The sequence below is a fragment of the Paenibacillus sp. FSL R7-0210 genome, assembly GCF_038009085.1.
Classification (GTDB): domain Bacteria; phylum Bacillota; class Bacilli; order Paenibacillales; family Paenibacillaceae; genus Paenibacillus_AQ; species Paenibacillus_AQ silagei.
In genome coordinates, this window is the sequence record NZ_JBBPAR010000001.1 from 5,419,183 (window position 1) to 5,476,853 (window position 57,671).

The 57,671-nt window shown below is 53.8% G+C and carries 39 protein-coding genes, 13 tRNA genes and 3 rRNA genes (1 of these 55 running past the window's edge); 14 read left to right on the forward strand and 41 right to left on the reverse strand.

All coding sequences use genetic code 11. The features are described 5' to 3' along the window. Positions 1-71: 71 nt before the first annotated feature. The 7 genes from MKY64_RS22890 to MKY64_RS22920 form a co-directional block, all read right to left on the reverse strand. Positions 72-1,439: a sensor histidine kinase gene (locus MKY64_RS22890; RefSeq protein ID WP_340955932.1), complete on the reverse strand. Its 1,368-nt coding sequence runs from the start codon at positions 1,437-1,439 to the stop codon at positions 72-74. Continuing rightward, positions 1,436-2,110, reverse strand: coding sequence for a response regulator transcription factor (locus tag MKY64_RS22895; protein ID WP_036731256.1), 675 nt, complete (start codon positions 2,108-2,110; stop codon positions 1,436-1,438). Before MKY64_RS22895 ends, MKY64_RS22890 begins: the two co-directional genes overlap by 4 nt. 118 nt (positions 2,111-2,228) lie before the next feature. Beyond that, entirely contained in the window at positions 2,229-3,104 is an 876-nt protein-coding gene (locus MKY64_RS22900) for a radical SAM/SPASM domain-containing protein (RefSeq protein ID WP_340955935.1), read from the reverse strand. A 49-nt stretch (positions 3,105-3,153) separates the two neighbouring features. After that, positions 3,154-4,140 (reverse strand): Gfo/Idh/MocA family protein, encoded by a 987-nt coding sequence (locus tag MKY64_RS22905; RefSeq protein WP_340955937.1) that lies wholly within the window; start codon positions 4,138-4,140, stop codon positions 3,154-3,156. Between the two features lie 679 nt (positions 4,141-4,819). Next, on the reverse strand, positions 4,820-6,208 hold the full coding sequence (gene thrC / locus MKY64_RS22910; protein ID WP_340955940.1) for a threonine synthase: 1,389 nt from the start codon (positions 6,206-6,208) through the stop codon (positions 4,820-4,822). A gap of 99 nt (positions 6,209-6,307) precedes the next feature. Continuing rightward, positions 6,308-6,802 carry a CYTH domain-containing protein gene (locus tag MKY64_RS22915; protein ID WP_209877087.1) on the reverse strand — a complete coding sequence of 165 codons (495 nt, stop codon included), beginning with the start codon at positions 6,800-6,802 and terminating at the stop codon, positions 6,308-6,310. A 121-nt stretch (positions 6,803-6,923) separates the two neighbouring features. Continuing rightward, the gene (locus MKY64_RS22920) at positions 6,924-7,268 is read right to left on the reverse strand and encodes a winged helix-turn-helix transcriptional regulator (protein ID WP_340955945.1); all 345 of its coding nucleotides are present in this window, start codon (positions 7,266-7,268) and stop codon (positions 6,924-6,926) included. A 120-nt stretch (positions 7,269-7,388) separates the two neighbouring features. Between MKY64_RS22920 and MKY64_RS22925 the strand changes: the two genes are divergently transcribed. Next, on the forward strand, positions 7,389-8,306 hold the full coding sequence (locus MKY64_RS22925; protein ID WP_340955948.1) for a DsbA family protein: 918 nt from the start codon (positions 7,389-7,391) through the stop codon (positions 8,304-8,306). Positions 8,307-8,743: 437 nt separating this feature from the next. Here MKY64_RS22925 and MKY64_RS22930 read toward each other — a convergent pair whose 3' ends face one another. Next, positions 8,744-11,368 carry a beta-mannosidase gene (locus MKY64_RS22930; RefSeq protein ID WP_340955949.1) on the reverse strand — a complete coding sequence of 875 codons (2,625 nt, stop codon included), beginning with the start codon at positions 11,366-11,368 and terminating at the stop codon, positions 8,744-8,746. Positions 11,369-11,563: 195 nt separating this feature from the next. On the opposite strand from MKY64_RS22930, the gene MKY64_RS22935 reads away from it, so the two are divergent. The 5 genes from MKY64_RS22935 to MKY64_RS22955 all read left to right on the forward strand — a co-directional run bounded on the left by MKY64_RS22935 (position 11,564) and on the right by MKY64_RS22955 (position 18,158). Continuing rightward, entirely contained in the window at positions 11,564-12,916 is a 1,353-nt protein-coding gene (locus MKY64_RS22935; RefSeq protein WP_340955950.1) for an ABC transporter substrate-binding protein, read from the forward strand. A gap of 125 nt (positions 12,917-13,041) precedes the next feature. Continuing rightward, the gene (locus tag MKY64_RS22940; RefSeq protein ID WP_340955951.1) at positions 13,042-13,935 is read left to right on the forward strand and encodes a carbohydrate ABC transporter permease; all 894 of its coding nucleotides are present in this window, start codon (positions 13,042-13,044) and stop codon (positions 13,933-13,935) included. Between the two features lie 2 nt (positions 13,936-13,937). Next, a complete protein-coding gene (locus MKY64_RS22945; RefSeq protein WP_339253713.1) occupies positions 13,938-14,771 on the forward strand; it encodes a carbohydrate ABC transporter permease in 834 nt (277 codons plus the stop codon). 25 nt (positions 14,772-14,796) lie between these two features. Next, entirely contained in the window at positions 14,797-16,608 is a 1,812-nt protein-coding gene (locus MKY64_RS22950; RefSeq protein WP_340955957.1) for a sensor histidine kinase, read from the forward strand. A 50-nt stretch (positions 16,609-16,658) separates the two neighbouring features. Continuing rightward, on the forward strand, positions 16,659-18,158 hold the full coding sequence (locus tag MKY64_RS22955) for a response regulator (protein ID WP_340955959.1): 1,500 nt from the start codon (positions 16,659-16,661) through the stop codon (positions 18,156-18,158). 75 nt (positions 18,159-18,233) lie between these two features. Here the strand turns inward: MKY64_RS22955 and MKY64_RS22960 are convergent, their stop codons facing one another. Continuing rightward, positions 18,234-18,932 carry a TetR/AcrR family transcriptional regulator gene (locus MKY64_RS22960; RefSeq protein ID WP_340955961.1) on the reverse strand — a complete coding sequence of 233 codons (699 nt, stop codon included), beginning with the start codon at positions 18,930-18,932 and terminating at the stop codon, positions 18,234-18,236. A 134-nt stretch (positions 18,933-19,066) separates the two neighbouring features. Here MKY64_RS22960 and MKY64_RS22965 point away from each other — a divergent pair, with 134 nt between their 5' ends. Beyond that, the gene (locus MKY64_RS22965) at positions 19,067-20,419 is read left to right on the forward strand and encodes an MATE family efflux transporter (RefSeq protein ID WP_036731234.1); all 1,353 of its coding nucleotides are present in this window, start codon (positions 19,067-19,069) and stop codon (positions 20,417-20,419) included. A 120-nt stretch (positions 20,420-20,539) separates the two neighbouring features. After that, positions 20,540-21,280, forward strand: a complete 741-nt coding sequence (locus MKY64_RS22970) for a spermidine synthase (RefSeq protein ID WP_340955964.1) — start codon at positions 20,540-20,542, stop codon at positions 21,278-21,280. On the opposite strand, the gene MKY64_RS22975 is transcribed toward MKY64_RS22970, so the two are convergent. The 6 genes from MKY64_RS22975 to MKY64_RS23000 all read right to left on the reverse strand — a co-directional run bounded on the left by MKY64_RS22975 (position 21,243) and on the right by MKY64_RS23000 (position 33,886). Further along, positions 21,243-23,768 (reverse strand): chemotaxis protein CheW, encoded by a 2,526-nt coding sequence (locus MKY64_RS22975; RefSeq protein ID WP_340955965.1) that lies wholly within the window; start codon positions 23,766-23,768, stop codon positions 21,243-21,245. The two genes, MKY64_RS22970 and MKY64_RS22975, sit on opposite strands and share 38 nt — an antisense overlap. A 34-nt stretch (positions 23,769-23,802) precedes the next feature. Continuing rightward, positions 23,803-24,231 carry a chemotaxis protein CheW gene (locus tag MKY64_RS22980; protein ID WP_340955967.1) on the reverse strand — a complete coding sequence of 143 codons (429 nt, stop codon included), beginning with the start codon at positions 24,229-24,231 and terminating at the stop codon, positions 23,803-23,805. A gap of 14 nt (positions 24,232-24,245) precedes the next feature. Continuing rightward, positions 24,246-25,817, reverse strand: a complete 1,572-nt coding sequence (locus MKY64_RS22985; protein WP_340955969.1) for a methyl-accepting chemotaxis protein — start codon at positions 25,815-25,817, stop codon at positions 24,246-24,248. 287 nt (positions 25,818-26,104) lie between these two features. Continuing rightward, entirely contained in the window at positions 26,105-28,216 is a 2,112-nt protein-coding gene (locus MKY64_RS22990) for a LuxR C-terminal-related transcriptional regulator (protein WP_340955971.1), read from the reverse strand. A gap of 251 nt (positions 28,217-28,467) precedes the next feature. Then, positions 28,468-33,453, reverse strand: a complete 4,986-nt coding sequence (locus MKY64_RS22995) for a DUF4132 domain-containing protein (protein WP_340955973.1) — start codon at positions 33,451-33,453, stop codon at positions 28,468-28,470. 13 nt (positions 33,454-33,466) lie between these two features. Beyond that, the gene (locus MKY64_RS23000) at positions 33,467-33,886 is read right to left on the reverse strand and encodes a hypothetical protein (RefSeq protein ID WP_076078831.1); all 420 of its coding nucleotides are present in this window, start codon (positions 33,884-33,886) and stop codon (positions 33,467-33,469) included. Between the two features lie 212 nt (positions 33,887-34,098). Between MKY64_RS23000 and MKY64_RS23005 the strand changes: the two genes are divergently transcribed. Further along, on the forward strand, positions 34,099-34,851 hold the full coding sequence (locus tag MKY64_RS23005) for a 3'-5' exonuclease (RefSeq protein ID WP_036731217.1): 753 nt from the start codon (positions 34,099-34,101) through the stop codon (positions 34,849-34,851). Between the two features lie 240 nt (positions 34,852-35,091). Further along, positions 35,092-35,856, forward strand: coding sequence for a MerR family transcriptional regulator (locus MKY64_RS23010; RefSeq protein ID WP_340955976.1), 765 nt, complete (start codon positions 35,092-35,094; stop codon positions 35,854-35,856). Positions 35,857-35,917: 61 nt separating this feature from the next. Here the strand turns inward: MKY64_RS23010 and MKY64_RS23015 are convergent, their stop codons facing one another. From MKY64_RS23015 to rbsK, 6 genes are all read right to left on the reverse strand, one after another. Next, positions 35,918-36,478 carry a PepSY domain-containing protein gene (locus MKY64_RS23015; protein ID WP_340955977.1) on the reverse strand — a complete coding sequence of 187 codons (561 nt, stop codon included), beginning with the start codon at positions 36,476-36,478 and terminating at the stop codon, positions 35,918-35,920. 116 nt (positions 36,479-36,594) lie between these two features. Next, complete coding sequence (locus MKY64_RS23020; RefSeq protein WP_340955979.1) at positions 36,595-37,197, reverse strand: PepSY domain-containing protein; 603 nt, start codon at positions 37,195-37,197, stop codon at positions 36,595-36,597. Beyond that, entirely contained in the window at positions 37,194-38,561 is a 1,368-nt protein-coding gene (locus MKY64_RS23025) for a sensor histidine kinase (RefSeq protein WP_340955981.1), read from the reverse strand. The genes MKY64_RS23020 and MKY64_RS23025 overlap by 4 nt, the downstream gene beginning before the upstream one ends. After that, positions 38,558-39,250 (reverse strand): response regulator transcription factor, encoded by a 693-nt coding sequence (locus MKY64_RS23030; protein ID WP_340955982.1) that lies wholly within the window; start codon positions 39,248-39,250, stop codon positions 38,558-38,560. The genes MKY64_RS23025 and MKY64_RS23030 overlap by 4 nt, the downstream gene beginning before the upstream one ends. Before the next feature lie 174 nt (positions 39,251-39,424). Next, positions 39,425-40,189, reverse strand: coding sequence for a type I 3-dehydroquinate dehydratase (gene aroD / locus MKY64_RS23035; RefSeq protein WP_340955984.1), 765 nt, complete (start codon positions 40,187-40,189; stop codon positions 39,425-39,427). Between the two features lie 323 nt (positions 40,190-40,512). Then, positions 40,513-41,451 carry a ribokinase gene (gene rbsK, locus MKY64_RS23040; protein ID WP_340955985.1) on the reverse strand — a complete coding sequence of 313 codons (939 nt, stop codon included), beginning with the start codon at positions 41,449-41,451 and terminating at the stop codon, positions 40,513-40,515. Between the two features lie 292 nt (positions 41,452-41,743). Between rbsK and glgP the strand changes: the two genes are divergently transcribed. Both glgP and katA read left to right on the forward strand, forming a co-directional pair. After that, complete coding sequence (gene glgP / locus MKY64_RS23045) at positions 41,744-43,360, forward strand: alpha-glucan family phosphorylase (RefSeq protein ID WP_340955986.1); 1,617 nt, start codon at positions 41,744-41,746, stop codon at positions 43,358-43,360. A gap of 348 nt (positions 43,361-43,708) precedes the next feature. Beyond that, positions 43,709-45,163 (forward strand): catalase KatA, encoded by a 1,455-nt coding sequence (gene katA, locus MKY64_RS23050; protein ID WP_340955987.1) that lies wholly within the window; start codon positions 43,709-43,711, stop codon positions 45,161-45,163. A 196-nt stretch (positions 45,164-45,359) separates the two neighbouring features. Here katA and MKY64_RS23055 read toward each other — a convergent pair whose 3' ends face one another. From MKY64_RS23055 to MKY64_RS23140, 18 genes are all read right to left on the reverse strand, one after another. Next, the gene (locus MKY64_RS23055; protein ID WP_051478491.1) at positions 45,360-46,202 is read right to left on the reverse strand and encodes a hypothetical protein; all 843 of its coding nucleotides are present in this window, start codon (positions 46,200-46,202) and stop codon (positions 45,360-45,362) included. Between the two features lie 175 nt (positions 46,203-46,377). Then, the gene (locus tag MKY64_RS23060; RefSeq protein ID WP_036731198.1) at positions 46,378-47,331 is read right to left on the reverse strand and encodes a helix-turn-helix transcriptional regulator; all 954 of its coding nucleotides are present in this window, start codon (positions 47,329-47,331) and stop codon (positions 46,378-46,380) included. A 508-nt stretch (positions 47,332-47,839) separates the two neighbouring features. Continuing rightward, a tRNA-Gly gene (locus MKY64_RS23065) sits at positions 47,840-47,910 on the reverse strand. 17 nt (positions 47,911-47,927) lie between these two features. Further along, a tRNA-Pro gene (locus MKY64_RS23070) sits at positions 47,928-48,001 on the reverse strand. A 132-nt stretch (positions 48,002-48,133) separates the two neighbouring features. Next, positions 48,134-48,210, reverse strand: a tRNA-Arg gene (locus tag MKY64_RS23075). Between the two features lie 10 nt (positions 48,211-48,220). Continuing rightward, a tRNA-Gly gene (locus MKY64_RS23080) sits at positions 48,221-48,295 on the reverse strand. A 7-nt stretch (positions 48,296-48,302) separates the two neighbouring features. Further along, positions 48,303-48,386 (reverse strand) — tRNA-Leu (locus MKY64_RS23085). A 16-nt stretch (positions 48,387-48,402) separates the two neighbouring features. Then, a tRNA-Lys gene (locus MKY64_RS23090) sits at positions 48,403-48,478 on the reverse strand. Between the two features lie 26 nt (positions 48,479-48,504). Continuing rightward, positions 48,505-48,579 (reverse strand) — tRNA-Gln (locus tag MKY64_RS23095). Positions 48,580-48,674: 95 nt separating this feature from the next. Further along, positions 48,675-48,752: transfer RNA gene (locus MKY64_RS23100), tRNA-Asp, on the reverse strand. A gap of 4 nt (positions 48,753-48,756) precedes the next feature. Continuing rightward, positions 48,757-48,833: transfer RNA gene (locus MKY64_RS23105), tRNA-Met, on the reverse strand. 32 nt (positions 48,834-48,865) lie between these two features. Continuing rightward, positions 48,866-48,941, reverse strand: a tRNA-Val gene (locus MKY64_RS23110). Between the two features lie 20 nt (positions 48,942-48,961). Next, positions 48,962-49,036 (reverse strand) — tRNA-Glu (locus MKY64_RS23115). Positions 49,037-49,059: 23 nt separating this feature from the next. Further along, positions 49,060-49,149: transfer RNA gene (locus tag MKY64_RS23120), tRNA-Ser, on the reverse strand. A gap of 3 nt (positions 49,150-49,152) precedes the next feature. After that, positions 49,153-49,228: transfer RNA gene (locus tag MKY64_RS23125), tRNA-Asn, on the reverse strand. Positions 49,229-49,279: 51 nt separating this feature from the next. Further along, positions 49,280-49,396 (reverse strand): 5S ribosomal RNA (gene rrf, locus MKY64_RS23130). 145 nt (positions 49,397-49,541) lie between these two features. Beyond that, positions 49,542-52,470, reverse strand: a 23S ribosomal RNA gene (locus MKY64_RS23135). Positions 52,471-52,754: 284 nt separating this feature from the next. Then, a 16S ribosomal RNA gene (locus MKY64_RS23140) occupies positions 52,755-54,315 on the reverse strand. The 16S, 23S and 5S rRNA genes sit together here with 13 tRNA genes alongside, the layout of an rRNA operon. Before the next feature lie 398 nt (positions 54,316-54,713). On the opposite strand from MKY64_RS23140, the gene MKY64_RS23145 reads away from it, so the two are divergent. Further along, positions 54,714-54,839 (forward strand): DUF4023 family protein, encoded by a 126-nt coding sequence (locus tag MKY64_RS23145; RefSeq protein WP_076081926.1) that lies wholly within the window; start codon positions 54,714-54,716, stop codon positions 54,837-54,839. Positions 54,840-54,939: 100 nt separating this feature from the next. Here MKY64_RS23145 and MKY64_RS23150 read toward each other — a convergent pair whose 3' ends face one another. Together MKY64_RS23150 and MKY64_RS23155 are read right to left on the reverse strand one after the other, a co-directional pair. Beyond that, positions 54,940-55,656 (reverse strand): hypothetical protein, encoded by a 717-nt coding sequence (locus MKY64_RS23150; RefSeq protein ID WP_036730598.1) that lies wholly within the window; start codon positions 55,654-55,656, stop codon positions 54,940-54,942. Positions 55,657-55,763: 107 nt separating this feature from the next. Beyond that, the gene (locus MKY64_RS23155; protein ID WP_209875231.1) at positions 55,764-56,321 is read right to left on the reverse strand and encodes a GNAT family N-acetyltransferase; all 558 of its coding nucleotides are present in this window, start codon (positions 56,319-56,321) and stop codon (positions 55,764-55,766) included. Positions 56,322-56,602: 281 nt separating this feature from the next. On the opposite strand from MKY64_RS23155, the gene MKY64_RS23160 reads away from it, so the two are divergent. Next, on the forward strand, positions 56,603-57,671 hold the 5' portion of the coding sequence (locus tag MKY64_RS23160; protein WP_340958155.1) for an acyl-CoA synthetase. Its footprint extends 470 nt past the window's final position; only the first 1,069 of its 1,539 coding nucleotides appear in the window; it begins with the start codon at positions 56,603-56,605; its stop codon lies off the right edge, out of view.

Sequence of the window (57,671 nt, forward strand, 5' to 3'; positions counted from 1 at the left end):
AGGATAGTATATATAATGAAAATGTACTCTCCGTGACGGTAATATGAACGGAGGATGAACGGTGTAATAATCTAATCTGCCGGTGTATTCAGCGGCAGCGTTACAATGAAGCTTGTGCCTGCGCCTAGCTCACTCTCGACCCGGATATCTCCTTGATGAAGCAGGACGATCTGCTTCACGATGGCCAGCCCCATCCCGCTGCCGTTATACTTGTTGCTGTGGGAGCGGTCCGCCTTGAAGAAGCGTTCGAAGATCCGCTTCTGGTCCTCGGGAGCGATCCCGATGCCGGTGTCGGATACACGAACGGTTACACTTTTATTATCTTGCTTCGTATGGACACTGATTACTCCCCCATCCCCGGAGAACTTAATGCTGTTGCCCAGCAGGTTCGTCCATACCTGGCTCAACAGGTCATAATCCGCCGTGAGCGTGGCAGCCGTCAGCTGAAGATCGAAGTTGATGCGCCGGGCCGACCATTGCGGCTGAAGAGCAACAATCACGCGCCGGATCTGTTCATCCAGGCTGAAGGTGGTGAACCGGAGCTGCTGGGACTGCGATTCAAGCAGACTCAGCTTCAGCAGGCTGTCGCTCATCTTGGACATCCGTTCGGCTTCCCCGATGATGATATCGATATAGCGGCCCCGTTCGCTCTCAGGAATATTCATCTGCTTCAGCGCCAGGGCATAGCCGGAGATGGAGGTCAGCGGCGACTGCACCTCATGAGATACATTCGACACGAAGTCACGGCGCATCTGCTCCAGCTGCTGCAGATCATGCGTCATCTCCTCGAAGCTGCGCGCGAGGGCGCCCAGCTCTCCCTTTTGCTTGATATTCAGCTTCACGTTGAAGTCCCCGGCTGCGATCTTGCGCGTCGCGTTGGTCAGCTTCTTAATCGGCCGGACCACGAACATGGCCGCCACCAAGATCACGAGACTCCCGGAGACCAGCGAATACACCACGAAATTCACCAGCCATTTCAGCACAAAAGCGGAGGAGGGGGGACCGACCGGCTCTACGAACAATGCTTTTTTTCCCGTATCCGTAGTTAATTGCATCCCTAGCAGGCTGATGGAGATACCTGACGGATTGACCTGCACAATTCCGCCTGCCAGCACCTGCTGCACCTGCGCTTCAGTCACGGTCTCCAGCTTTATTCCTTCTGGCCCGCCATAAGACTGAACCCCGCCGTTCGCATCGTAAATCCGCACATGATAGGTCTCAAGCTGCTTCATGCCGCTTACGAACTTGTCAGCTTCCGTCAGCGGGAAGGCATCATAGATCTGTACGACATCTTGTGCGAAGCGCAGCAATTGAAACTGCAGGTTCTCGTTCAATTCATCTTTGTATATCCAGATTGCCAGATTGAAGGAGATCACTGTCCCCCCGATTACGGAGATCAGATAAGTCAGGACCACACGGGTATATAAGGACTTGATCATTCAGTAACCTCAATCCGGTATCCCAGACCGCGGACAGTCTCGATCCGAAAATCCGGCGAAGCCGCAAACCGTTCACGCAAGCGCTTGATATGTACATCTATCGTCCGGTCATCCCCCGAGTAATCAATGCCCCAGATCTGGTCGATCAGCTGCTCGCGGGTATAGACCTGCCCCGGTGTTCCGGCCAGCTTATACAGCAGCTCGAACTCTTTAAGCGGCAGGGACAGCGCTTCTGTCCCGTTCATCACCTTGTAGGTCTGCCGGTCCAGCGTTACCTCTCCGATACGGATCGTATGCGACTTGCCGATTCCCGAGCGCTTCAGCAAGGCTCTGACCCGGACCGTCAGCTCCAGCGGATCAAAGGGCTTAGTCAGATAATCATCGGTTCCCAGCTCGAATCCCTTCACCTTCTCCCAGGTCTCCCCCTTCGCCGTCAGCATTAACAGCGGCAGCTCCGGGTCTGCTCTGCGAAGCTCCTTGCATAGCGCCCAGCCGTCCATCACCGGCATCATAATATCCAGGATGACCAGATCCACATGCGTTCTGGCATAGACCGCCAGCGCCTCTTGCCCGTCTGCCGCTTCAGCGGTATCGAATCCGTCATTGCGCAGAAATAGGCAGACAAGCTCGCGGATATTCGCATCGTCGTCTGCAACAAGTATAGTAGGCATCTATTCCCTCTTTTCGTATGATCCGGCCTTATAAATATTTCTGTCTTCCCAGTAGCATCACCCTGCTGCTTTGCCGGTATGCACCGACACCATCCCCCACTCCGGCTTCGCGCTCCGGCTAGGTGCCGAACCGCTGCCGGTAGCCGCATTTACGGCACAGCTCCTCAACAGCTTCCCGGCGCGAGAAGCCATAGAACAGATTATTCGCCCGTTCCCCCTCGACAATCTCGGAGAACGGCTGCTCATGAATATTGCCGAGGTTGATCACCCCTTCGCCATCCAGACAGCACGGCACAACGGTGCCGTCTACCAGGACCGCCGCCTGGCTGCGCAGCGCATGGCAGAAGCCCTTACCGTCATCCTCCGGCTCATGCAGCGCCGGCCATCTGAACTCGTGGTCCTGGTTCAGGTACACACGCGGGGCGATCTTCACGCCGCTGCCGGGGACGACCTTCTCCTCGATCCTGTAGCCCAGTCCAAAAGCCTCCTCCAGCAGAGCCAGCGTCTCGCGGTTGCGCTCCTTCTCCAGATTCGTCCGGTTGTCCTCCGTCAGATTCCAGAGCCGGAACGAGACAATGACGCCGCTCGCAGAGATCTCCCTGACGAACTGGATGATCTCTGTAAGATAACCTTCACGGTTCTCTGAGCCTGCATGGCCGTCGAAGCTGTGCAGCGAGAAGTTCATCTGCCGCAGTGCCGGCTTGCCGAGCAGCTTCGGCCCCGCTTTACGGATCAGCGTGCCGTTGGTCGTAATATTGACCTTGAAGCCCTTGGCATGCGCGGCATCCAGCAGCTCGCCCAGCTTCGGATGCAGCAGCGGCTCGCCTTTGACATGCAGATAGATATGATTGCTATGCGGTTTGATCTCATCAAGAATGGTGTTGAACGTCTCCAGCTTCATGAAATTCTTCTGCCGCTCCGTGGGCGGACAGAAGCTGCAGGCCAGGTTGCAGACGCTTGTGATCTCGATGTATACCTTTTTGAACGTCTTCAAGTTCCGCTCCCCATTTCAATATATAATGCAGGCCAGGCTGCCCGTTACGCTAGAGATCCGAAGCATACCGCAGGCCAATCTGGGCTCTCGCCTCTTCCATCAGCTCTGCCACCGCCAGGGAATTGGCGTGGCTGTTGGTCGCGCTCTCCCGCTGCCCGCTCTTCAGCAGATGAATGAACTCCTCAATCTCATAGTACATCGCCTCATACACCTGCGGGAGCGTAAGCTCCTCGACGGTTCCGTCGCGGTAGTGGATTTTGACCTGATAGGGCTGGTTAATCTTGTCGATCACCATCGTTCCGTTCTCGCCCTGAATCTCAGCAGGCAGATAGGAATCGGCAATCTTGGAATGCATGACCACCGCGTCCATGTCCGGGTAACGCATGACCATACTGCCTTCCCCGTCCACACCTGAAGCGAGCATCAGCCCAACGGCCTTGACCGAATCCGGCTTGCCGAACAAAGCCACCATCGGATATAAGCAATAGATCCCCAGATCCATCAGAGAGCCGTTGGAATATTCAGGATTGAATGCGTTCAGCACCGTCCCCTGGCGGTAAGCATCATACCTCGAAGAGTATTGACAATAACCCGCGAAGTAGCGCCGGACTTGACCCAGCTTATATAAGTTATCCCGGATCACGCCAAAATTCGGCATGAACGTGGATTTCATCGCTTCCATGAACAGCACATCATTGCTGCGCGCTGCTTCAATCATCGCCTTCAGCTCCCGGCTGTTGGAGGCCGCCGGCTTCTCACAGATCACATGCTTGCCGTGGTTCAGACAGATCAATGAATGCTCCGCATGCATCGAATTGGGGCTGGCGATATAGACCGCGTCCACCTCTGCGCTTGATACCATCGCCTCCAGATCCGTATAGATCGAAGCCCCGGCATACTTGGCGGCAAAAGCCTGTCCCTTCGCCTCTGTGCGGGAATACACGGCCGTAAGCAGAAACTCCTCATTCTCAAGTCCCGCCTGCACAAAGCGGTCTGTAATCCAGTTAGTCCCTACAACCCCGAAACGAATAGTCATGAATGATCCCGTCCTTTTTTAAATATATAAGCTATAACTGCTATTTTCTCATTCCATGATAGGTATGTCCACTTATATACCGTAATTTCCGACAAATTCCGCTAGATTTCGATTGTGAAAAAAAGCACCTGAGAATAGGCACAGGATTCACCTTCATTCGTCCAACACCGCCCATCGGAGCATGGGGCGGTTCGCCAGTTGGGCAAGTAGACTATGGCTCTGCGCAGTGCGAACATTCGGGGATAGTTGCAGTTTGTACATTTAAAAACAGCAAACAGGAAGAATTTCCTCTTCTAACTGTAGTTTGTACAACTAAATCTGCCCTAATGAGCGAGAACCCCGTTATAGCCGTATTTTAATTGCACCAAATACAATTAAACGGATATTCGGCGGCACTTCAGGCAATTTAGATGTACATACTGCAATTAAGCATACTTCTTGCACCTTAAACGGGGCATACCCAACCCTCAATAAGCAATTAGTTAAGTTGATTCCCACAATTTTACATACGCTACTAGCGCACAGCGTACACACTATCCAGTGTCTCACAATACGAGCTACAGCAAACAGCGCGCCCACTATCCAGTGTCCCACATTTCGAGCGACAGCAAACAGCCTCCGCTTATCCCGGCGGGGGCTGTCTTCATCCTGCGCGGGCCCCACTGGACACGCACCTATTTTACCCGTAAAAAGCTACAAGCTGGCGCACGATCTCCGCCTTATCATGATCGACCACGACCTGATGCTGCGGCTGCTCGAACAGGGCCGAGATCTGAGCCGGGAACTCCTGCTTGATGCCGGTCAAGGCAATCGCTTCATCGAACTTGGCCGGATGCGCTGTAGCGTAAGCAATGCTTACCTCATCCGGGGCACTGAACTTCTCGTACGCCGCTACACCACACGCCGTATGCGGGTCGAGCAGATAGCCGGATTCCTGCTGGTACTTGCTGATGATCTCCAGACACTGTGCGTTCTTCACACCCAGCGCCGAGAAGTCCGCCTGTACCCGGGCCAGCAGTTCGCCCTCCACCTTAATTGCGCCCTCACTCTGCAAGGCTGCCATGTAACCGGACAGCTTCTCTGCATCCTCATCCAGCAGATAATACAAATAGCGTTCGAAGTTGCTCGCCACCTGAATATCCATTGACGGGCTGTAGGTGCCCGTGAAGCTGCCCGGCTTGTATTCACCGGTAACCACGAACCGTTCGAGGATGTTGTTCTCATTGGTGGCGATGATCAGCTTGTGGATCGGCAGACCCATTCGCTGCGCCAGGTAGCCTGAGAAAATATTACCGAAGTTACCCGAAGGCACACTGATGTTGACCTTCTTCTGATCGCTTCCCGGAAGCTGCAGGTACGCATGGAAATAATAGACCGTCTGCGCCAGAATGCGCACGAAGTTAATCGAGTTAATCGCCCGCAGGTGATACCGTCCCTTGAAGTCGAGATCGGCGAACAGCTCCTTGATAATCTTCTGGCAATCGTCGAAGTTGCCCTCTACGGACAGGTTCAGCACATTGCTGTCATCCACGGTGGTCATCTGCAGCTCCTGCACCTTGCTGACCTTCCCGTGCGGATGAAGAATACAGATCTTGATCCCTTCCTTGCCGCGTACGCCCTGAATGGCCGCAGCACCGGTATCGCCGGAAGTGGCCCCGAGAATATGGATAATCTCGCCCCGCACCTTGGCAATGTAGGAATACAGCTCGCCCATGAACTGCAGCGCCACATCCTTGAAGGCAAACGTCGGCCCATGGAACAGCTCCAGCACGTACAGGGAATCGCTCACTTTGTGCAGCGGCGTTACTTCCGGAGCGCGGAAGCTACCATAGCTGGTGTAGACCATCGAGCGCAGATCCTCATAAGGAATTTCGTCATTCGTATAGTAGGAGAAAATCTCAAGGAAAAGCTCCTGAAAGCTCAGGCTTCTCCATTCTTCCAGCTTCTCGGGGGAGATCACCGGAATCTCAGCCGGCACCATCAACCCGCCGTCATCCGCCAGCCCCATCAGAACCGTATCAATAAAGCCTCTGGCCGCTACCTTGCCTCTTGTGCTTATATACTCCATACCCGTCTCATCCTCCTGAACCCCTCTTTATTTACTGTACATAGTACCACGTTTACGCGTTAAAGTCCGCTGATTCTATAAGATTAAGGCTCACTGGGGCTATTTGCCCTGAAGCTCTTTCCAGACGGTTTTGTTGCTGTACTTCTTCTCTGTGCTGACATCCAGGCCGAACCATTCCGGGGCTGCGAAGCGCTCCGCCTCCTCCAGCGAATCGAACTCAACCTCAAGCACGGTAAGCTCCAGCTGGGTATAGAGATCAATCTCCACCGTTGTACCGTTCCATACGCCTGTAATGCGGGTTTTGACCAGCGGGATCGCCTTCACAGCCTCAATCATCTGGTTATACAAGCCTGCGGAAATGAAATATTCAATCTCCTGGCGGCTGATGCCCTTGCCATCCTTGAACGTATGCGTGTACGTAACCTCACCCGTGTCCAGATCCGTGATCTTCCGCACCCGCAGCTCCTGCCCGTCCTCAATCGCAAGATACGTCTGGTCAATACTGTGACGGGTCAGCACCTTAAGCTGTCCTTCTTCAATCAGCCGCTCCGGGTATTCCGGCAGCAGGAATTTGCGTTCAATCTCCATAGCCATGCTGTTTCTCTCCTCTGTGTGCGAGCTTTATGCGAGCGTTAATGTTACATATTATTTATCATCATAGGGGCGGGTCATACGCAAGTCAACCGGAGGGAACGGATTCACCGGGAAAAAAATCCTATACCTTCTGTCCCCCTAAGGCATGAATGTTATTCGCTCCCCAAGCCACGATCTCTTCAATTAACGGAACCAATTCCTGCCCGGAGGGAGTAAGGGAATACTCGACGCGCGGAGGAACCTCATGATATTGCTCACGGTGGATAATCCCGTAGTCGATAAGATCCTTGAGGCAGTTCGTTAGCGTTGTTCCGGTGATGCCGTTCAGTCTTCTTTTTAGTTCGTTATACCGGATCGGCTCCTCTTCGCTCAGTAAAGCGAGGATAGGCAAATTCCATTTTCCGCCGATGACATGAAAAGCAAAGGTGGCGGGGCACATTTGCGTTAAGTCAACCTCATATTTCATAGGGGATTCCTCCATTAGTATATTTTATATACCAGGTATTAAAAACAATAGTACTTGTTAATCTGATGCCAGATATTATAATCATACTACAAGTAGAAACGGAGGAGGTAACCCCTTATTATGAATACAAATCCTATGATCTGTGATCTGAAGACAGGTGTATGCGGGGTAAGCGACGAGGAGCATACACAAATTATAGATTTCAATCCGCAGCAGCAGCCCAAAGTTACTCTCTATTATGCGACTGATCCGATCTGTTCACACTGCTGGGCCATCGAGCCTACCTTGAACCGGTTTATCCAGCAGTATGGCAAGTACTTTGATCTGCAGCCTCTGATGGGCGGATTATTAGCCGGTTGGAATGGCTTCGCTGACAAGGCAAATGGAATACAGCAGCCAGCCGATGTAGCGGGTCACTGGAAGGAAGTCGGAGCGCATTACCGCATGCCCATTGACGGCACCCTATGGCTGAACAATCCGGTCATGTCCTCTTATCCGCCCTCCAGAGTATTCAAGGTGATCCAGCAGAGACATCCGGGGAAGGAACTGGCCTACTTGCGGAGCGCCAGAGAAGCCGTCTTCGTCTTCAACCGGAATATCGGAGAAGAAGAGGTCCTCGCGGATATTGTGAATAGTCTGGGATTACCCGGCGATGAGATCGTTCAGGCCGCAGGACAGGAAGCTGCACAGGAGCTGCTGGAGGAAGATTTCCAGAAGGTGGCCCAGCTCGGCGTACGCGGCTTCCCGACCCTTGTCATGGTCAATGAAGAGAACCAAGGCATCAAGCTTGTCGGGTCCCGTACGCTGCAAAACTACGTGGACGCACTACAGCAGCTTATCCCTGAGCCTCTTGCTCCTGCTGATGTCCCGGCTATGCCTGAGCTGCTTGCGGAAGGACATCTTCTCTTCTCCAGAGAAATTGAAGCCATGTACGATATCAAGCCAGAGGATGTGGCGGCCTTCACCGCCGCTGCGCTTCCTGAGCATGCATATCGCACCGGGCAGATCCTGGGTGAGATGTTCATCGAACCGGCCTGAAGGCGGCCGTATCCAACAAAGAGCGGTCCTCCGATGACGGGGGACCGCTCTTTGTTGGATTATACTGAATCATGATGCCTTTATACTGAATTTTGATGCTCATGCGGACTGAGAATCCGCTATTCCGCATAAATAGCCGTTTTGGCCCTGTCATCCGGACTCAGAGGCCCCTATTCGTGCGATTTCGCCTTGAAACGGCCAGCCCGGAAGACAATAAAGTCTTCTGAGTCCGCAAGAACAGAAATCAGGTTAGTTTATGAGCAAATAAGGTCATGTCAGTCCGCAAGCCGGCTGTGGGTCAGGGGAGCCACGACTCCAGAGGTGAATTCACGCTACGGCGGGATCCCCGCTGCGGCAGAATCACAGTTGCGGCGGAATCACAGTTGCAGGCAAGTCCACGGTTACGGAAGTATCCTCATCTGCGTGAGAGTTCGTGATTAGATATAATCCGCCATCGAGCGGACTACGAGTCCTGTCGGCGCGGCAGGGGTGAAGTCTGCCCCTCCGCCGCTGCTCCCGCTCCGAATCGAGAACTCCACCGTCTTCGGCTCGCCCGGCAGCAGATCGAAGTAATTATCCGAGAAGATACCCTCTTCTTCCACCGTCAGGTGCACGCCCCGCGCCAGCACATCGCTGCTCAGCGTGAAGCTCTGCCCGCTGCTTCCCGGTACCTCTGTCACCGTGATGACCGGCTTGCTCAGCGGAATATCCTTCGCCCGGGCGAAGTAATGCTCCTTGCGCTCCAGCACTTTCCGTGTCTCAGACTTCAATACCTGCCTTGTCTCCGGCTCCAGCACTTGCCTTGTCTCTAGCCCCTGCTCCACCGCCTGCCCACTCTCCAGGAGCGAAGCCACCAGCAGCACACTGGCCGGTTCACGGCCCTCTAACACTTCGGCCAGCGGCAGTGTGAAGAGCACAGCCGATGAATCCGCAGCAAGGGTTACCGGCTGTGACCATTCGCGCAGCAATAGGCCGCTGATATCATGCAGCCGCAGAACCAGCTCTGCGTCCAATGCCTCCCGCCGGTCAGATACCCCATAGACCTTGACGCTCTCCCCATCCGTGCTGTCTACAGACAGCAGCACCTCTTGGAAGCTGCGGCGCACCGTATATTGCAGCGCCTTCCAGCGCCCGTAATAATCCATGCCCGCCCAGGAAGCTACCGGCCAGCAGTCATTCATCTGCCAGTACAGCGTGCCCATGCAATAAGGCTTGTTACGGCGGTGACTCTCCATAGCCATGCGGATCGCCTCGGCCTGAAGCACCTGGCTCATGTAGAGGAAGCCCCGGAAATCCTTCGGCTGCGGCAGATACATATCCATATACTCCTTAATCAGCTGATTGCCCGCTCCATTCTTCTGATGGGCCAGCATGACCTTTGATTCCAGCGCCAGCTCCGCTTCCTCTGCATAGCTCAGCACCGACTTCAGCTCCGGGAAGGACTGGAAGCCGTACTCGCTCATGAAGCGGCCTACCTTGAGATTATAGTTCTCGAACGGCTCCTTGGCGTGCCAGACGCCCCAGTAGTGGATATCTCCGTCACCCATAATCCGCGTGGCATGCTGATCCTGACCACCTGTGAGTTCGCGCAGCGGCGAGGACGGCCAGTAATCCATACCCGGATGGTTCGCGGCCACAGCTTCCGGCAGAATCCGGTGGAAGATTTCCTCATAGGCAGTCCATAAGCTCTGGCGAATCTCAGCATTCAGCTTCTCCTTCCAGCCCCAGCCCATGTACTCCTCATACTGCGACCAGGCCGAGTCAATCTCATTGTTCCCGCACCAGAGCGCGATACAAGGGTGGTTACGCAATCTGCGGACATTATATACCGCTTCTGCGCGGACATTATTCAGGAACGCCTCATCGCCCGGATACATGCTGCAGGCGAACATGAAGTCCTGCCAGACCAGCAGCCCGTATTCATCACACAGCCGGTAGAACACTTCTTCTTCATAGAAGCCGCCGCCCCACACCCGCAGCATATTCATATTGGATTCCACGGCCGTGGCAATCTCATGGCGGTAACGTTCTTCCGTAACCTCCGTGATGAAGCTGTCATTCGGAATATGATTGGCACCCTTGGCGAAGACCGGCACCCCGTTCAGCTCAAAATGGAACGACGCCCCCTGCGCATCCGGCTTACGCACCAGCTTAATGTCCCGAAGCCCCGTCGTTACCTCCGATACTGCTACAGCCTCCGCTCCTTGCAGCAGCTCTGCACGGAAAAGGTACAGCTCCGGCTTGCCCAGGCCGTTGCACCACCACAGGCGCGGGCGGTCAATCACCAGCTCAAGCTCTAGCGTCTGCTTGCCCGGAACAAGCGTAACCGCCTTCATCCATTCCTGCCCTTCGGCACTTAACCGCAGCATCCCGCTCCACGTTTCCGGTGCGTCCGCTTCAATCACTGCTGTGAGCCGGGCCTCCTGCTCATTCACCGCATGCTGGCGAATGTACAAATCCTCAATCGCCGCAACGTTACGGCCTGTCAGCACAGCTTCCCGCCAGATCCCGCTGGTCAGGAATCGTGGACCCCAGTCCCAGCCGTAGTGATATGGCGCTTTGCGGGCAAATACGCTGATCCGCTGCTCTTGAAGACCACCTAACTCAGACTGGTCATTCGGCGCAGGCAGATTGTAGCCCAGTGCCGCCAGCTTTGGCAGATCCTCGGTCACCACCGAGCGGAAGACGATGCGGATCTCATTCCCACCCGCCCGCAGCAGCCCCTTCACATTCACGGTCCAGGACAGGAACATATTATCTGCGGACAAGGCGTGAACGCCGTTCACATACACATCAGCATACGTATCCAGCCCGGCGAACACCAGCTCCGTAACCGCCAGCGTCTGCCATGCCTCTTCTAATACAAATCCGGTTCTGTATTCCCAGTCCTTTTTATCAATCCATTGCAGCTCATGTTCATTCGTTCCATAGAAGGGCTGATCGATAACGCCATTGCGCAGCAGATCCGTATGCACCGTTCCCGGCACAACAGCCGTAAGCCATTCTTCATCTCCGCAGGCTCTGAATTCCCAGTGGTTCAAGTTCTTTTGCTGTTGATTCATAAATCCTCCTAAAAGTTTTGTTTTAGCTGCCATCATTGTATTTTGTTATCTTATTGTTAGCAATAACTTAATTATAATCGGAGAAACAGAACAAATAAAGACAATAAATAATAATTGAATACATTTCTACATCAATAAATTAGCGCTATAATATTGATGTAAACGCTAACATTTTAACGAAAAGGGGACAAAACAATGAGGAATAAGTTATTATCGTTATTTTTCGTTATTATCATGATTTTCTCTTTATCCCTGACCGGCTGCGGCTCCAACAATAAAGGCAATGCCGCAAAAGCCACAGATGAACCGGCAGCAGCCACCGCCGCTCCGGAGAGCACCGGCGGAGATGCAGCGGCTGCAACCGCGGAGCCGGCAGCCCCGGGCGGAGCCGACATCAGCGGCAAGATCATCTTCCTGACCAACAGAACCGACATGATCGGCAAAGAGTATGACGAATATGTGAAACGCTTTAATGAGAAATATCCCAATATCAAAGTAGAATTTGAAGCCTCCCAGACGGACTACAACCAGCAAGCCAAGGTCCGCATGGCCAGCGGCGAGCTGCCTGACGTCATGTTCGTTCCCAATATTCCCAACTCCGACCTGCCGAAATATTTCGCCCCGCTGGATGATCTGGGACTGAACGACCAGCTCACCTTCAAAGACTTCAAGGCCTTTGAAGGCCAGCTCTACGGAATCACTACCGGGAACTCCACCTCCGGTATTGTATACAACAAGAAGGCATTCTCCGATGCCGGAATTACAGAGGTTCCGAAGACCTGGGATGAATTCCTGGCTGCCTGCGAGAAGCTCAAAGCCAAAGGCGTGGTACCGCTCGCCTCCAACTTCAAGGACAAATGGCCGCTTAACGACTGGGTATACGCAGTCCCCCGCGTTATTGCCGGCAACCCTGACTTTCCTAACCAGAAGCTGACAGAGGATGCACCGTTCACCATGGACAACGGATACGGCAAATCGCTCAGCCTGCTCAGAGAGCTGAATGAGAAGGGCTATCTGGAGAAAGACATCAACTCCACCAACTGGGAGCAATCGAAGAAGGATATCGCCTCCGGCAAGTTCGCTATGTACTTCCTGGGCAACTGGGTCATCAATCAGGTGATCGGCGCCGGAACCACCTCCGACAACGTAGGCTTCTTCCCGCTTCCCTATGACAACTCAGGTACATTGACGGCTCCGCTCAGTCCTGACTTCTTTTATGCCGTAGCCAAGAACAGCAAGAATGTCGATGCCGCCAAAGCGTTCGTCAAATGGATGATTGAAGATTCCGGGTATGAGGATTTCGCCGGCTTCATCTCTCCGCTTAAGGGCAGGGAATCCAAGCTGACCCAGCTTAAGGAATTCCAGTCCACCGGCGTAGTACTGCAGGAAGGCACGGTAGACAACGCCCAGGTTACAGAAATCACCAACAAGGCGCAGCTTGACCTGCCGGCTATGGCCCAGGAATTCGTCCTGGCCAAGGACCCGCAGACGGTCTTCGACAAATGGAACAAAGCCTGGGCCAAGGCCAAGAAAGACCTCGGCTACTAAAACAATTCACCCTGCTTCCACAGGCAGCCGGACGTACCCTCTGACGTACAAATGGATTATCGCCTTCCCGGATAATCCATTTTGTCGTCAATCCCGCCGAGCTCACATGAAAGAAGGTCAACCTATTGTTCGGAACCCTATCCTACAACAAGCAGAAGACGATTATCATTGTCTCCTTCCTGCTGATTCCGCTGATCCTCCTTGGCACTTTCACATATTATCCGGCGCTCAAGCTGATCTATTACAGCTTCACGAACTGGGACGGCTACAGCCCCGAGAAGCCTTGGGTCGGCCTCGCCAATTACCGTGAGGTATTCAGTACACCCGATATTTTCAAAGTATTCACCCATAACTTCGCTTATTTCGTCATGGGTATTCTGCAGAATCTCGCAGCGATCTATTTCGCGGTGGTACTGAACAGCAGGCTGCGGGGCCGAAATGCTTTTCGCATCCTGCTCTTCCTGCCTTACATTATGAACGGTGTGGCCGTCGCCTTCATGTTCGGATATGTGTTCGACACGACTAACGGCTCGCTGAACTTATTCCTGAACAGCATCGGCCTGAGCGGCCTGGGACAGACCAGCTGGCTCGGCACCGAAGGACTGGTGAACTATTCCCTCGCCTCCACCGGCTTCTGGCGGTTCATGGGCTACAATATGGTCATCTACATCGCCTCGCTGCAAGCCATCCCGCGCGATATCTACGAAGCGGCCAAGATTGACGGAGCCGACTCTCTGCAGACGCTCTGGAGAATTACCCTGCCGAATATGAAAGCCGTCATTCAGCTCAATCTGTTCCTGACCGTTACTGGTGCGCTTGAAGTGTTCGATCTGCCGTTCGTGCTGACCAAAGGCGGCCCTGCAGGCGCCAGCCAGACCTATGTACAGCGTGTGGTCGATACGGCATTTGCCTTCAATAACTACGGCCTGGCTTCGGCAATGAGCATCATCCTGCTCTTCTTCGTAGTCATTGTGCTGCTAGTCCAACAACTTGTTCTCAGCCGGGGAGGAGATAAATAGCCATGGAACCCTTCAGATTCCGTCCTAAAGACCTGTTCAAATACTTCACACTGCTGATCGGGGTATTCGTGGTATTGTTCCCGCCCTATGTCGTCATCGTCAACGCCTTCAAATCCACGGACGAGTTCAACAGCAGCAGCTCCATGGCTCTGCCGCACAGCTTCCTTAACTTTGACAACTTCATTGCTGTGTTCCAGCGCGGCGGCCTGCTCAGCGGCTTCGGCAATGTGCTCATTATCATTATAATTACATTGACCCTGAACATTCTGTTTGGCACAATGGTGGCATATGTACTCGGCCGGTTCTCCTTCAAGCTGAAGCCAGTCGTGTTCGGCGCTTATCTGATCGCCACCATCATACCGAGCATCACTACCCAGGTCGCCACCTTCGGCATCATCAAAAACATGGGTCTCTACAACACACTCGGCGCTCCCATTGTGCTCTATATCGGGGCCGATGTGATTCAAATTATTCTCTATCTGCAGTTCATCCGCAATATTCCGTTTGATCTCGACGAGAATGCCATGGTCGAAGGCGCTTCCCTGTTCAAAATCTACCGTTCGATCATCTTCCCGCTGCTCACACCGGCTACAGCTACGCTGGTTATCCTGAAAACAATCAGCATTTATAATGACATGTACATCCCATACCTCTATATGCCCAAGCAAAGTCTGGGTGTCGTTACGACGATCCTCATGCGTTTTCAGGGGGTGAATTCCGGCGAGTGGAATCTGATCTGTGCGGCGATTCTGCTGATTCTGCTGCCCACAGTCATTCTCTACTTCTTCCTGCAGCGTTATATCTTTGAAGGTGTAACGAGCGGCGCGGTAAAGTAGGGCTGTACGGAAAGGAACAACAACCGTGTTATCCTATATCCGGAGATTTCCGCGGACACTTTGGCTGTTTCTGGCCAACCTGCCCATGGAGCGCAAGCTGATTGTAGTATTTATATTTCTGATCTCCTTGCCGATCACCTATGTCAGCTACCTGTCGTCCCGCTCCACCTTCCATTCCGTACTGGTTAATGCTACCTCAAGCGCCGGGCAGGTGGCCGGCAGCGCCTCGGACACTATTGACCGGTATGTGGCTGACCTTAAGCGCTATACCGCACTTCCGCTATATAACACGGATGTCCAGTTCTATCTGGAGCAGCAGGATACCGACTGGGACAAGAATACCGGTATGTCGATGTTCCTGAGTTATTTGAGCCATACGAAGGAAGAGATCGTTGCCGTCTACCTGGTGGACAAATACGGATCGGTCTACTATGACAAGGCTTCGGGGATAAGCGAGCTGTTCCCGGCTGAACGGCTCGCGCAGTGGCAGAGCCTGACCCGGGAGGGGGTAACCCCCGTGATTCAGGGCAGGCATACGATCCGTGTGAATGCCGGTGACAGCCGCGAGGTATTCAGCGTTCTGCGGAATGTCAGCTCGGTCAGCTCCCTGCAGAAGATCGGCATCATTGTCTTCGATATTAGCATCAGCCTGTTCAAAGGCATCGTCGATCCCGTCAATGCCGTTACCCTGGGAAGCACGATGATTGTCGATGACCGGGGCGGAGTCATGTATGCCAGCCCGCAGGCAGATGGCAGCAGCCGGCTGCTGGAGGACTACACCGACCAGTTCCTGCAGAAGGTGAAGGGTCCCGAAGGGCATTTTCAGCTCTCGCTGGAGGGCAAGGAATACCTTGCGGTATACACCGTATCGCGCAGAACAGGCTGGACCACGCTGGTGTCCATTCCGCTGGAGAGGATTCTTTCTCCCGTAGCGAAGACCCGGAATGCTCAGATGCTTACGACGCTGGTCATCATTGCCTTCGCCCTGATTGTCGCCACCTTCATCTCCCACGCGCTGACGAAGCCGCTGAAATCTCTGGTCCGCCTGATGAAGCAGGTGCAGCACGGCAATCTGGATGTCTGGGTAAATCCCCGGTTCAATGATGAGATCGGCATGCTGGGCAGTCATTTTAACCGCATGATCATCCGGGTCAAAGGCCTGCTTGAGGAGGTGACACTGACGGAGAAGCGCAAGCAAAAAGCCGATATGCGTGCCCTGCAGAACCAGATCAACCCGCATTTCATCTACAACACCCTGGAATCCATCCGCATGCTGGCCGAGGGCAGCGATGATCCGCGCGTGGCGAAGCTGACTTACCTGCTGGGCATACAAATGCGGTACGGGGTTGTCCGCAGCGAAGAACTAGTAACCATCCGGCAAGAGCTGGATCATACACGCAATTATCTGGATATGCTGCAGATCCGCTTCCCCGACAAGTTCAGCCTGGAGATTGAGGTGCCGGACAACCTGCTGCCCTTGCCTGTGATTAAGCTGGTCTTCCAGCCGATTGTGGAGAATGCCGTCTTTCACGGCCTGGAGCCCAAGGAAGGTCCGGGCACGATCCGAATCACCGGCCGGGCCGAGGGGAATCAGGCTGTATTTTGCGTAGAGGATGATGGGGTAGGCATGAATAAGCATACACTGCATACGCTGAACGACAGCTTGGCCTGCGGAGCGGACGGGGAGCGGTTCGGCATTGGCCTCAGCAATGTGAACGAGCGGCTCCGCATGGATTATGGCAGCCCGTTCGGACTGCGCGTGGAGAGCGAGGCCGGCCGGGGCACGCGGGTCATTCTGCGGATTGAGATTTTTCCCGGCCTGCACAAGGAAGAGTAACCGGAAACGGGATCTTGTAGCACACAATTTCGGGAAAAGGGGAGAGCGGCTTGCTGCGTATAATAATCGTAGATGATGAGGTCCTGATCCGCGAGGGGCTGGCCCGGATGATCAGCAGGGAGAGCCCTGAATTTCATATTATCCGTACATATGCCGACGGCAGGCATCTCCTGGATGAGCTGCCTTCCCTCCAGTTCGATGTTGTAATTACCGATATCCGCATGCCGCAGACCGGGGGCCTGGAGCTGATTCGGCAGCTTAGAGTCAGCCGCCCCCAGGTCCGTTCCCTCTTAATGAGCGGATTCGTGGAATTTGATTATGCCCGCGAAGCAATCCGCAGCTCAGCGGTCGATTATCTGCTGAAGCCGATCAATAAAGAGCAGCTGTTCGAGATTTTGTACCAGCTGGACAAGGAGCGCACGCTGCTGCGTGAGCAGGAGGAACGGCAGCGCACCGGAATGCTGCTCTCTATCCTGCATATGGCGGAGCCCCCGGGGCTGCTGCTCGCCAGCCTTCATTTGCCCGCACCTTATTTCTCGGTGCTGCTGCTTAAGGGAGACTCGCCCGAAGCCGTCCGGGCCTGTGCAGAGCAGCTGCGGCAGCACAAGCCGGAGTGCTTCGATGTGCTGGAGCTGCGCCGGGGACTCCAGGCCTGGGTCTGGTACGCTGCGCAGCCGCTGACACCGGATCAGCTGCAGGAGATCCGGGAGCATCTGCACACTGCCGCCTCAGGGCATATCCTTCATGTGGGGATCAGCCGCCCCTATGCGGACGCTGCCCGGCTCGGGGATGCCTATCTGGAGGCCAGGATGGCCTGTGATCAGGGAATGTATCAATCCCGGCTGCTGTATTACGCTACGGTGGACGAGCTGATGCTGCCGGAGAAGACTAGGGCTGAGCCGGTTGCCGCTTACCGCGATCTGCTGGTCCATGATTTGCAAATCCTGAATATCGAGGGCATCCAGGCAGGACTGCACCAGCTGTTCTCGGGGCTTGCGGAAGAGCGTGTATCGCCCGCGCAGATTCCCGGCATTTGCCGGGAGATTGAAGCGCTGGCCCGCAAGGAGCTGCCGGAATTCGAGGCGGTCTACCGCAAGGGCGCTGCGCTGAGTCTGGAAGAGCAGATTGCGGACTGTATGCGGTTTGCAGATATGGAGACGCTGTTCGCAGCCTCCTTCTCAGCCGCCCTGATCAGTATCCGCGCCCAGCGTCTCGAGCTGTCCGGCACCGCTATTGAGACGGTCAAACGCTGGATCTCGGCCCACTACAACCAGCACGCAGATCTGAATACCCTGGCGGGGATGGTCTATCTTACACCCAGCTATCTAAGCAAGCTGTTCAAGCAGGTAACCGGCCTCACGCTGACCGATTACATGATCGAAATCCGTATCCGCAAGGCCAAGCAGCTGCTGAAGAATGCCCCGGACCTCAAAATCCATGAAATCGGCGTTGAAGTCGGCTATCCCGATCCCGCTTATTTCAACAAGCTGTTCAAGAAGGTTGTCGGTGTAACACCGAATGAATTCAAACGAATCTCACCGGTAGAATGAGGGTGACTCCTTGGAGCCTCCAACCCGGGCTGGCAATATGTTATTTGTTATCTATATCATTGTTTGATTTTGTCGTTAAGTGTTCTTCCGTATTCCATGCTCATGCTCCTTAATCACCTGCTCCGTCCCAAGCAGAATCAGCCTCAGGCCGAATTCAAAAGCCCCATCGGTCCCCAGCAGCTCGAACAGTCCGTTCTTGAACATCCTCCGGAATAACCCAACCTCCTTCTCGCTCATGGAGTCCATCAGGCGGAGCAGTTCCTCGCCCGGAGGCTCCTGCTGTTCCTTAGCCATCATGGAGACATTACGCTCATGCTCGTAATCATCCAGCACGAAGAAGAACACGAAGTTCACAAGTGTAGTGACCACCTGCACCTTTTGCGCCTCCTCAAGCGGCGTGGATTCCACACAGTGCAGCATCCGGTTGTTGAACCGGATAATGTCCGGCTCGTGGGGCAGTGTCATCATCATAAGCTGCGTAGAGCAGGAATACCGGCTGAGCACACTCCGTACCGTTACCGCAAATGCTGTCAGCTGCTCCTTCCAGTCGCCCTCCGGGCGGTGCTCCTCCAGGATGACTCTGGAGATGTGGTTGGCCAGCCGCTGGTAGAGGTTCTGCTTGCTCTTGAAATACCAATACAGCGAGGGAGCCTGAATCCCCAGCCTGTCAGCCAGACGCCGCATACTGAATTTTTCGATCCCCCCCTCCCTGAGAAGCTCCCACGAAGCTTCCAGAATCCGGTCTTCCGAGATTTGAGGTTGTGCTTTTTTCATCGCTATCCGCCCTTTTATCTAACAGTGTAAGTTTATGCTTTACAGCCTCTTAGGTTCATGATATCATCTAACACTGTAAGGTTCAATCTAACGCCGTTAGATTAACAAAAAATCAGTGAAAGAAGTGATCCCTAATGGATACCGAAAACCTTTATTATTTTGAAAAAGCCCCCATCACCAAGGCCGTCGCCCATTTCGCCGTGCCCATGATGTTAGGCACATCCATGAACGTCATCTATTCGATTCTGAATGCCTATTTCCTGGGCACTCTCCACAATACGGCCATGCTGACCGCACTCGCCCTGACCCTGCCGCTGTTCGCCATCATCATGGCGCTGGGCAATCTGGTGGGCATCGGCAGCGGCACCTACATCTCGCGGCTGCTGGGTGAGCACAAATATGACGAAGTGAAGCAAGTGTCTTCCTTCGCCTTTTACAGCAGTCTCGTGCTTGGCCTCCTCGTGATGGCCGTGGGTCTGCCGCTGATCGGCCCCATCCTGCACAGTCTGGGGGCAACGCCGGATTCCTATGGATTCACGAAGGATTATGTCACTGTCATGCTGATTGGCGCACCGTTTGTCGTATTGTTCTTTACGCTGGAGAATATGGTCCGCTCCGAGGGTGCAGCCATCGTCTCCATGATCGGTATGATGCTCAGCGTGGTGGTTAATATCCTGCTCGATGCACTGGTTATCTTCGTGCTCCACTGGGGTGTAATTGGCGTAGCGTCGGCAACGGTTGTGGCCAACATGGTTGCGAGTGCCTACTATGCCTTCCATATGGGCTACAAAAGCCAATTCCTCACAGTCTCCTTCAAATGGTTCAAGGCCACCAAGGATATTCTCAGCAATGTGTTCAAAATCGGCGTTCCGGTCTTCATCATGAGTGTTTTTCTGGGAGCCATGTCGCTGATCTTCAATCTGTTCCTGATCGAATATGGGGATGCGGCTGTAGCCGCTTACGGGATATCCTCAAGATTGCTGCAATTCCCCGAGTTTATTCTGATGGGCCTGTGCGAGGGAGTCGTGCCGCTCATTGCCTTCTCATTCACAGCGGATAAGCTGCGCATGAAGCATACCATCGGATTCACAGTCAAAGCGATGGCCGCCATGGCTGCTGTATTCGGCATCGTCGTCTATCTGATCTCCGACCATCTGATCGGTCTGTTCACCAGAGATCCGCAAATGATTCAAATGGGCAGCTACATTCTGCATGTCACCTTCTTGTCCTTATTCATATCAGGGCTGACCACCTTATTCATGGGGATCTTTCAGGCTACTGCGCAGGGAACGGCCGCATTCGTAATGTCGATTATTCAAGGGGTCACACTGATTCCTGTGCTCTTCTTCGCCAACCGGACAAACGGCTTCCATGGAGTGGTGTGGTCGCTGGTCATTGCCGATGCCGCTGCCTTCCTGGTCGGTGCCGCCATGCTGTACGCCCTGCGGCACAAGCTCCAGCCCGAACTGGAGAGTCTGGTTCATTAAGTGGGCTTAAGCCCCTTTTGAGAAATACAAGCAGCCGCAGGAAGCCCTTCCTGCGGCTGCTTTATGTTACTATGAAGGTTATAACGAACGAATCCCATCTGCAGAAGGAGTCTGATCCGCTTGCACGCACCATCCCATCCTAACCACGACTCTCAGGACATCGAGGTCTACGATACAACCGAGCTATATGGTGAGACCGGACGGTTCCGGGTACTGCAATTCTCGGGGGAAGCTGTTCAGGGCGCACTGGATCTGGACCATCCGCGCCGGGTGATCTTCGAGTATCCCCGGGCGATGATTCATCTGATGGAGGCGGGCAATCCGCATTTCGAGCGTGTCTTCCTGATCGGACACGGGATTGGTACGATTGCTGGTTATTTCGCAGAGAAGCATTTTACGGTGGCTGAGGTGAATGCGAAGGTGGTGGAATACAGCAGAACCCGCTTTGGCTACACGCAGGATAACATCCTGATCGGTGACGGCCGCAGCCTGCTGGAAGCCGCGCCGGAACGCGGCCATGACTATATCCTGCTTGATGCCTTCACCGCTGCCGGAACGCCGCCTCATTTCACCACGCTGGAGTTCTTCCGCCTAACCCGTGCCAAGCTGAACGGACACGGCCAGATCATCATGAATCTGATGGGCCGCAGCGGCAATGACCGCTTCATCAGTGCTATTCATACCACACTCCGTGAAGTGTATCCATATACCAGAACCTTTGCCCTCCCGGCAGAAGGGACCGCCGATCTGCGCAATATCCTCATGACCGCCAGCGCCCGGCCCATTGCCTATCAGTCCCGCCACATGGCCGGCTTCAGCGAGATCACTCCGGGGATCGGTCATGTGATCCGGGACCGGTAATGCAGCAGGCGTGCAGGTCCAGCAGGTTCTCCAAATTCAGCAAGTGAATAAACTGATGGTTGTCTTTATAGACGGCATCCAGCACCTCTGGATTCTGGAGAATGTGATCCGGCGCCTCATCCATGTGCTCCCTTGCGAGCAGTTGCACCGCTGACACCTGATCCACCCATATCCCTACCTCCTGTCCGGATACCTCGCAGATCAGAATCCGGGAGCCGGCCGTCTGTTCACCGCTGTCCATTTCGAGCTTGTGCCGTATGTCATAGACCGGGAACAGCAATCCGCGCAGATTGATCATTCCCAGGACATGAGCCGGGGCAGACACCAGCGAATGAATCTCAGGAACAGGTACAATCTCCTTCATTTGGCGGATCGGAATCCCGAAATCCAGCTTCTCCAGCTTGAAGGTGATATATTTCTCGCTCTGACTATCCTGATCCCCTGCCGTAACTGTGTTCTCTTGGAGCAGTGCATCGTGGGCCGAGCCTGTTTCCCTTGCAATCGAGCCTATATCCAGGATATGGGCCACTCGGCCGTCGCCAAGTATGGTTGAGCCTGCGATATAAGAAACGTTGCCTATGTAACTTCCCAGTGACTTGATGACAATCTCCTGGTTGCCGATCGTCTGATCTACTACCAGACAGACCCGCTTATCCGCGAAGCCGACGATGACAACGAACAGCCGGCCGTTCACCGTATGCTCGCCTTCCTCCACTTGCAGCATATGGTGCAGACGGACAAGCGGAAGCACCTGATCGCGGAACTGGCAGACCTCCCGCCCCTGAATGGTAACAATATCCTCCGCCTTCATTCTGAATATTTCAATGACATTAATCAGCGGAATGGCAAAGGTACTGCTCCCCAGCTTAACCAGCAGGGAACGGATGATGGCAAGCGTCAGCGGGACCTTGATCGTGAATATACTCCCCTGATCAGGAACCGTCTCAATATCTATAATGCCATTTAATTTCTCTATATGTGCTTTGACAATATCCATGCCCACTCCGCGGCCGGATAAATCTGTGACCGTACGGGCTGTTGAGATGCCAGAGCGGAAAATGAGCATCACCAGCTCTTTGTCCGTCATACGCTTCACTTCATCAGTGGTGACGAAGCCTTTACGCACAGCGGCTTCTTTGACCTTGCCGGTATCAATGCCCCTGCCGTCATCGGATACCGTAATGACAATCATGTTCCCTTGATGACTTGCCCGCAGAGTAATGGTCCCTTTCCGCGGCTTGCAGAGAGCTGCACGTTCTTCCGGCAGCTCCAGCCCATGGTCCACGGCGTTGCGCAGAATATGGATCAGAGGATCGCTGATCTCCTCAATGAGGCTGCGGTCCAGCTCGGTCTCATTGCCCTCAATGATGAACTCGATCTCCTTGTTCGACTTCTGCGCCAAATCCCGGATCATCCTGGGGAAGCGGCCGAACAGATGCTCCATCGGCAGCATCCGGGTCTTCATCATCCCCTCCTGAAGATCGCTGATGACCATATTCAAATGTCCTGCGATATCATTAAGCAGATGAACATCACTGTTGTTCTTGAACTGCTCGCTTAATCTGGAACGGACACTGTGCAGCCTGGTATTATCTATAATCAGCTCTCCTACCAGATTCAGCAGTCCCTCCAGCCGCTCCACATCCACACGGACAGTCTGGGCCGCATAGCCGTTATTTTTCCGAGCCTCTTTTCCTTCGGTGAAGGTGTCGAGATTTGCTTTCGTAATAGGATCTGTATGTATAATTTCAATCTGTGAGACTTCCTGCAGACTGGCCATCATATCCTGCCGGGACTGCTGTGTAAGCAGAATATATGCAATAGCACCGGAGAACTGCGCATCCCTCTCGAGGGCTTCCAGCTCGGGGAAGGTGGCAATAACCTCGCCCGTTTCCCGCAGCTTGGCTTCTACGAGCTTCGCGCGGACATATTTCATCGGCTCCTCAGCAGCAAGTTGAATATGAACCGCCATTGCCGCAGAGCCTTGATCTATAGCTGCCTGGATCTGCTCTTTGCGGATATCATCGAAGATCATATCCGGCACAGGCCCCGCTTCTCCCTGCGGAAGCCCCTCTGCAGCAGGAGCGGGAGACTCGGCTGCTGTCTTCCGCAACTCTTTTAACCGGCGTAACAGATCTGAGGTATCCCCTTCCTCCAGCGCACCGCTCAGAATGGATTGACGAAGCTCCTTAATGAAATCTACGCAATCAAAGAGAATGTTCAATAACTCGGAGGTTACGTCCAGCTGTCTGCCCCTGAGCAGCTCTAACACACTTTCCATCTGATGCGTCAGCCGGTTAAGCTGCTTGAAGCCCATGACTGCTGATGAGCCCTTGAGCGTATGTGCGACCCGGAAGATCCTCTGAATAAGGTCATTCTGATACCCTTTGCTCTCCAGCATGAGCAGGGCCTCATCCAAATACCGCAGCTGCTCGTCCATTTCATCCAGAAAAACGCCCAAATACACCATATTATGAAACTCGTTCATCTCAGTTCTCCTCCCCGCCTTCATGCGTTGGCCTTCACCCTTCACTTAACAGACGCCCGATGTTCAGAATGCTGATCAGCTCCCCGGCACACATGCCGATCCCGTCCATGTACTGCACGCCCTGCACTTCATGGGATTCCAGAGGCGGCTCTACCTCATGAAAGGAAGCCACCTTTTCTACGGAATCCACCATAATCCCTATGGCCTCCTGCCGGTAATGTACCACTACGATCCTTGACCGGGTATCCGGTGGAGATTCTGCCAGGCCAAACCGCCTGCACAGACTTACCACCGGTATAATTTTGCCGCGTAAATTAATTACGCCCTTAATAAAAGACTTGCTGTTAGGCACGGCTGTGATAGGCTCCATCTTGATAATCTCGTTAATCTCCCGGATATCGATGGCCAGCTTCTCCTGTACCAGCCGGAAGATGATGTACTGCTCCGTTCGTGCAGCCAGCATGGCTTACTCCCCCTCTACAATCTGAACACCGACACCGAGCTATTCAGTTCATCCGCCAAGGAGGCGAGCATTTGCGAGGAGGAGGCCGTCTCCTCGGCTGCTGCGGCGGATTCCTGGCTTCCGGCCGCAATGGATTCAATCGAGAGCAGCACCTCGTTCGTCTGCGCCGCCTGTTCCTCACAAGCCGCAGCGATGCCTGTAATCTGCTGGGTAGTATCATTGACGCGGGTAACGATACCATCGATCAGCCGCTCTGTACGCTCGGACAGGGCCGATACGTCACTGACAGCCTGCACACTCAGAACCGTATTCTTCTGCATCACCCGGATGATCAGGGCAATCTGTTTGGTCGCTTCACTGCTCCGTTCAGCCAGCTTGCGGACCTCATCGGCGACAACGGCGAAGCCCCGTCCCTGCTCACCGGCACGCGCTGCCTCAATCGCTGCATTGAGCGCCAGCAGATTGGTCTGCTCGGCAATCTCATCAATCACCTCGATAATTTCGCCGATCTTCTGGGAATCCTGCTCAAGCAGCTCCATCTTCTCCGACAGATTACTCATACCAAGGCCGGATTCTCTTACCGCAGTGCTTCCCTCCTCAGCACCCTGACGCGTCAGCAGCGACAGCTCCGATGCCTGCTCGGCATTCTTCGCAACCTCATCGATGCCCCGGGTCAGATCCTGAACCAGCTGATTGATATTTTGCGCCGCCTGGGCTTGGGATTGGCTGCCGCTGGCTATTTCTTCGGTGGTTGCCGATATTTCCTCAGAGGAGGCCGCGACACTTTGCGCCGCTTCGACCGTCCCGCCAATCAGCTTGCGCAGGCTGGTAATCATCTCGTTGGCTGCTGCAGCCAGCCGGCCGAACTCATCCCGGTTCTTGATCGCAATCTCCTCCCTGAGGTCACCGCCTGCCATGCGGACCATCGCAGCGAGCAGCTTGGATACCGGACCCACAATTCCCTGTGAGATCACGATGCCCAGCGTAATGGCTGCAAGTGCCGCAAGGATGGAGATGATCAGGATCATCAATCTTCCCGAGGTATAGCTGGCAACCGTAGAGTCGATCCGTTCATCTGCACCTTCGATTACATTACTGGCGGCCAGATCGGCGGTATCCTGAGCCTTCTGCAAATCAGGCAGTGCGTCGATTAAGACGCCGTAGGCCTGCGTATTCTGATCTTTATCCAGCAGTTCATTGACTTTGGGTACGGATTGGTTATAGTTATCCACGCTCTGCTTAATGATCTCTAATGCAGCCCGTTGATCCGCATTCAGTGTGAGCTCTCCATAGACCTTCATCCGGTCAGCAATTTTGTCCTGATCCGCTTTAATAACTGCCTGAATCTCCTCCTTCACCGAATCATCGGTTTCGAGGATAAGCTTGAGCAGATCACCGCGCAGCTTGTACAGCTCGGTCCGGATCTCAGCAATGTTGACGAGCGCGGGGAAGTTGTAGCTCTGCATCTGTACAGAGTTGCTGTTCATGCCCGCCATTTTCATAATCGATAGCCCGCTGATAAATATAAGCAACGCTACAATAACCAGAAAGCCTCCCAACAATTTGGTGCGGATGTTTAGTTTCAAATGAAGCACTCCTCAATATGTATTTTGTCGAGCCTACAAAGCTTCCCCTATTATGTATAACGTAAGGCCTCTGCGCCTATCGCCATTGGTTCCTAAGTTTCGACATAATCTTCCTGTTTTCTACAGGCCTTCTTTCCTTTATCAAGTGGAAACGGCTTTGCCGTCCTTTTAAAGGACGGTACCGTTTCAGCGAGGAATAGAAGGATAATGTATAGCGTGAAACCCATAAATTCTTATATTTGCACAAAAAAAGCAATGTACGCTTACATGCTGCGTAATCATTGCTTTTATAAAGAATCTTTTTTGCCGGTCGCTTGATATATTTGCGAGATCGCCTGTGATCTGCTATGCACACCAAGCTTCTCGTAGATTTTGGTTATGTGATTCTTGACAGTATGCGTACTGATAAACAGTTTCTCCGCAATTTGCTTGTTATTGAGGCCTGTCAGCAGACCATCCAGGATATCGTTTTCCCGGGTAGTAAAACGTACGCCTCCCTCTTGCTGCACTGCAACCGGCGGAGGAGCTATCAGTTGCTCAAAGGAACGCATAAGTGGCTCGGGCACGGGTATAGGAAGTGTTTCCTTCCATTGCCTGCCGCCCTGCTCCGTATACTTCGTGAGCATAAGCAAGACCTTCGCCAAGTACAGATGGGAACTTTCTCCTACATCCTCTTGCCCATTGTAATCCGTCAGGTAATAGTGCATATGGCGCAAAACACATACAGCAGGAATATCACCCAGGTATTTGATCAGCAGCCCTATAGGATATGGAGCAAGGAGCGCGGCCTGGCCAATCCATTCCATCTCTTCCGCAGAGTGACTTAACGGCTCCAGCAAGTCCTGTGCAAGCCTTCGGATATCCGCAGCTCTGCTATGTACTACCGGCTGCTGTATCAGCAGATTATCCTGGAGCAGCCGCATGAAGTCAGTTCCGGAGGGCGTGTTCTGAGGCTGCTGGGCAAGCAGCTTGGTCACTAGCAGCACATTGGTCATATGAAAAATCGTTTCATATTCCCGCCGCTGCCCCTCATCACTGAACTGGACCGTGAATAACCCCAGCAGCCTTTGTTCAAATACCATAGGATGCTCTACCAGTTGCCAGCTCTTCCATTCCCGCCGGATCGGCTTGTTCAGCAGGTTGAACCCCGGTATCCCGTCAGCGAAATAGATCTGTTCAGCATCTTCTGCGTAGACGGTGTACAGTTCATTTGGAGCAGAAGAGGAAGAATAGATCCTCAGTCCGGCCTCGTCAGGCGTATGTAATAACAAGCACATGAACGGACTGCCTAGCTGCTGCTGGAAAAACTCGATGAACAGCTGCAGGTAATCCTCCTTATCCTGAGTAACCAGAATCCCTTGGACAATTTCTTTATAGGTATCATGCCTCTTCCTTTGACGTTCATACAGCGCTTCGCTCTCCATATGATACATGGAAGCAGCGAGCTGATGGGCCACCAGCATACCCATATCCGCCTGCTCCTCCGTCAGCTCCGGGCGGACCGGGTCTCCGGCATACAATAATCCATACAGCTTGTCCTTGTATTTGATGGGATAGCAGATTAACACCTTTGGCCTTACCCCATGCGCAGCAAAAAAAGAAATCCGCAGATCGCGGTCAGCATTCCTCCAGTACCCCATTTGCTTGGAGAGCCCCACCTGTCCCAGAAATCCCTCACCGTAAAAAAAAGAAGCCCCCTGCAGGGAGTTATCCTTCGGCATACCGGTTGTCTCCACCACTGTGAATTGGTCCCCGTCTGCAGCATTACTGGCATAGCCCGCAAATTCTACTCCCAGAATACGTACCACTATGCCCAGTATTCCTTGCAGCCACTCCGGGCTTGCCGGGTCCAGCAGATAGATCAGATTCATAAGCTGCAGGTCATACGCAGAATATTCTCCGCCCTGCTCCCGTTCAAGCAGAGCCTGCACGGTATCAGCCAGTATATCCAATTGGCCGATAATCCTGGCGACGCCCTCCTGATCCAATACCGGTACCTTATCCAGAGCCTGAATCCAGTCCTCGCATTCTCCGGGGGGAACGGTTTCATGAATCCTGCCGGTAATCAGCTCTTTCGTACAACCGTCCACCCAGACGCCTGTCAGAATATAATAGGGCCTTTGCTTACTGATCCCGATGGAGGTAATCAGCATTTTCAGCCCGGAGCGGGTTTCATAGACAATAGTTTTCGATACATTCCTGACCTTTTCCAGCAGGTTCGCAATTGCATGTTCAGCGGTTGCACAAGGAGAACCGAACAACAGAGATGCCATCTCGGTTAAGCCGGAGGGTTCTGTTATTCGTTTGTCCGCTTGATCGGTAATAATAATTGTCAATCCGCATAATGATGCGTATGCGTCTTGCAAAGACTGCAGATTTCGGCGGAGCTTGTTCTTCATTGCTTATTCCTCGCTTTCCCCTCCAAAATTCGCCATAGCCTCACCGATTCCCTGCTTTTACACCCTTTCATTCTACAAACGTAGCAGTATAGTCCAGGAATCAAAGCGAAAAAATGCGCATATGCGAAATTCAAAAATTCACTCCCATCCTCCTCATAAAAGTAAAACACCGGCGCTATATTTCCAGCGCCGGTGCCATATATCCCCTGGCTAAGCAGACGCTTAGCCATTACCACTTACTGCACAGCCGCTCATCTGCTCAGCTGTACCAGAATCTGCGGGTCTTTGATCTTCGTATCATCAGCGAGCAGCACGACCTTGGAGAGTACCTCCGCTGTACGCGGGTCCTCATCCAGGAACGGCAGGAACAACCGCCCCCGGTGCTGCGAATGCACCGGAATAATGGACAGGGCGCCCGCGGCCTGCTTGTACGCCTGGCCGCTGCCCAGATGCACAGCATACTCGCCCAGTGTACCGTCAATCCGCGCATAATTGCCGTCCAGCCGGACGTTCTCGATCTTCAGCAGCCGCAGTGACTCGCTGACGATGACCCGGCGCATCTCTACAGTCGTCAGGCTCGCTTCCGGATCGACGCCCCCGACATGAGCCACGCTAACGACCAGATCCACATCCCGCATCACCTCCGAGAACAGCACTGGCGGCACCTGATCCAGCGGCACGCCCTTGTAGGTCTTCCGGTCGAAGAACTGCACCGTCTCCAATGTCGGCGCTTCGGTATCGGCCGGTGAGAACCAGTCCGCCATGGCATAGAGCCGGACGATCAGGTTCTCGGCATAGAACACCTTCTGCAGCCCTTCCTCATAGCTGACCGTCCACTGCCGCCCCTTCAGCAGGGCGACTGTCTTGCTCGGCTGCACCTGATGGCCCGCATAACGGCGGGACAGCACGCCATGGGCCAGCTCATCCTCATTCGGCAGATACAGCTCGCGGAAGACCTGCTTGAACGGCTGGCGGAGCTGACGGTCGAACAGATCCTTCTGGTACAGGCTCCATTGTCCGCTGCGGTATAGATCCAGCGGATGGGCAATCCGCAGCACAGTCTCCCCGCTCAGGGCCGTGGATTCACCCGCAGGACTTACCAGCGCCCCCTGATCCGCATCGTAATATCCCAACGCATCGCCGCTCATCAGCACTAGCTTGCTAATCAGCGGTGCCAGCACCGGATTCCGGCTCAGCCCGGCAATCTCTGCCGGCGTGAAGCCGCTGCCGGACTCCATCGACCGCTCCAGTTCAGCCCGGGCGCGCCGGAACTGCCCGGTAAGCTCGCTCTTGGCCTCCTTTAGCGCTTCAATCCACTCATGCTTCTTGAATCGTGCGGGCACCGACTTCAGCGCCTTCCCCTTGCTGGTCACCACATAATCGCTTTGCCCTTCTTCGTCGATACTAAGCGAGACGAAGGTCTCTGCGTCCAGCTCATACGGCTCGAAGTATGCAGCATAATCATCCAGCTTGCGCGCCTCCATATCCCAGATCAGGCGGGTAACATCGGCATATCCGGCATTGCGCGCCAGGTTGCCAAGAGCAATCTGTACGGCCTGGCCTTCGCTGGCGCGGCGCTGTGCGCCGAACTTCTTGCTCTCCGCCAGGAAGCGCTGGATGAACTCATAACGCACGCGGATATCCTGCTCGCGGTCTTCTCCCAGCGGAATCAGACTATAGCTGAGCAGATGATCCTTGCCCCGCTTCTGCTCCACAGACTGCTTCATCTCTTCCAGGTTCAGCTTGCCGAGCGTGGCGTCGGCGAACAGCTGGGAACGGCGGTGGTTCGCACCGGCAGAGATGTACTTGGCACAGTCATAGAGCAGCTCGAACCGCTCTTGTCCAAGCTCCTTGTAGGCGGACTGGAACCAGTTCACATCGAAGGCGCCGTCGTTGAACTCCTGCGGCGTGATCGGCGAGTAATGCGCCACCACCGTCTCTTTTTCGGCCGAGAAGCTCTCGTTAATGTGGGCGTGGAAGTACCAGGCCCCGCTGCGAAGCCCTTCCCAGCCCAGGTATTCGGCAATGATCTCGATCCACTGCGGGGCGTACATGGCGGCTTCCAGCAGCTTTTGATCGGACAGCTTGTACTCCTGCAGCAAGGTCTTCAGGAGCTCCGCATTATCGCCCTCACGCGGATAACATACCTTGAGCAGATGGCTGAAGGACTCCTTCTTCGTAATATTGTTGCCATAGCCATACACGTACCCGCGCACGAAGGTATCCTTGTTCAGCCCTGACAGGATACGGATACAATACTCCAGGCCCTCTATCCGCTGTAGCCCCATCGTCATGCCGGTCACCTCAGTCGGCAGGTCGCCGCGTCCCAGCTCAACCGCCAGCAGACGGTCGATGATCCGTGCACGCAGCGCAACCATCTGCGGACTGTCTTCAATCCAATCATATCTGCGTGAACTGATCCAGCTCATATGGTTGCGTGCATCCTTACTCAGCAGCAGCTCTTTAAGCAGCGTCTCTTCGCGGATGATTCCACCGGTGAAGGCCTCAACGTAGTGCTTCAGTCCGATGATGCTGTCCCGCTCTTCGCCTCCGCTGATCCCCTCGAACCGGTAGCAGGTACGGAACATCTCCTTGAACTCCTCTGCTCCGTTCCATAGCTTCTGCACCATATCGACCCACGGATCAGCCAGCACAGACAGGAAAGGCCAGTCCGCCGCAAGCTTCTCCTCCGGGAACGCAGACATCAGCGCATTCACCGCACCATTCACTTGGCGGAAGCCCTCCGGGCTTTTGTGGTCCGCGCGGTACGCATCCAGCAGCGTCTCTACCTGCCATCTGTACTTCAGCTTGTCTACTAGCTTCAGCACAGCCTCGATCTGCTCCAGCGGGTAGACCTCTGACGCGAACTCCTTGCGCCACCCGGATAGCAGCTTCTGCTTGCTAAGTTCCTTATCATCAATTCCTAAGGTGTCGTAACCGTCATAGTTATCCAGGGTCTCATCCAGCTCTTCCAGGCTGATATAGAAGTTCAACTCTATCAGATCCCGGGCGCTCCAGCCGCTCTTGTCCCAATATTCAGCCCATGCTTCATGCAGCGGGTACTGTTCGAGGGCGGATTTACCACTCTCCTCATCGTTAATTAAGTACCCCTGCAACGGTCTGAGGTTAGTGCCGATCAGCACCGTGTCCTTATACCCGCTGTAATACTCAACCTCGTACTCTACGTCGCGGTGCTTGTGGATCGTGTTGTCCAGTCCCTTAAGGAATGTCTTGATCTGCTCCAAGGACAGCTTGAACACCTGATCCCAGGCGAATCCGTCAAGTACAGGCCCCTGAGTCAGCCACTCCTCCGTCTGCTGCGGATCGAACAAGCCGAAGCCGTTAGCCTTCGTATACTCATTCTTCTGGCTCAGCCTCGCGATCAGCTCGCGCTCCTGGTCGGAAGGCTTCTCCAGCGCCTCCGCCAGCGGACGGACCGCTTCAAAGAGTGCCTGCCGCTCTTCATCCTGGAACAACACGGTCATAATCTCCAGCCCTGCCTGCCGCTGCAGGGCATTCTTGCCCTGCACCAGTCTGTGGACGGACTCCTTCAGCGCTTCATCCGGCTGATTCAGCAGCATCCGGGTCACGCTCTGCCGTAGCGTACCGGTCTTAAGCTTCAGCAGCCCTTCGGCCATCAGCAGCTCATCCTCCGCCAGGGTCAGCCCCTGCGCCAGGTCCAGCGCCAGCTCCCGGTTCTTGATACTCTTGTCGGAGAGGCTGGCGAAGATGAATTCGCGCTGCACAGTATCCTCCGTATGCTGCACGAAGTAATTCAGCAGCTCCCCACGTATGTCCGTGCTGAGCTTGTCCTTCAGCGCCAGCAATTCATTCACCCAGGCCGGGTCCATATCATAGGAGATCAGATAAAGCATCTTTTGGACCGGCAGATCACGGGTGTAGTTGACCTGCAGGAAATCCAGCACCTTAGAGGTACCGGTCAGCTCCCGGCTGTCCGGATTCAGGAAGATGTCCTTCAGCAGGCTGAAGTCGCGCTGCCGCTCGCTTTTATCCTCAAGCTGCGGGCTGGTTACGACCTCGATCTTCGGCCCATTATCCTTCGGCCCTCTCCACATCCGGTTATAATCATAATTATAATTCGTCAGAATCCAGTACAGCAGCTCCGGCTCTTGCTCCTTCAGATACTTCCGGGCGCTGCTCAGGCGCACCTCCCGGTTCTGGCTGCCGGAAAGTACATACTCTGCTACAATCTTCTGGTAGGACTGGCCCTGTTCCATCAGGACATCCACCTTGCCGCTCAACTCATTCTCCTCATAGACAGCCGTCCCCCACAAGCTCAGGTAGACATGGTTGGCATTCTCGCTGGTCAGCCAGTCAGCCCGCAGCGCTTCATCCGTCAGCACCTGATAGGCTCCTTCAATCAGTTGCTTCGCCACCCGCTGGTTCTGGGCTTCCAGACCCATCCCCGTCCATACGCCCAGGGCACGCACCACCGAGCTGTAGCGCACGAGATCATTGTCCAGAATCACCTTCAGCATGTACAGGTTGTTCTCTATCGTCCCCTCATCCATCGTCTCCATAATGGACTGGCGCAGTCCCTCCTGCAGCCGGGCAGCCAGCAGCAGCTCGCCAATCATCTGAACAGCGGCCTGGTTACGGCTGAGGAATGCACCCTTTATCATATTGCGGCTGAGCAGTGCCCCCTGGTTGTCCCCGTACACCGCATCCTTAAGCAGCTCCTCCATCCCGCTGCCGCTGCGGTCCAGCTCATAGGCGACTACATCGGGAACGGCAACATCTACACGGTAAGAGATACTGTAATCCTTTTCATAATCCCCCTTCAGGTACTCCGGCAACGAGAGTTCAATTAGCTCCATATAGATCAGGGCATTGATTTTCCGGAGGATCTGCATCCGGTGCGCCTGAACCTCCCGGGTCCGGAACGGCCGGCGCAGATACCCTATGGAATAAGGGTACTCCACTGCATGCTTAACTATGTAACGGGCAAGCTCAACGGTATGTGTGCTGTACAGCTGCTGCATGATCCCCATCAGCGGCTCCCAGTATCCGGTAAAATCAGCCTGAGCCGCCGCAGCGCGATCATCCATGATCACAAGGAAGCGGTCCAGCGAATCTTCCCCTTCATGAAGGTAGCGGTTCTTGCTGAACTCCGCGAGCAGGCCTGCCAGCTCCGCGCCTTCCCCCTTCAGCCCTTTGGCTTTGTTCTCAACATCCGCGTACCACTGAGTCTCCCACTCTGCATTTCCGATTTTCATCCTGTCATCTCCCTCACCATAGTCTTCCTGCCAGCATCGTGAACCGGATCAGCGTCAGCTCATCGCCCTCTTCGAGCCTCAGCGGCTCATCCAGCGCGGAACATTCCGCTTCCTGCACGAATACCTTGTACAATCCGTCTTCGTAAGCAAGCAGTGCCGCAGCCGTAGCCTGCTCTACCTCAGGCTTCGTCTCACCGTACACCGTACCGAATCCGACCTTGCCGTTATCGCCCTGCTCCGCAATTTCATTTGCGGTCAGGTAAGGAATTAGTTCTCCCCGCTCCTGCCGCTCCAGCATCGCCTGCACCTGCCCGGCTACAATCTCAGAAATCAACGCGCGCAGCGTCTGCGGACGGTCAGCAAGCAGCAGCTCCTTACGCTCCAGCACCGGCCTGCGTTTGCCCAGGCTTTTGACGGTTACATACAGCTTCATGGCCTTCCCTCCTTACCTCAATAGCTCTATTCGACAGATTATCTAGTTCATTACCCGATTTCCTAGAAATCAACCCGTTCCCCCGCCGAAAATTCAAATTTGTGCGGATACAGAGCATCCGGTATCTGTACAGCTCTTTTTTTGCTAAAATAGAAGGGTCGGCGCATTTCCGTGCAATCCTGGCGCCAGTCACTGAAACGGAGGCATTACCTGTGGATTATATTATTCTGGACATCGAATTCAACGGCCGCAAATTTGCCAGCGAGCATCCTATGGAGGTCATTGAGATCGGAGCGGTCCGGTTAGACGCTTCATTGCAGGTTAAGGATGAATTCTCAGCCTTAATCAGACCCATATACTTCTCCACCCTGAATTCATTCATCAAGAAAAAAACCGGCATCCCCCAAGAGGATATCGACGTCGCCAGCCGGTTCCCGAAGGTCATTACCGCCTTCAGAGCGTGGCTTGACCAGAGCGCTGACGGCGTGCTGCTCTTAACCTGGGGCGGCGAGGATATGAAGCGGATTATCCAGGATGTGCGGATGCACAAAATGGATGATGCCTACTGGATGGAGGCCACCTACTTCGATCTGCTTAAGGGCGTCCTGCGCGCCCGCGGCCTCAGTAACGACATCAGCGTCGAAGGGGCCATGGCCCTCTTCGGCCTGGAGCCTTCCGGCTCCGCCCACCGCGCGCTGGACGATGCCAAGATGACGGCGGAGATCTTCCGCGCAGTCTTCAGCGAGCTGGACTTCGGCCGTTCCCAGCACTATGTCGATACCTTCTCGAACGCAAGGGAACGCAAGACGGTTAAGATCGCCATCAAAGCCATGACCGCCCAAAAAATCGTCCCCACCTGGGAGCTGGTCGCCGAGCATTACTTCCCTGCGGAGGATGCCTTGGCGGACCCCCGGAAGCTGGCAGAGCTTAAGGCGTATTTCACCGCCCAGCTTAGCAAGAAATAACCCCATATGCCCGCGCAGCAGCGGCAATCTCCCGAGGCATAGCCTGGGCGGTTGCCGCTGTTTGCTTTTCCAGCACACGGTTACCCGCCCTGCTGTCTGGTTATTATACAAATTAAGAGTTGACCTTGCCGTTACGTCAAAGTATACAGTTAGATCTGTAAGCGGCCGCTTACCCGGCGGGAACGCCTTGAACCCGTTCTCTGCTGTATACGCCAAGACAGATTGGAGGCAGATTAGACCATGGAATATACGGTGCAGAAGCTGGGGACACTCGCGGGGATCAGTGCACGGACCCTGCGGTATTACGATGAATTCGGCATTCTGAAGCCAGCCAGAATCAGTTCCTCGGGATACCGGATCTACGGCCAGACTGAGGTAGACCTGTTGCAGCAGATTCTCTTCTACCGGGAACTGGGCCTCGGCCTGGAGGCGATCAGAGATATTGTCCATTCGCCCTCCTTCGACGGCGCCCGCGCCCTGCGCGAGCACCATGACCAGTTGCTTCAGCGGAGACAGCAGCTGGACCGGCTCATCGCGAACGTCGAGCAGACCATTGCACACACAGAAGGGAGAAGTCCAATGAGTAATCAGGAGAAATTCGCAGGCTTCAAGCAGAAGCTGATTGACGATAACGAGCAGAAGTACGGCCAGGAGATCCGGGAGAAATACGGCGCGGAAGCTGTGGAGCAGTCAAACCGCAAGCTCAGCCATATGACGGAGGAGCAGTACGCTGCCCTTCAACAGCTGGAGGCCGATATGTTCGCGTCACTGGAGCAGGCGATGGAGGAAGGCGACTCGGCAAGCGAACTGGCGCAAAAGGCCGCCGATCTGCACCGCCAGTGGCTCAGCTTCTATTGGGATACGTACACCAAGGAAGCCCATGCAGGCGTAGCCCAGATGTATGTCGATGATGAGCGCTTCACCGCTTATTACGACCAGCGCCGCCCCGGCATGGCCGCGTTCCTGCGGGATGCAGTGCATGTGTATACTGGAGCGAAGCAGTAGACGTAATCGTTTGGCATAGCAAAGAGGCTGCCGTTCAATCCGGCTGCCTCTTTTTTACATATCAATCATCATCCTCGTCGGAATCCGTATCGGTGTACACAACCTTGGCAGTATACGCATCGACACCTACTTCTGTCTTGACCTGCCCGTTCCTGACTTCAACCTCATAGACAGCTCCTCCATGGTCCCGGTCCAGATCAATCTCGGTGACCGTCCCCTTCACAGCAGCTTGAGCCACCTCAGCCGCCTTGCCTGCGGTAATCAGCTTGCCGCCTGAGGCCGGAGCTGCCTTATGAGAGTCATCATCGTCTGCATCCTTGCGCACACTGATCACTTTTCCCGAATAGGCATCTACCCGGACATCTATCTCCTGCTTGGTCTGCTGAATTTCGATATCGTAATACGTGCCGCTGGCCTTCTTCTCCAGATCGATGCTCTCCACCTGTCCCGGAGCTGCCTTCAAGGCAATCTGCTCGGCTTTGCTTACACTAATTAACGTTTTGCTCTGACTCTTCGCGGATGCGGCTGCATCTGCCGTACTGCCCTTCAGCTCGCCTATACCATAAGCGCCTCCGAGAATAAGTGCTGCCGCCGTGATACTGCTCCATATCTTTGTCTTCAATGTTAACTCCTCCTAAGTTCATTCTTCGCTGCTTCATGTAGTAACTATAACGCTACAATCTGAGAGAACAGCGGGAGCAACATTAGAATTCGCTGAGAAAAAAGTAAACAGATACCCTAGGAATCGTCTCCATCAGGCTCATCCCAGGTCACAGACATAATATGGCCCGAGATTGCGTTGACCTGGACTACGGCCTCCCGTCCGTCTGAAGTATGAATCTCCACCAGATAATAAGCGCCTGCCGCATCAATTCCCGTATCCACATCGTCCAGTTCCCCCGGTACCTCACGCAGAGCCAGCCTGACAGCCTCCTCTTCGGAGACTACGCTCTGCGCTGCCGGGGTAGGTGCTGGTGACGGGGTAGCATCAGCTCCGCCAGATGGAGCTGGAGTAACGGCAGACGTAGGCTGCACCGCCGGTTCGTCCACGCGCTTCAGCAGCACGATGGAGAGAATCTCGCCGGTAACTCCGTCCAGCTTCAGCTCATACCGTCCTTGCTCCGTCTGAAGCACCGCTATATAAGCTCCGGCTTGCAGCTTGAGACTGTCTACCTTACCGGGATATTCGCTCAGCACAGCCAGCGTAGCCTGATCTCTGGATAACAGCGGCTCCGAATTTTTCCCGAATATCCGGAAGGCAACCCAAGCCAACAGCAGGAAGACCACCATAGCTATGACTACCTTGTACATTTTGCTCTTATTCCTTGGATGCTGCTTCATTGTCCACCTCCCCTGCGGTCCGCAGCCATGCGGATCGTCACCGAGGTTCCCAGGCCTACCGTACTATCCATGGACAGCTCCGCTCCGATCGCCCCCGCGATCTCTGCGGCTAGCGACAGCCCCAGGCCTGCCCCTCCGTTCTCACGGGTTCTCGCCTCATCCACTCTATAGAAACGGTCGAATATCTTCGGCAGCTCCTCCGGCGGAATTCCAATGCCGCGGTCGGTAATCACAATCATCCGTTCCTGCCCGGCAGCCTCAATACGCACGGTTATCTGCTCATCGCTGTATTTGCGGGCATTGTCCAGGAAGATGAACAGCAGCTGCCGGAGCTTCGCTTCATCGCTGTAGCCTTCGGGTGACCCTTTGACCTGAACCGTGACCTCTCTCCCGTACGCATTATGAAAAGCCTTCGCCGAAGAACGCACCAGCTCCTCCAGATCCATCACCTTCAGCTCCAGATCCCACTGCTCCGGGTGCTTCGCCAGCAGCAGGAGCTGCTCCGTCATTTCCTTCATCCGCACAGCCTCGGAATGGATGGCCTCAACCGATTCATCGAACAGCTCCGGGTGATCCCGCCCTCTGCGCTTCAGCAGACTGGCATAGCTCTCAATAACCGTCAGCGGTGTGCGCAGCTCATGGGAGGCATCCGACACGAATTTCTCCTGCTTCACATAATTGTTCTCTAAGAGGCCTATCATGTCGTTGAAGGTATGCCCCATCTCCACCAGCTCATCCTTCGAGTGTGCTTTCAGCGGAAGCCTGCGGAATTTCCCGCTGCGCTGAATCTCCCGCATAGTCGCCGTCATTTGGACGATGGGCCGCATAATCAGGCCCGACAACAGGCGGCCGGAGAGCAGCAGCGGAAGCAGCACCGCAAGCGTAGCGCCTGCAAGGACCAGCCGCAGCACCCGCAAGGTATCCATCGTGCCCTCCAGACTTTTGGTCATCTGGACATTCAGGACGTTCCCGTCCGTCCAGATGACCGGAACGCTCACGAACGCATACAAGCGTCCGTCCACCCTGACCCGCTCCGCCTGCTTCCCGGAATGGTAGACTGGCTTCAGCCGGCTGATCTCCTGCCCCGAGGCTGAGGTGACCGGCGCCGGTCCGCCTCCGTCCACAGTGAGCAGCCGCAGCATTCCCTCCACCGGCACATATGCCCGGAGCAGCTCCGGTGCCGTTACCCCGTCTCCCGCTTTTCTCATCGCGGCAGCAATTCTGGCTGTCTCGGCAGATGCCTGCCCGAGCTGGCTGTCTAGTGACATCCGGCTGAACACGCCGTAGATGAACAGATTCATGAGGATAAGCAGCACGGCGAACAGCACGCTGGAATACAGATGAATGGTGCTCCTCAGCTTCATGGGGCATCCTTCAGCACATAACCAACGCCCCGCACGGTATGAATCAATTCAGGCTGGTGGTCCAGCGTAATTTTTTTGCGGACATAGCGGATATAGACATCCACAATATTCGTATCGCCGTAATAATCGTATCCCCAGACGGCAGCCATGATCTGTTCCCTGTTCAGCACCTGGCGCTTATTCTTCAGCAGGTAGACCAGCAGGTCGAACTCCCGGGGAGTCAGCTCGATGCTCCGGCCTGCACGCTTCACCTCCCGTGTAGTTTCGTTCAGCTCCAGATCCTCTGCCATCAGCAGGTTGACGGCTTCCTCTCTCCTCCGCCCCGAGGCCAGCCGCAGCGCAGCACGGACACGCGCCAGCAGCTCCTCAATTTGAAACGGCTTCGTAATATAATCATTGGCCCCAAGGTCCAGACCTGATACTTTATCCTCTACCGAGCTTTTGGCTGTAAGCAGCACCACCGGCGTATCGGGATCACCCGCCCGGATTCGCCGCAGCAGCTCTATGCCGCTGAATCCAGGCAGCATCACATCCAGCAATAACAGATCCGGCTGCTGCTCCTGGTACATCTCCAGCCCCTGATGGCCGCTCCCGGCAATGGACACACGGTATCCCTCGCATTCCAGCTCAATCTGCAGCAGACGGGCAATTCTCACCTCATCCTCCACCACCAGAATCAATTCTGTCATCGGCGCTCCGCCCCTTCTACTTGGTTGCCTCCATTGTAGGGCATGGGCAGCTACAGTTTCAAACTCCGCCCGCTATTTGCTATCTCTCTATATGCAAAAGGGTGCTTCCACCGTAATACCGGCCGGAAACACCCCTGTCTATCCCCATTCCTGCTGCGTCTGAACCGGCAGCCGCTACAAGCTGCGGTGCAGCAGTTCCAGCACACCGCGCAGCTCTGCGACTGCCACCTGCCCCGGTGCCGAAGGCTTATGCGCCGCACCGAAGGTCAGCGCCGAGCCGAAGATCTCCCCGGCCAGCCGGCTGATCACGCCCTCCCCGGCCATCGACATCGTAATGATCGGACGGTCCGCATACTGCTTCTGCATCCGGTTCGTCGCCGCCAGCAGGGTCAGCACATCGGCTGGCCCTTGCGGCATTACGGCAATCTTCGGCAGATCGCCGCCCAGCTCCTGCGCCCGGCACAGCCGGGAGACAATCTCATCCTCGGACGGCGTCCCGTCGAAATCATGATTCGAGAGAATCACGAACACCGCCTGTCCATGCGCTGCTGCAATCAGTCTGCGGACCTCTGCTTCCTCTTGGAACAGCTCCACATCCACAATGTCCACCAGCCCGCTCTCTACCGCCGCCTGGATCAGCCGGAAGTAATAGGCTGAGGAGATTTCCTTCTCGCCGCCTTCCCTGGCGCTGCGGAAGGTGAAGATCAGCGGAATCTCCGGCAGCAGGCGCTGGATGTCCTCCAGCACCTGGGTCACGGCATTAATATCTTCCACCTCCGTGAAGAAATCACTGCGCCATTCCACCACATCCGGCGCCAGTGCGATTAGCGCCTCAGCTTCTTCACGCAGCTCCGTCCGCGTCGTTCCGACCAGCGGAACACAGATTTTGGGCATCCCTTCTCCGAGGGTTATATTCTTGACGGTTACTGTACCGCTCAAACGTGTCAGCTCCTTAGCGGACCCGGAGTCTCAGAGCTTCCTCTGATGCTCCCCGCTTAATTTGTCTGTTATATAAAACGCACTTAAGGTTTGAACTCGAAGCTTGGTCGTCGCTGCGGTGAACATTTGGACTTCCGGCCGCTGTTGTCAACAGATTTCTTTGATTTTTTCCCGCTATTCGCGGATGAAATCCGTTGACAAAGGCGGACGCTACCGCTCCTACAGTTCCAAATTTCCCCTCCGCTTCTTTTTGCTTTTCGTTAATTTCTTAGTGCGTCTTATATACCATCTGCTTCCTCTATCACACACGCAATCTACTGGGTCTACAGGTCTTGTGGCTCTGCATTAGCAGCTGTCCGCAGGAACTGCTCCACCTCTTCCAGTCTGGGCAGAGAAGCAATCGCCCCCGTCTTGCCCACCGCCAGCGCACCGACAGCATTGGCGAAGCGGACTGCTTCCTCCAGCGTCCTGCCGCAGGTCAGCTGCCAGGCCAGCGCCCCGTTGAAGGAATCTCCGGCTGCCACCGTATCTACCGCTTGCACAGGGAACCCTTGGACATGCCGGCTTCCGGCAGCGTCCACGATTAGCGCCCCTTTGGACCCCAGCGTTACAATGACGTGCCGTACCCCTTTTGACAGCATTATCCGGGCCGCACGCTCTGCATCCTCCACACTCTCCACAGCGATACCGGCCAGAATCCCCGCCTCTGTCTCATTCGGAGTCAGGTAGGTAATATGGTGCAGCAGCTCATCGCTCAGCGGCTGGGCCGGAGCCGGATTAAGAATCACCGGAATCCCCTGCCGGTACGCCAGGACTGCCGCAGCCTTGCACATCGCCAGATCCGTCTCCAGCTGCATCACCACGATCCCGGCTCCGCTGATCACTGTCTCAAGTGCTTCAATATCCTCCGGCTTCATCTCCACATTCGCGCCAGGCACTACGATGATCCGGTTCTCACCGGACCCGTCGACCACAATGGAAGCCACCCCTGTAGCCTGGGATTCACTTAGCGAGATATACTCGGTATGAACCCGCTCCTGCTCCATAATCTCCAGCAGCCCGCTGCCAAAAGCATCCTTTCCCACTCTGCCGATCATCGTCACATCCGCGCCCAGCCTGGCCGCCGCAACGGCCTGATTGGCCCCTTTTCCGCCCGGAGACAGAGCGAACCCCTGACCGAACAAGGTCTCACCCGCCTCCGGCGCGCGCTCTGCCCGCACGACCATATCCATATTCAGACTTCCAATTACGACTATACTCAATCCTTTACACCACCACTTGGTTTATTGTTTGCTTTATGGTTTAGATGAAGCTTGTACATTTTTACTCCCCTTATCTTATGGCCTTCCGGCAGGTTTATCAAATTTTATTTATCGGCTCCGCAGGCAGCCAGTTGTCACCGAAACTCCGCTGTGCTTTTTAAGAATAAGTATGCTAGAATGATGGTGCAATCGCTTCCAGAGCCCGTCCTGCCTCATGGGGCAAACGTTTGCATCTTAGATACAGCCTGCAGCAACTCGTTATTATCTAAATCGCATTTAGGAGGCTTATCACGTGAGCGAGAACCATTTACCGTCAGTAGCTTATTTCAGCATGGAGTATGGACTGCATTCCGATTTCAAAATGTACGCCGGAGGCCTGGGCATTCTGGCCGGAGATTACATCAAGGGCGCGCAGGATATCGGGGCACCCATCATCCCCATCGGACTCAAATGGAAACAGGGCTACACGGACCAGAAGATTGATGCGGACGGCAACCCCTACGACTCTTACCACAACTATGTGTACGACTTCCTGGAAGATACGGGTGTCAAGGTCACGGTAAAAGTCAGAAAGACCGATGTGGTCTGCAAAGTGTGGAGAACCGACCATTTCGGTAATCGTCCGCTCTATTTGCTCGACACTGATATCCCGGAGAACAGTGATGCCTGGATTACCGGCCAGCTCTACGGCTGGTTCGGGGAAGAGCGGATAGCCCAGGAGATCGTGCTGGGCATCGGCGGCGTCAAAGCCATGCGCGCTCTAGGAATTAAGATCGATGTCTATCACTTCAACGAGGGACATGCGGCGCTCGCTGCAATCGAGCTGATCCGGGAGAAGATGTCCGGCGGCAGTACCTTTGAAGAAGCCTGGAAGGCTACACGGGAAGAGGTTGTGTTCACTACACATACACCGATTAAGGAAGGCAACGAGACCCATCCGCTGGACCGGCTGGAGTACATGGGTGCATTCAATGGCCTAACCCGTTCCCAGATGGAGCGGATTGGCGGGGAGCCGTTCAATATGACCGTCGCCGGTCTAAGGCTGTCGCGGATCTCGAATGCGGTCGCCCAGCTTCATGCCGATACTGCCAACAAGATGTGGAAGGAAGTCGCCGGCAGATCCGAGATCATCGGCATCACCAATGCGATTCACACCCCTACCTGGGTAGATGAGCGGATGACCCGTGCTTTTGAGGAGGGCGGCGACCTATGGGCCGTGCACAAGGAGATCAAGCAGGAGCTGATCAGCTTCATCGAAGAACGCTCCAGGATCGCCCTGAATCCAGAGCATCTGCTGATCGGGTTCTCCCGCCGCGCCGCTCCCTACAAGCGCAGTGACTTGATCTTCTCCCAGCCGGACATTATAGAGCCGTACCTGGAGAGCGGCAAGATTCAGATTGTGTTCTCCGGCAAGGCGCATCCGCTGGACGACAACGGCAAGCGGATCGTCAGCAACCTTGTAGCCATGATGCGCAAATATCCGAAGAGCGTAGTCTTCCTGGAGAACTACGATATGACCATCGGAGCCCAGCTGACCCGCGGCTCTGACATCTGGCTGAACAATCCGCGCAGACCGCTCGAAGCCAGCGGAACCTCCGGGATGAAGGCCGCCATGAACGGCGTTCTGAACTGCTCCATCCTGGACGGCTGGTGGCCGGAGGCCTGCATCGACGGCGAGAACGGCTGGCAGATCGGCGACGGCTTCGAGACTACCGACTTTGCGGTGCTTGACCAGCATGACAGCGATGCACTGTACGAGACCCTTCTGAACCGCGTCCTCCCGGTCTTCTATGAGAATCAGGCCAAGTGGGTGCAGATGATGCACCGCAGCATCGAGACCACCCGCACCGAGTTCGCCACCAAGCGCATGCTGGATGAATACTATAACCGTATGTATATCCCAAGCTAACTTACAGTAGTTTTTGCTCCTGTCACCCGCATCCAGTTGCTGCTGCTCCGTTACTGTTCACGAATCCCCCTCCTGTCCGCTGCTGCGGGCGGGAGTTTTTTAGGCCCTCCTGACATTTCCCATACCGCTACTTGTAGCTTCATCCGGCCTCATTATGCCCATCTTCACGCTGCTCTTAATGGAGCTTTATTTCTCACCCGCAGACCATCGCTCATATCATGAATCTATCTTCTCCCGCATACACTTAATTATAATAATTATAAAAAAGGATTGATTTTATTTAAATTCTTGCTATTATAATATTTATACTTATTCTAAAATCAAATCCTATACGAGGTGATTGTGTTCATGACCACAAACAATAACAACAAGCTAACGACAAGCTGGGGCGCCCCCGTAGGTGACAACCAGAATTCAATGACCGCCGGTGCCCGTGGCCCCGTGCTGCTGCAGGATGTCCATCTGCTGGAGAAGCTGGCCCACTTTAACCGTGAGCGTGTGCCTGAGCGTGTCGTTCATGCCAAAGGCGCCGGTGCCCATGGTTATTTTGAAGTCACCAATGATCTCTCCCACTATACGAAGGCTGCCTTCTTGTCGGGGGTCGGCAAACGCACCCCGATGTTCATCCGTTTCTCTACCGTAGCCGGGGAGCTGGGTTCATCCGATACTGTGCGCGATCCGCGCGGCTTTGCTGTGAAATTCTACACTGAGGAAGGCAACTACGACCTGGTCGGCAATAACACGCCTGTCTTTTTCATCCGTGATGCCATCAAGTTCCCGGACTTTATCCATACCCAGAAGCGCCATCCGCAGACCCATCTGAAGAACCCTAATGCCGTCTGGGACTTCTGGTCCCTCTCCCCCGAGTCTCTGCACCAGGTGACGATACTGATGTCCGACCGCGGCATCCCGGCTACTCTCCGCCATATGCATGGCTTCGGCAGCCATACGTTCAAGTGGGTGAATGCCGAAGGTGCAGCCGTCTGGGTGAAATATCACTTCAAGACAGAGCAGGGCGTCAAGAACCTCGATGTTAAGCTGGCTGCACAGCTAGCCGGGGAGAACCCGGATTATCATACAGAGGATTTGTTCAACGCCATTGATACTGGAGACTTCCCTGCCTGGAGGCTGCATGTCCAGATTATGCCTGTGGAGGATGCCGACACCTACCGCTTCGATCCATTTGATGTAACCAAGGTATGGTCGCAGAAGGATTATCCGTTGATTGAGGTAGGCCGCATGGTGCTGGACCGCAATCCTGAGAATTACTTCGCCGAAGTGGAGCAGGCTACCTTTTCCCCCGGCTCGTTCGTTCCAGGCATAGAAGCTTCTCCAGATAAAATGCTTCAGGGCCGCCTGTTCGCATACGGGGATGCCCACCGCTACCGGGTAGGAGCGAACCATAACCACCTGCCGATTAACCGGCCTATCGCAGAGGTCAACAATAATCAGCGCGACGGCGCGATGAATGCTACGAATAACGGGGGAGGCTCCGTCTACTACGAGCCCAACAGCTCCGGCGGGGCAACCGAGTCAGCGCCGCATAAAGCGGCTGCTTTTGAAGTCTCCGGCCAGGCGGACAGCGTGTCTTATGACCATGACGATCACTACACTCAGCCGGGTGACCTGTACCGTCTGCTCAGTGAAGAGGAGCGTGCCCGGCTCGTGAGCAATATTGTCGGCGCGATGACTCCAGTGGAGTCCGAGGAGATCAAGCTCCGCCAGATTGGCCACTTCTACCGAGCCGATCCGGAGTTTGGCCGGCGAATTGCAGAAGGACTGGGTTTGGCTGTAACAGAGTAACCTCTATCCACAGCAAAGAAGGGATAAGCATCGTCGCTTACCCCTTTTTTTGCATGATATGCAGCTTATATTTCCAGATTCATGAGACAGAGAGATTTTAGACTAGTGGCCTGCTCCGTGATTGTTAATAGAGATATTGCCAGAGGATGCGGATAAGTGGCCGCCTGCGCTTGCCGTTGTTACCACTACGCTTGCACTAATCAGCAATACGGCTGTTAATAACGAGATCGCCTTTTTCATCTTTTAAAAACTCCCTCTCTAAGATATTTTTCATTACATTTTGATAAGATTCTTGTTGTTCTGCGGTAGCATGGCTTCGGATATGTTCATAAAACGACACAATCTTCCTAAAGCCTGTCCCGTCATAAAGTTTACTACTTATTACCAAAATATAGAGAGTCAGATTAATTGCATCATGAATTTTCTCCCTTTTATACAAATAAATTGCACTAAGATGCATGTAGTCTATGTAGTATCTGATATCTTCCTGCTTCTCTCTGCAGCTTAGTTCCTTCAATGGCTCATTGAATTCATCCAGTACCCAGTCGATAGAAAAGTTGTACTTAATGGCCGATTCCAGCACAGTAATCAAGCAGGCAAGCAGTTCCTCCTGGTCCCCTGTACGAATGAATTCAACATAATCAGGGAGAACTTCAACCTTTCCTTCCAGCAGATCAATGACGAAGGTGTTGGCAATCGCAATGTTCCTGTAGTATTCCACTTCTACGGCAGCTTCCTGATCCACATCCGTGATCCAGCTCAAATCCGAATACAAGCCTATACACTTTCTTGATTCAGCGAGGTTACCGAGCTTTTGATAGGCAATCCCCTTCATGCACGCACTGTAGCCGAGATAATACGCTATATTTTTTTTCAAATAATACTTCTTTGCACCCTGTCGATGGGAGCCGTAGGTTAGAACTGCAAGTTCAAAGAGCTTGTCTGAAATCTCGAGAATTGCCGTCCAGTTCTCCCATGAGAACGAGACTTTAAGCATGTCTGTCAAAGAGTCTTCATTCATCCCATCCAGTTCCAGCAATTTCTATCTTGCCTCCTATCATTCCATTATATTCCAATAATAACCTGCTTCACCGCTCCGGTCAATTCATTCCCGACATATATATCTCTAAAAAAGCCTTTATTCTCCAGTTGAGCTATTCAATCTAACCTTTTCGACATTTTTATTCCATATTATGTAATATTGTAGTCTGCGGCTACTGCTGATACACATCCAGCCACTGCTCCAGCTGCTCCTTCAAGCGCTCCCTGGCCGACTCCGGCTCTAGAATCTCAGCATTCGGGCCATACTGCAGAATCCACTTGATGAACTCCTTCTCATTATTAACCGTGACTTCGAACAGCAGCGTTCCATCGCATTCTTCGCTCATCCGCGGCTGTACGAACAGCTCCTCTTCCTTAATGTAACGCGCCACCTCCGGATCGAACCGTACCTTGAACGTGACATTCCGGGTCCCCCGGTTGATCGACCAGGTATTTTTCAGATATTTTTTAATATTGAAATTTCCCTTATCAAAAGTGGAAGCCGTCATCTCGACCTGCTCAAACCGGCTGATCCGGAACGTACGAATTGCGCCCTTCAGATGGCAATAGCCAATCAGATAAAAGCGCTGATCCCGCGGGATCAGATAATAAGGATCAATCTTCCGCGCTGTAGTGGCGTTGCGTGACTGCGAGTGGTATACCGTCCGGATGCTGCGCTGCTCCAGAATGGCTCCAATAAGCGGCTGCAGGAAGTTCCGGCTCTCCTTGCGGTAGGCAGGGGTACCCATTTGAATAATATCCGCGATATTCTCCAGCAGACCATTCTGCCGCGATTTCTCCTTCAGATGAGTCCCCATCACCTTGTCATAAGCAGAATGAAAACCCGGCGGGATTCTATCCGGATTCAGCACAGAAGGCAGCAAAGAGAACGCCAGCGACTCCTGCTCCGAGAAATCCAGCGGATATAAAAAGAATTTGCCCATGAACCGGTAGCCCGTGCCTCTTCCCTCATTCGTAACCGGTGCAAAGTGGCTGATCACCTCAAGATCCCTGTAGATCGTTCTAATATTCACCTCGCACCTAAAGGCCAAGTCTGCTGCGGTAATCCCCGGGTTCGACTGAATGGCGTTAATGATTCTGAAAATCCGTATTACTTTGTCTGTCATAACAAATGCTCCTCAGCTTCCAAGTAAGTGTTGCCTATGATCCAATAGTCCAATAGTTATACTATATCAGTTCTATAGAAACATAACGCCCTCCCATACTATTGCAACATTCCAGCCCTTACAACAAAATCACCCTAGCGGGTGAATGATACTGGTGCCTCTATACCACTCGTATACGAAGCTCACTTTTCTCCATCTCTCTGCCTTCTGACGGCCATTTGACAACTACAGCCCTTAGCGCTCTGGCTCACAGATACTCTGAGTTCTATGTGTTCGGTTTTTCGATTACATTCGGCCTACGTGGCGCTCCCAGTCCAATTGTATTCGGTTTTTCGATTACATTTGGTCTACACGGCGCACCCAATCCAATTGTGTTCGGTTTTTCGATTACATTCGGTCATTCACCTTCCCTGCATCACATTGTGTTCTGTTTTTCGCATACATTTCCAAATAGCAAAAAAAGTCCGCCTTCCCCATAGGGATGACGGACTCACGTGATACAGATATAAGCGGGTGATGGGAATCGAACCCACGCTATCAGCTTGGAAGGCTGAAGTTCTACCATTGAACTACACCCGCATAGGTGAAATGAAATATCGGGATGACACGATTTGAACATGCGACCCCCTGGTCCCAAACCAGGTGCTCTACCAAGCTGAGCTACATCCCGTTAATAAAAATGGCGCGCCCTGAGAGATACGGATGCTACGCATCCGATTGCGAAGTTGTGCTATCGAAGCTTATGCTCCAACGAACTCGTTCGAATCTGACGGACACTTAGATAATTCAATGAAGCAATATATGGCGCGCCCTGAGAGATTCGAACTCCCGGCCTTTTGATTCGTAGTCAAACGCTCTATCCAGCTGAGCTAAGGGCGCAAAATCTATATGGAGCGGACGACGGGAATCGAACCCGCGACCCTCGCCTTGGCAAGGCGATGCTCTACCGCTGAGCCACGTCCGCAAAAACATGGTGCGCGTGAAGGGACTTGAACCCCCACGTCGTGAAACGCCAGATCCTAAGTCTGGTGCGTCTGCCATTCCGCCACACGCGCACACGTTACAAGAAAATGGTGAGCCATGAAGGACTCGAACCTTCGACACCCTGATTAAAAGTCAGGTGCTCTACCAACTGAGCTAATGGCTCTCATAAGAGAAACAATCCAAAAAAGATGGCTGGGGATATAGGAATCGAACCTATGAATGACGGAGTCAAAGTCCGTTGCCTTACCGCTTGGCTAATCCCCAATATTATAATTAGCAAAATACTACGGAATCGGATGGATACTCTATACTTCGAGATATAGGATGCTCAATCCCTCATGTCTTAATACCAATTAAAATGGCGGAACCGACGGGATTCGAACCCGCGATCTCCTGCGTGACAGGCAGGCATGTTAGGCCAACTACACCACGGTTCCAAATTGGTTGCGGGGGCAGGATTTGAACCTGCGGCCTTCGGGTTATGAGCCCGACGAGCTACCGGGCTGCTCCACCCCGCGTCATTGAACAAAATCTATTCGGTTAAGATAGATGGTGGAGGCTGAGGGGTTCGAACCCCCGACCCTCTGCTTGTAAGGCAGATGCTCTCCCAGCTGAGCTAAGCCTCCATGTATCAGTTCCAAAAAAATGGTGACTCGTATGGGATTCGAACCCATGTTACCTCCGTGAAAGGGAGGTGTCTTAACCCCTTGACCAACGAGCCATGCTGTGTAAAAAGTATTGCTACGGAGAGAGAGGGATTCGAACCCTCGAGACGCTTGTGGCGCCTACACGATTTCCAATCGTGCTCCTTCGGCCAAACTCGGACACCTCTCCATATGGCTCCCCGAACAGGACTCGAACCTGTGACAACTCGATTAACAGTCGAGTGCTCTACCAACTGAGCTATCAGGGAATATGTAACCAATCAGGGCAAAAAAAATACCACAATGTGTGTGGATGGTCCGCTTGGCGGCGTCCTACTCTCCCAGGACCCTTCGGTCCAAGTACCATCGGCGCTGGAGGGCTTAACGGTCGTGTTCGGGATGGGTACGTGTGGAACCCCTCCGCTATCGCCACCAAACGGGCATTTACAGCGTAAATGCTTCAGGAAATTGATTCCTGAAAACTGAATCCGAAACGAATCTGCGCTCGCCCTTGTTACGGGGCCCCCGGAAAGTATTCGGAATCCGCTTCGTCAGCTTCATCTTCACTTTTTGGGGTAGTTCTTGGATAAGCCCTCGACCGATTAGTATTGGTCAGCTCCATGCATTGCTGCACTTCCACCTCCAACCTATCTACCTCGTCGTCTTCAAGGGGTCTTACTAATTGGGAAATCTCATCTTGAGGGGGGCTTCACGCTTAGATGCTTTCAGCGCTTATCCCGTCCGTACGTAGCTACTCAGCCATGCTCCTGGCGGAACAACTGATGCACCAGCGGTACGTCCATCCCGGTCCTCTCGTACTAAGGACAGCTCCTCTCAAATTTCCTGCGCCCACGACAGATAGGGACCGAACTGTCTCACGACGTTCTGAACCCAGCTCGCGTACCGCTTTAATGGGCGAACAGCCCAACCCTTGGGACCTACTTCAGCCCCAGGATGCGATGAGCCGACATCGAGGTGCCAAACCTCCCCGTCGATGTGGACTCTTGGGGGAGATAAGCCTGTTATCCCCAGGGTAGCTTTTATCCGTTGAGCGATGGCCCTTCCATGCGGTACCACCGGATCACTAAGTCCGACTTTCGTCCCTGCTCGACTTGTAGGTCTCGCAGTCAAGCTCCCTTATGCCTTTGCACTCTGCGAATGATTTCCAACCATTCTGAGGGAACCTTTGAACGCCTCCGTTACTCTTTAGGAGGCGACCGCCCCAGTCAAACTGCCCGCCTGACACGGTCCCCGTACCCGATGAGGGCACTAGGTTAGAACCTAGATACGATCAGGGTGGTATCCCAACGGCGCCTCCGCAGAAGCTTGCGCTCCTGCCTCCACGGCTCCCACCTATCCTGTACAGATCGTACCCAAATTCAATATCAAGCTGCAGTAAAGCTCCATGGGGTCTTTCCGTCTTGTCGCGGGTAACCTGCATCTTCACAGGTATTAAAATTTCACCGGATCTCTCGTTGAGACAGCGCCCAAGTCGTTACGCCATTCGTGCGGGTCAGAATTTACCTGACAAGGAATTTCGCTACCTTAGGACCGTTATAGTTACGGCCGCCGTTTACTGGGGCTTCGGTTCACAGCTTCGGGTTTAACCCCTAACCGCTCCCCTTAACCTTCCAGCACCGGGCAGGCGTCAGCCCGTATACTTCGCCTTGCGGCTTCGCACAGACCTGTGTTTTTGCTAAACAGTCGCTTGGGCCTTTTCACTGCGGCCCCCTCGGGCTATTCACCCTACCGAGGCACCCCTTCTCCCGAAGTTACGGGGTCATTTTGCCGAGTTCCTTAACGAGAGTTCTTCCGCGCGCCTTAGAATTCTCTTCTCGCCTACCTGTGTCGGTTTGCGGTACGGGCACCTTCTCCTGGCTAGAGGCTTTTCTTGGCAGTGTGAGATCATGACCTTCGCTACTATAATTTTCGCTCCCCATCACAGCCCAGCCTTAATGATGTGCGGATTTGCCTGCACACCAGCCTCACTGCTTAGACGGACATCCATCAGTCCGCGTCACTACCCTCCTGCGTCACCCCATCGCTCATAGCGGATTACGGTGGTACAGTAATTTCAAACTGTTGTCCTTCGACTACGCCTGTCGGCCTCGCCTTAGGTCCCGACTTACCCTGAGCGGACGAGCCTTCCTCAGGAAACCTTGGGCTTTCGGCGGATCAGATTCTCACTGATCTTTTCGTTACTCATACCGGCATTCTCACTTGTATGCTGTCCAGCGCTCCTTACGGTACACCTTCAACCCACATACAACGCTCCCCTACCCCAGATGCAAAGCATCTAGCCATAGCTTCGGTGGTGTGTTTAGCCCCGTTACATTTTCGGCGCAGAGTCACTCGACCAGTGAGCTATTACGCACTCTTTCAATGGTGGCTGCTTCTAAGCCAACATCCTGGTTGTCTGTGCAACTCCACATCCTTTCCCACTTAACACACACTTGGGGACCTTAGCTGATGGTCTGGGCTGTTTCCCTTTTGACAATGGATCTTAGCACTCACTGTCTGACTCCCGGCAAGAAGTAAATGGCATTCGGAGTTTGACTGAGCTTGGTAACCCTTGCGGGCCCCGCACCCAATCAGTGCTCTACCTCCACCACTCCATTCACCGAGGCTAGCCCTAAAGCTATTTCGGGGAGAACCAGCTATCTCCGAGTTCGATTGGAATTTCTCCGCTACCCCCACCTCATCCCCGCATTTTTCAACATGCGTGGGTTCGGGCCTCCAGTGCGTGTTACCGCACCTTCACCCTGGACAGGGGTAGATCACACGGTTTCGGGTCTACGTCCACATACTTAGTCGCCCTATTCAGACTCGCTTTCGCTGCGGCTCCGGCTTCTCACCTTAACCTTGCATGTTAAACGTAACTCGCCGGTTCATTCTACAAAAGGCACGCCATCACCCATAAAGAGGGCTCTGACTTTTTGTAAGCACACGGTTTCAGGTTCTATTTCACTCCCCTTCCGGGGTGCTTTTCACCTTTCCCTCACGGTACTGTTTCACTATCGGTCGCCAGGTAGTATTTAGCCTTAGCAGATGGTCCTGCTGGATTCATACGGGGTTTCACGTGCCCCGCACTACTCGGGATCCGTCTCGGAGAGAACACAGTTTAGGCTACAGGGCTTTTACCTCTATCGCGGGCCTTTCCAGACCTCTTCGCCTACCATATTCCTTTGTAACTCCATGTGAGACGTCCCACAACCCCAAGAGGCAAGCCTCTTGGTTTAGGCTGTTCCGCGTTCGCTCGCCGCTACTGACGGAATCACTATTGTTTTCTCTTCCTCAGGGTACTTAGATGTTTCAGTTCCCCTGGTCTGCCTCTACATTTCCTATGTATTCAGAAATGAGTAACTGCGAATTACCACAGCTGGGTTTCCCCATTCGGACACCCCCGGATCAAAGCTTGCTTACAGCTCCCCGAGGCAGTTTCGTTGTTCGCCACGTCCTTCGTCGGCTCCTGGCGCCTAGGCATCCTCCGTGTGCTCTTAGTAGCTTAACCAATGTGTTTTCCCTAAGGAAAATCACGGTAGCAACTAATAACTATTTCCACTTGCTTACACAAGTTTCAGCTAAAAGATGTTCTAAAACGCAAATTCGTTTCGGTATCCAGTTTTCAAGGATCAAGTTGCTGTAAGTTCTGTTCGAACACGACTGTGTCGATAGAAGTTACAGCCAGTAAAGATGAGAGTTTGAGCTCTCAAAACTGACCAACGAGTGAGTCACTAGCCGACCGGCTAGATTTAAGATTTGAATGTTTCCGTTGCAGGAAACGATTCTCCATAGAAAGGAGGTGATCCAGCCGCACCTTCCGATACGGCTACCTTGTTACGACTTCACCCCAATCATCTACCCCACCTTCGGCGGCTGGCTCCCTTGCGGGTTACCCCACCGACTTCGGGTGTTGTAAACTCTCGTGGTGTGACGGGCGGTGTGTACAAGACCCGGGAACGTATTCACCGCGGCATGCTGATCCGCGATTACTAGCAATTCCGACTTCATGCAGGCGAGTTGCAGCCTGCAATCCGAACTGAGACCGGCTTTGCTGGGATTGGCTCCACCTCGCGGCTTCGCTTCCCGTTGTACCGGCCATTGTAGTACGTGTGTAGCCCAGGTCATAAGGGGCATGATGATTTGACGTCATCCCCACCTTCCTCCGGTTTGTCACCGGCAGTCACTCTAGAGTGCCCAGCTTCACCTGCTGGCAACTAAAGTCAAGGGTTGCGCTCGTTGCGGGACTTAACCCAACATCTCACGACACGAGCTGACGACAACCATGCACCACCTGTCTCAACTTTCCCCGAAGGGCACCTGATGCATCTCTGCTTCGTTAGTTGGATGTCAAGACCTGGTAAGGTTCTTCGCGTTGCTTCGAATTAAACCACATACTCCACTGCTTGTGCGGGTCCCCGTCAATTCCTTTGAGTTTCAGTCTTGCGACCGTACTCCCCAGGCGGAGTGCTTACTGTGTTAACTTCGGCACCAAGGGTATCGAAACCCCTAACACCTAGCACTCATCGTTTACGGCGTGGACTACCAGGGTATCTAATCCTGTTTGCTCCCCACGCTTTCGCGCCTCAGCGTCAGTTACAGCCCAGAAAGTCGCCTTCGCCACTGGTGTTCCTCCACATATCTACGCATTTCACCGCTACACGTGGAATTCCACTTTCCTCTTCTGTACTCAAGTCACCCAGTTTCCAGTGCGACCTCAGGTTGAGCCCAAGGTTTAAACACCAGACTTAAATAACCGCCTGCGCGCGCTTTACGCCCAATAATTCCGGACAACGCTTGCCCCCTACGTATTACCGCGGCTGCTGGCACGTAGTTAGCCGGGGCTTTCTTCTCAGGTACCGTCACTCCGGCAGCAGTTACTCTACCGGACGTTCTTCCCTGGCAACAGAGCTTTACGATCCGAAAACCTTCATCACTCACGCGGCATTGCTCCGTCAGGCTTGCGCCCATTGCGGAAGATTCCCTACTGCTGCCTCCCGTAGGAGTCTGGGCCGTGTCTCAGTCCCAGTGTGGCCGTTCACCCTCTCAGGTCGGCTACGCATCGTCGCCTTGGTGGGCCGTTACCCCACCAACTAGCTAATGCGCCGCAGGCCCATCCCCAAGCAGCAGATTGCTCCGCCTTTCATTCTTCTCTCAGGAGAAAAAAGAAATTATCCGGTATTAGCTACCGTTTCCGGTAGTTATCCCAGGCTTGAGGGCAGGTTGCCTACGTGTTACTCACCCGTCCGCCGCTAAGTTTGAAAGGAAGCAAGCTTCCTTTCAAACTCCGCTCGACTTGCATGTATTAGGCATGCCGCCAGCGTTCGTCCTGAGCCAGGATCAAACTCTCCAAATTGGTATTTAGAAAGAGCGATTGCTCATTTTGAAACATCTGACGAGAATTTACATTCTCATTTTTGGATCTCACCGAAGTGATCTCCGATACTCACTCGTTGTTCAGTTTTCAAAGATCAAGCTCGTTGTTAGTGTCGATGTTGTCGTCACCAGCAACTCTTATAATATATCACGTTCATCTGAGCAATGCAAGCTCTTTTTTTCAACTTCTTGTTCGAGCCAGGCGTTGATGTTTCGCGGCCAGAAATAGAATATATCACGTATAGAGATTCATTGCAAGCATTTTTTCAACCATAAGTTTAGAATGATATGCACCGCAAATGGACAGAATAACCGAATATCTAAACGTATGCTTGGAAGCCTCAAGCCTACGTCATCTAACCTTCTAGGGGGATTGTTATGGACACTCATGAATTCGTGGAGAAATTCCAGGAGAATCAGCGTAAAGCGCTAAAGAACAGAAAACGCGGTAAAGGAACTCCTGGAGCAAGACTGGCCAATAAACAGCATAGCTCTAACAAATAACAGTGACAAGCATTTCAAAACAAAGCAGGGATGTCTGCGCGGCCAGTTACGGCTCTGCGGACATCCCTTTTGCATTCTATTCTTATAGAAGCAGAATTAATTATTTGCTTAGTTTCGTTACGCCTACAGCCACTTTCTCGATTTGTGCTTTGCTAAGAGCTTTGTCAGCGGAGCTGATGGTTACAAAACGGTCTGCGAGCTTGAAGGTCAGCATCGGCGTATCCGAAGGAGTGTACCATTTCGCTTCTGTTCCATTGGAGAGCTTCACTGTAGTGCTGTCATAACCATCGGAATAGTCACGCGGCGAGACATTTACACGCATTTTATTGAACAGGAAGCTTACGCCGTCATCGCCGCCCGCAACCTTCTGGAAGGCATCTCCGCTGACCATCTGTGTCGGAGCATAGGCTGTCTCAAAACCTTGGAAGTTCGCAAACGCCTTAGCAATCTGCTCCTTCTGCGCTGCACTGTACTGTACGGCCGTCAGCTTCACAGATGAACCATTATCAGGCGCTGTGGCTCCTGTTCCAGTCCCAAGGATAACTTCATTCGTGGAGGCATTGAATGTCACCGGCACCTTCAGTGCATCTGCCATCGCCCGGACCGGAAGATACGTTGTATCCTTATAAGTGATTGGCGCCATCGTTTTGCCGTTGTTATCGACTGGGGTATAGGCCGCTCCGTTCACTTTGAACCCGATTCCGTGATTAAGATAAGCGCTGATTTTCTGCATGTTCGTTCCTGCGTAGACCCCTGCTGAACCTGTAACGGCCATTCCGAATACCATCGTTGCTATGATCATTTTTTTGCTTTTCATTGAATATCGTCTCCCTTAGTTGTGATGTTGTTGTGTGTGTTCCTTGCTATAGACTTATTAAACCATTAACTTGTTTCTAACTTGTATCCGGATTGTAAAGAAGTAATTCAAATGCTCACCCCATACACCTCTGTGTACAAAACATCTCTGAAATGGAGGAACTCCTTCATCGTTACCGGCTCCGGGTAGGTCATAATGCGCAGCGGAAGATCGGCTTGCCCCGTACGCAGCGGCGGCTGCATATAGTCATAGGGATTCAGGTAAAAGCCCAGCCGCTCATAGAATCCGATTCTTCTCTGCTCCAGCTCCCCGTCCGGCGGCTCTACCTCAAGCAGCACCGGCTTGTCCGAACGCATAAGGTAGCTGCTCATCAGCTTGCGGCCGATCCCTCCGCTCCGGCGCTGGGGATTCACGGCAATATGCTCGATGAACCGCAGTTCGGGTAATTCCCATGCCGCCAAAAAAGCCAGTATCTGCCCCTCCGTATCCTTGCTGGTATACAGATGATAATTCGGCTGATCCAGCAAAGCCTGCTGCCCGCTGCGGGTTCTAAGCTCACTTACCGGAAAAGAGGCTTCCATGATAGCGAATATTTCATTGAATTCTGCTTCACTAATACTTCCTTCATTAATAAATGTCTCATCGATCACTGTGTTCTCGTCCATTGCAATGGCCTGCTTTCTGCCGCTTCGCTGCGCGAAGGGCTCTAATGTATGGTTCCCTTATCCGGTTAAAAATACCTTCAGGGATTCTGTATGAATCAAGATGCTTCAAAATAAAGACTGTCACAGAACATTCTCCGCTTCCCTATGAGCCGATTAGCATCTGGTACTAGGAGAACGTGCTATACTGTAGTCAACAGATACATCATCACACTTATATAGGAGAGGTTCATTTGGATAATCAACGTTGGATCGCACCTGAATTCTACAATCTCACTTCGGAAATGGAGCAGCATCCTGAAGATAAGCTTGCAATTAAATGGTTACATGAAAATGGGAGCCTGGAGCAAATCACCTATGGTGCGCTCATGGCTCAGGCTAACCGTCTCGCCGGCGGACTGGCCGGTCTTGGACTTACGCAAGGCGACCGGGTCCTGGTCATGGTCCCCCGCCGCATCATCGCCTATGCGATATATCTGGCCTGCCTGAAGCTGGGACTGGCTGTTATTCCTTCGTCTGAAATGCTGCGGGCGAAGGATCTCTCGTACCGGCTGCGCCATTCCGAAGCGCGGGCTGTTATTGTCTGGTCTGAGGTTACCGGAGAAGTGAACAAAATCTCCGACGATCTGCCCGCACTGGACTACCGCCTGTCCGTCTCCAGCGGTGAAGCTGAGCCTGAAGAAGGCTGGATCGACCTGGAAGGTCTAATGGAAGGACAAGCTGATTCTTACCCTACGGTTGCCAGCCGCCGCGATGATATCGCCATTCTGGCCTATACCTCCGGAACCACCGGCAATCCCAAAGCAGTAGTTCACACGCACGGCTGGGGATATGCCCATCTGCGGATCACTTCCTCCCTCTGGTTCGATATCCGTGAATCAGATACGGTCTGGGCTACAGCCGCACCGGGCTGGCAGAAGTGGATCTGGAGTCCGTTCCTGACGGTACTCGGCAACGGGGCAACTGGCTTCGTCTATAACGGAGCCTTCCATCCGGAGCGCTACCTGCAGCTGCTGCAAGACGAGAAGATTCAGGTATTATGCTGCACTCCGACTGAATACCGCCTGATGGCGAAGACTGAGGGCCTGGCAGAATACGATCTGTCCAATCTGCGCTGCGCCGTATCCGCCGGTGAACCGCTGAATCAGGAAGTCATTCATACATTCCAGCAACACTTCAATATTACAATCCGTGACGGCTATGGACAAACAGAGAGCACACTCATCATCGCAGCGCTGAAGGATGAACCGATTCGGGTCGGCTCCATGGGCAAATCGATTGCTCCGGGCATTGTCGAGGTGATCGACGAGAACGGACATCCGCTGCCGGCCGGAGTGGTCGGTGATATCGCCG

What these genes read in the sequence shown, in the direction of transcription:
- thrC (WP_340955940.1), bottom strand. Translation starts at nt 6,208, where the DNA reads ATGGAGTATATAAGCACAAGAGGCAAGGTAGCGGCCAGAGGCTTTATT.
- MKY64_RS22935 (WP_340955950.1), top strand. Translation starts at nt 11,564, where the DNA reads ATGAGGAATAAGTTATTATCGTTATTTTTCGTTATTATCATGATTTTC.
- MKY64_RS23155 (WP_209875231.1), bottom strand. Translation starts at nt 56,321, where the DNA reads ATGGACGAGAACACAGTGATCGATGAGACATTTATTAATGAAGGAAGT.
- MKY64_RS23030 (WP_340955982.1), bottom strand. Translation starts at nt 39,250, where the DNA reads ATGACAGAATTGATTCTGGTGGTGGAGGATGAGGTGAGAATTGCCCGT.
- MKY64_RS22930 (WP_340955949.1), bottom strand. Translation starts at nt 11,368, where the DNA reads ATGAATCAACAGCAAAAGAACTTGAACCACTGGGAATTCAGAGCCTGC.
- MKY64_RS22925 (WP_340955948.1), top strand. Translation starts at nt 7,389, where the DNA reads ATGAATACAAATCCTATGATCTGTGATCTGAAGACAGGTGTATGCGGG.
- MKY64_RS22915 (WP_209877087.1), bottom strand. Translation starts at nt 6,802, where the DNA reads ATGGCTATGGAGATTGAACGCAAATTCCTGCTGCCGGAATACCCGGAG.
- MKY64_RS22965 (WP_036731234.1), top strand. Translation starts at nt 19,067, where the DNA reads ATGGATACCGAAAACCTTTATTATTTTGAAAAAGCCCCCATCACCAAG.
- MKY64_RS23060 (WP_036731198.1), bottom strand. Translation starts at nt 47,331, where the DNA reads ATGACAGACAAAGTAATACGGATTTTCAGAATCATTAACGCCATTCAG.
- MKY64_RS22905 (WP_340955937.1), bottom strand. Translation starts at nt 4,140, where the DNA reads ATGACTATTCGTTTCGGGGTTGTAGGGACTAACTGGATTACAGACCGC.
- MKY64_RS23150 (WP_036730598.1), bottom strand. Translation starts at nt 55,656, where the DNA reads ATGAAAAGCAAAAAAATGATCATAGCAACGATGGTATTCGGAATGGCC.
- MKY64_RS22895 (WP_036731256.1), bottom strand. Translation starts at nt 2,110, where the DNA reads ATGCCTACTATACTTGTTGCAGACGACGATGCGAATATCCGCGAGCTT.
- katA (WP_340955987.1), top strand. Translation starts at nt 43,709, where the DNA reads ATGACCACAAACAATAACAACAAGCTAACGACAAGCTGGGGCGCCCCC.
- MKY64_RS22890 (WP_340955932.1), bottom strand. Translation starts at nt 1,439, where the DNA reads ATGATCAAGTCCTTATATACCCGTGTGGTCCTGACTTATCTGATCTCC.
- MKY64_RS22960 (WP_340955961.1), bottom strand. Translation starts at nt 18,932, where the DNA reads ATGAAAAAAGCACAACCTCAAATCTCGGAAGACCGGATTCTGGAAGCT.
- MKY64_RS22990 (WP_340955971.1), bottom strand. Translation starts at nt 28,216, where the DNA reads ATGAAGAACAAGCTCCGCCGAAATCTGCAGTCTTTGCAAGACGCATAC.
- MKY64_RS23025 (WP_340955981.1), bottom strand. Translation starts at nt 38,561, where the DNA reads ATGAAGCTGAGGAGCACCATTCATCTGTATTCCAGCGTGCTGTTCGCC.
- MKY64_RS23010 (WP_340955976.1), top strand. Translation starts at nt 35,092, where the DNA reads ATGGAATATACGGTGCAGAAGCTGGGGACACTCGCGGGGATCAGTGCA.
- MKY64_RS23145 (WP_076081926.1), top strand. Translation starts at nt 54,714, where the DNA reads ATGGACACTCATGAATTCGTGGAGAAATTCCAGGAGAATCAGCGTAAA.
- MKY64_RS22945 (WP_339253713.1), top strand. Translation starts at nt 13,938, where the DNA reads ATGGAACCCTTCAGATTCCGTCCTAAAGACCTGTTCAAATACTTCACA.
- MKY64_RS23020 (WP_340955979.1), bottom strand. Translation starts at nt 37,197, where the DNA reads ATGAAGCAGCATCCAAGGAATAAGAGCAAAATGTACAAGGTAGTCATA.
- MKY64_RS22980 (WP_340955967.1), bottom strand. Translation starts at nt 24,231, where the DNA reads ATGCTGGCTGCACGAACGGAGCAGTACATCATCTTCCGGCTGGTACAG.
- MKY64_RS23000 (WP_076078831.1), bottom strand. Translation starts at nt 33,886, where the DNA reads ATGAAGCTGTATGTAACCGTCAAAAGCCTGGGCAAACGCAGGCCGGTG.
- MKY64_RS22920 (WP_340955945.1), bottom strand. Translation starts at nt 7,268, where the DNA reads ATGAAATATGAGGTTGACTTAACGCAAATGTGCCCCGCCACCTTTGCT.
- MKY64_RS22975 (WP_340955965.1), bottom strand. Translation starts at nt 23,768, where the DNA reads ATGAACGAGTTTCATAATATGGTGTATTTGGGCGTTTTTCTGGATGAA.
- MKY64_RS22995 (WP_340955973.1), bottom strand. Translation starts at nt 33,453, where the DNA reads ATGAAAATCGGAAATGCAGAGTGGGAGACTCAGTGGTACGCGGATGTT.